Below are 57,066 nucleotides of genomic sequence, written 5' to 3'. Positions count from 1 at the left end.
GCACATCATGGGCGACCTGCCCGTGCTGCCGAAGCACTGGTGGGAGGGAACCGATGCCAGCGGCAAGAAGCGCGACTTTACCCAGCCGACGCTGGAACCGCCGCTGGGCAGCGGGCCCTACGCGATCGAGAGTTTCAAGCCCGGTTCGGAAATCGTCTGGAAGCGCGTCGAGGATTACTGGGCGGCGGACCTGCCCGTTAATGTGGGCCGCTACAATATCGACCGCAGGCGCTACACCTATATCCAGGACGAGAACGCCGCCTGGCTGGCCTTCACCAAGGGCGGGCTGCAGGACATCCGCGTGGAGAACCGCGCCCGCCGCTGGGCGACCGAGTACAATTTCCCGGCCTTCAAGGCGGGCGATGTGATCAAGCGCGAATTCCCGACCGGCGGCGCCGAACCCATGCAGGGTTTCGTCCTGAACCTCAGGCGCCCGCAGTTCGAGGACCGGCGCGTGCGCGAAGCGCTGACGCTCGCCTTCAACTTCGAGGACATGAACCGCACCCTGTTCTATGACAGCTACACGCGGACCGACAGCTACTTCGAAGGGGCCGAGCTGGCTTCCGGCGGCCTTCCCGAAGGGCGCGAGCTGGAGATTCTCGAGGCGTTTCGCGACAAGCTGCCGCCGGAGGTCTTCACCGAGGAGTTCAAGCTCCCCGTGTATGACAACCCGCAGGCCGAGCGCACCTATCTGCGCGAGGCGATCAGGCTGTTCGCGGAAGCCGGCTGGAGCATCAAGGGCGGCCGGATGGTGAACGACCAGACGGGCGCGCAGTTCCGCATGGAATTCCTCGGCAACAGCCCGACCGACGAGATCACCACCGGACCGTACATCGCGTCCCTGCGCAAGATCGGCATCGATACCTCGCTGCGCATCATCGATCCGTCGCAATATGTGAACCGCATCCGCAATTTCGACTATGACGCGGTGGCCAGCATCTTCGTCAACTCGCTCTCCCCGGGCAACGAACAGCGCGAATACTGGAGTTCCAAGGCTGCCGACATCCCCGGCTCGCGCAATCTCGCCGGCGTCAAGGACCCGGTCGTAGACGCGCTGGTCGAGCATATCATCTATGCCGGCGACCGCCGGGAGCTGATCGCCGCCAGCCGGGCGCTCGACCGGGTTCTTTTGTGGAACTACTACTGGGTTCCGCAATGGCATGCGCCCTATGCCCGCATCGCCTACTGGAACAAGTTCGGGATGCCCGAGAAGCAGCCGGAATATACCGGCGTTGATCTCGATTCCTGGTGGATCGACCCGGAGCGTGAGAAGGCCCTGGCCGCCAAGTACCGGAGCCAGAACTGATGGCCCGCACGCCCTCTCCGGGCGGTCTGTCGCGGCGCGACTTCCTGGCAGCGGCGGGCGCGACGATCGCCCTGCCGCTGTTTCCCGGCGGCAGCCTCGCCAACGTACCGGCCGGCGAGGCCCTGCACGGCCTGTCGGCTTTCGGCGACCTGAAATATCCCGAGGGCTTTGGCCATTTCGACTATGCGAACCCCGACGCGCCGAAGGGCGGCACGTTCAACTTCCAGCCGGGCTACTGGTATTTCAACCAGAATGTGCTGACCTTCAACACGCTCAACGCCTTCGTGCGCACCGGCGATGCGCCGCCGCGGATGGAGGTCTGCTTCGACACGCTGATGGTGCGCGCCTATGACGAGCCGGACGCCCTCTACGGCCTGCTCGCCGAGCACGTGACGCTCTCCGAGGACCGCAACAGCTTCACTTTCAGGCTCAGGCCGCAGGCACGCTTTCACGACGGCACGCCACTGACCGCCGAGGACGCCGCCTTCTCCTACATGCTGCTCAAGGAGAAGGGACATCCGCAGCTCGCCCTGCCGCTGACCGAGCTGAACGAGGCCGTGGCGGAAGACGAACATACCCTGCGGCTGACCTTTTCCGGCCGCCAGGCGCCGCGCAACATCCTGACGGTCACGAGCAACCCGGGCTACCCCGTCTTCTCGAAAACCTTCATCGAGGAGAACGGCTTCGACAGTTCGCGGCTGGTGCCCCTCCTGGGATCGGGTCCCTACAAGGTGGGACGCTTTTCCGCCGGCCGCTACATCGAGTACGACCGGGTCGAGGATTACTGGGCGCGCGACCTCGGGCCGATGAAGGGCTTCAACCATTTCGGCCGCATCCGGATCGACTTCTACCGCGACCGGAACGCCGGCTTCGAGGCCTTCAAGAAGGGCGACACGCTGTGGCGCGAGGAGTTCACCGCGCGCACCTGGACGACCGGCTACGATTTCCCGGCGGTCCGCGAAGGGCGCGTCGTCCAGACGCAGATTCCCCAGGAGAAGCGCCCGCTACTCTACGGCTTCGTGCCCAACCAGCGGCGCGAGCAGTTCCGCGACGCGCGTGCGCGCGAGGCGATCAGCCTCTGTTTCGACTTCGAGTGGACCAACCGCAACCTGTTCTACGACGTCTACACGCGCTCGCATTCCTTCTTTCAGAACTCGCCCTACATGGCCGAGGGCCTGCCCTCGCCGGAGGAACAGGCGCTGCTGGACCGGTTTCGCGGACAGGCGCCGGAAGCGGCCTTCGGCGAGGCGGTCATCCAGCCCGTCTCGGACGGTTCCGGCCGCGACCGCGTCAGGCTGCGGGAAGCGAGGCGCCTGCTGATGGAAGCCGGCTGGACGCCGCGCGACGGCATCCTGCACAACGAGAAGGGCACGCGCTTCACGCTCGAATATCTGGTGCGGGACGAGATCTTCCTGCGCACCGACGCGAGCTTCACCGAAAACCTGCGCGCCATCGGCATCGACGCATCGATCCGTCTGGTGGATGCCTCGCAGTATCAGAGCCGGCAGACCGGCTTCGACTTCGACATGATCTCCATGGCGATCGGCATGGAGGCGACGCCAGACGCCGACGGGCTGGACCAGATCTCCCATTCGCGGTCCGCCGGCGTCGAGGGATCCTACAATTTTTCCGGAACAGCCGACCCGGTGATCGATGCCCTGATCGGCATTGCCGGCCAGGCCAGGACCCGCGACGAACTCACGGTCGCGCTGAAGGTGCTCGACAGGGTCTTGCGCGCGCGGCGCGACTGGATTCCAAATTGGCACTCGGCGAATCACCGCATCGCCCACTGGGACATGTTCGGCTATGGCGACAACAAGCCGGACTATTTCTTCCCGGTGGAATCGCTGTGGTGGCACGACGCGGAAAAGGCAAAGGCCATTGGCAAGGCGTAAGGATCGCGTGATCAGAATTCCAGTCATCACATTCACCAACAGGGCGGCCGGCTGATGGGCGCATACATCCTCCGCCGGCTTTTCCTGATGATCCCGACCCTGCTCGGCATCATGGCCATCTCCTTCATCGTGGTGCAGTTCGCGCCGGGCGGTCCCGTGGAACAGGTAATTGCGCAGATTACCGGCCAGGCCGGCGGCGCCGATGCCCGCATTTCCGGCGGCGGTGGCGATGCCGGCAACCAGGGTTTCGGCGGCGGGTCCGTCGAGGGCAGCGGCGTCAGCTCGAAATATCGCGGCGCGCAGGGCCTCGATCCCGAGTTCATCGCCTCGCTCGAGAAGCAGTTCGGCTTCGACAAGCCGCCGCTCGAGCGCTTCGGCCTGATGCTGTGGAACTATGCGCGCTTCGATTTCGGCGAGAGCTATTTCCGCGACATCTCGGTGATCGACCTGATCATCGAGAAGATGCCGGTCTCGATCTCGCTCGGCATCTGGATCACGCTGATCTCCTACGGCATCTCGATCCCGCTCGGCATCCGCAAGGCCGTCAAGGACGGCTCGCCCTTCGATGTCTGGACCAGCGGCGTCGTCATCATCGCCTACGCCATTCCGGGCTTCCTCTTCGCCATCCTCCTGATGGTGCTGTTTGCCGGCGGCTCGTTCTTCGACTGGTTCCCGCTGCGCGGCCTCACCTCCGACAACTGGGAGAGCCTGTCCTGGCCGGCGCGGATCCTCGATTACTTCTGGCACCTGGCACTGCCGCTGACGGCCATGGTTCTGTCCGCCTTCGCCACCACGACGCTGCTGACGAAGAATTCCTTCCTCGACGAGATCCGCAAGCAGTACGTCACCACCGCGCGCGCCAAGGGCCTCTCCGAACGGCAGGTGCTCTACGGTCACGTCTTCCGCAACGCGATGCTGATCATCATCGCCGGCTTTCCCGGCGCCTTCATCTCGTCCTTCTTCACCGGCTCGCTGCTGATCGAGAGCATCTTCTCGCTGGACGGGCTCGGCCTGCTCGGCTTCCGCTCGGTCATCGACCGCGACTATCCGGTGGTTTTCGCCAATCTCTACATCTTCTCGCTACTCGGGCTGATCATCAGCCTCATCTCGGACATCACCTACACGCTGATCGATCCGCGCATCGATTTCGACCGGAGGGACGTCTGATGTCGGATGTCCAGCTGGCGAGCGAGGTCGAGGCCGTGCGGCGCAGGGCGGCGCGGCCGTGGCTGTCGCCGCTCAACCAGCGACGCTGGCAGAATTTTCGGGCCAACCGGCGCGGCTACTGGTCGCTGTGGCTGTTCCTGATCCTGTTCGTGCTGTCGCTGTTCGCCGAGTTTCTCGCCAACGACAAGCCGGTGCTTGCCTCCTACAAGGGGGAGATCCTGTTCCCCGTGCTGATCGACTATCCGGAGGAGAAATTCGGCGGCTTCCTGGCCGTGACCGACTATCGCGACCCGGTCATCAACGAGGAGATCTCCGCCAATGGCTGGATGATCTGGCCGCCGATCCGCTATTCCTACCGCACCGTCAACAACGAGATCCCGCAGGCCGCGCCGGCAAAGCCGTCCTGGCTCTATAGCAAGGAGGAGCGCTGCCAGCGCTATCCGCTCGGCGTCGACGACCCGGCCTGCACGCCGGGCAACTGGAACTGGCTCGGCACGGACGACCAGGCGCGCGACGTGCTCTCGCGCGTCATCTACGGCTTCCGCATCTCGGTCCTGTTCGGCCTCATCCTGACCGCCGCCTCGGCGCTGATCGGCGTTTCGGCCGGCGCCATCCAGGGCTATTTCGGCGGCTGGACCGATCTCCTGTTCCAGCGCTTCATCGAAATCTGGTCCTCCGTTCCGGTGCTCTACCTGATCCTGATCATCGCCGCCGTGCTGCCGCCAGGCTTCTTCATCCTGCTCGGCATCATGCTGCTGTTCTCCTGGGTGGCCTTCGTCGGCGTCGTCAGGGCGGAGTTCCTGCGAGCGCGCAACTTCGAATATGTCAGCGCGGCGCGGGCGCTCGGCGTGCCCAACCGCACGATCATGTTCCGCCATCTTCTGCCCAACGCCATGGTGGCAACGCTGACCTTCCTGCCCTTCATCCTCAACGGGTCGATCACCACGCTCACCTCGCTCGATTTCCTCGGCTTCGGGCTGCCGCCCGGCTCCCCCTCGCTCGGCGAATTGCTGCGCCAGGGCCAGCGCAACCTCAACGCGCCGTGGCTCGGCATTACCGGCTTTCTCAGCCTGTCGATCATGCTGTCGCTTCTGATCTTCGTCGGCGAGGCCGTGCGCGACGCCTTCGACCCGCGGAAGACGTTCAAATGAGCGACAGCCCTCTCCTTTCCATCCGCGACCTTTCCGTCTCCTTCACGCAAGGCAAGGAAGAGACGCTCGCCGTCGACCATGTGTCGTTCGACATCGGGCGCGGCGAGACCGTCGCGCTGGTCGGCGAATCCGGCTCCGGCAAGTCGGTCACCGCGCTTTCCGTGCTCAAGCTGCTCCCCTATCCCGCGGCCAGCCATCCCTCCGGCCAGGTGCTCTACAACGGCGTCGACCTGCTTTCCGCCGACGAGCCGACCCTGCGGAAGGTGCGCGGCAACGAGATCGCGATGATCTTCCAGGAGCCGATGACCTCGCTCAACCCGCTGCATACGATCGAGCGGCAACTGGGCGAGATCCTCAAGCTGCATCGCGGGCTTGGCGAGAACGCCGCCCGGCAGCGCACGCTCGAACTGCTCAACCAGGTGGGCATCCGCGATCCGGAGAAGCGGCTCGGCGCCTTCCCGCACCAGTTGTCTGGCGGACAGCGCCAGCGCGTGATGATCGCCATGGCGCTCGCCAACGAGCCGGACCTGCTGATCGCCGACGAGCCGACCACGGCGCTGGACGTCACCGTGCAGGCGCAGATCCTCGAACTGCTCGCCGAGTTGAGGCGTGCGAAGTCCATGTCGATGCTGTTCATCACCCATGATCTCGGCATCGTCCGCAAGGTGGCCGACCGGGTTTGCGTGATGACGGAGGGCAAGATCGTCGAAAGCGGCCCGACGGAACAGATTTTCGCCAATCCGCAGCACGCCTATACCCGCCATCTGATCGCCGCCGAGCCGAAGGGCCAGCCGCCGAAGGCCGACCTCACCGCCGAAACGGTGATGGAGGGGCGCGACATCAAGGTCTGGTTCCCGATCAAGCAGGGGCTGCTCCGACGCACGGTCGATTACGTCAAGGGCGTCGACGGGGTGGATCTCACCGTGCGCGCCGGTCAGACGCTGGGCGTCGTCGGCGAATCCGGTTCCGGCAAGACGACGCTCGGCTTGGCGCTGGCGCGGATGATCGCCTCGCAGGGGGAGATCCGCTTTTCCGGCCAGGAGATCGACCAGCTCAGCTATCGCGAGATGCGGCCGCACCGCCACGCATTGCAGATCGTTTTCCAGGACCCCTACGGCTCGCTCAGCCCGCGCATGTCGATCGCCGAGATCATTCAGGAGGGCCTGCGCATCCACCAGCCGGGACTCTCCGTGGAGGAACGCGACGATCTGGTGATCGAGTCGCTGAAGGAAGTGGACCTCGATCCCGCGACGCGCTTCCGCTATCCGCACGAGTTTTCCGGCGGGCAACGGCAGCGCATCGCGATCGCCCGGGCGATGGTGCTGAAGCCGCGTTTCGTCATGCTCGACGAACCCACCTCGGCGCTCGACATGAGCGTCCAGGCGCAGGTGGTGGACCTGCTGCGCGATCTCCAGAAGAAGCACAATCTGGCCTATCTGTTCATCAGTCACGACCTGAAAGTGGTGCGCGCGCTGGCCAACGAGGTGATCGTCATGCGCTCCGGAAAGGTGGTCGAGGCGGGGACCTCTGAGCAGATCTTCGAGGCTCCCCGGACGGACTATACACGCGCGCTGATTGCCGCCGCCTTCAACATCGAGGCCACTCCGGGAGGCGTGGTCAGCGAGTAACTGCAGAATCCGCATCGGGCAAAAGTCGGTATCGATTTTCGCGTGACACGATGCATAAGATCAGTCGATCGGAGCGTATGCTGACGTCCAGGGCGGACACATGGCGCTCGTTGAGTTTCAGAGGCACATCATGAGCACACCGGCACGCGGCCGCATTCTTCTGTCCGTCACGGGTTTCAACCCACAGCGCTGGTACGACCTCCTGTCGAAGAAGCGCGACGTGGTGCTCGAGCCGGCGGGCGCGGAAGACCCGTCCATCGACTACGCGGTCGTCTGGAAGCAGCAGCCGGGCATCCTGTCGCGGCTGCCCAACCTGAAGGTGATCTTCTCGATCGGCGCCGGCGTCGACCATATCTTCACCGGCGACCCGCCGCCGGACGTGCCCATCGTTCGCGTCATCGCCGACAACCTGACGCAGTACATGTGCGAGTATGTCTGCTGGCGCGTACTCGACCACCACCGGCAGGGCATCCACTACCGCACGCAGCAGGCCCGCAAGGTCTGGCGCGACGCCCAGCAGCCGCCGGCAAACGAGGTTTCCGTCGGGATCATGGGCCTCGGCGAACTCGGGCGGCATGCGGCGCGCGCGCTCCTGGCACTGGGCTTCAAGGTCAATGGCTGGAGCCGTGGCGTCAGGACGATGGATGGCGTCTCGACCTTCCACGGCGCGGAAGGCATGACGCCCTTCCTCAACGCCACCGACATTCTCGTGGTGCTTCTGCCGTTGACCCCGGCGACGGAGGGAATCATCGACCACTCCGTCCTCTCCCGCCTCAGGCAGGACGGCCCGCTCGGCGGACCCTGCCTGATCAATGCCGGCCGCGGCCGCCTGCAGCGCGAGGCAGACATCCTGCGTGCGCTGGAGGACGGCACCCTGAAGGAAGCCAGCCTCGATGTCTTCGAGCGCGAGCCGCTGGCGCCGGAAAGCCCGCTGTGGCCCCATCCCCGGGTCTTCGTCACGCCGCACGCCGCCGCCGTTTCGGACCCCGCCCATCTGGCCGCGCCGATGCTCAGGCAGATGGAAGCGTTCGAGCGCGGCGAAGCGCTGGAGAACCTGGTCGATCCCAAAGTGGGGTACTGAGCCCGCTCGATCGCCCGGCTGCATTCACGGGCGCCGGTAGAGCGTCGGCCGTCCATACAGCACCGCGATGCGCTCGACGGCCTCGGCCAGCGGCTCCCGCGCCACGCTCATGCTGTGGCCGTTGGCGTGCAGCATGGTCTCGCCGTCGAGCATGATCGCCACATGGCCCTTCCAGAACACCAGATCGCCGCGCCGCAGCGGTGTTTCGGCGGGGTCGATGACGGTGCCGATGCTGTCCGCCTGCATGTCGGTGTCGCGCAGCACCAGGCGACCGGCCATGCGCATGGGAAGCTGCACCAGGCCCGAGCAGTCGATGCCGAAACCGCTCGCGCCGCCCCACAGATAGGGCGTGTGCAGAAAGCTCTCGGCGACTGCAACATAGTCCTCGGCCGGCTCCCCCGCCGGCCGGAGATGACGGGCGATCATCGCGCCGCCCGAGGCCAGCAATGCGTAGTGCGTTCCGCGCTTCTCGACCACCTGCGTGACGGCAACGCGCGCCCCCATGCTGTGCGCCATGACGATGGGCGCCTTCAGCTCGGCCTCCGGGTAGACGAAGCTGCGCGGCACGGCCACCACGTGATCCGGCTCGGCTGCGGCATCGCCCAGGCCCGCCTCCTCCACATAGCCCACATAGCCGTCGCGCTCGGCCTGCATCCAGGCCCAGCCATCGCTGCGCTCGAAGACGCGCACCGCGTCACCGAACAGCATCTGCGTGTCGACCCCCGACGAGGAGCGTGGCGCGGCGTGGATGTTGAGGACGGGCACGACGACCCGCGCCGGCGCGCCCTCGGCAAAGCGTTCCGCCTCGACCGCGCCGCGCAGGCGGGCATCGGCGAGGTCCGCCCGGTGGGCATGAAGGCGGCGGTCAAGGGACGTCATAGGGGCAACTCCTGGGCTTTCGCGACGACCACGTCGCCGAAGCGTTCGACGAACAGCGCGCCTTCGACGGTGCGTTTGATGAGAACGTTGCGCCGGTCGCGCTCGTCGCGGTGGCGCGAGACGAGCTTCATCGCGCCCATCGTGTCGAGCGCGCGGGTGATGACGGGCTTGGTCACGCCCAGCCGGTCGGCCAGGCCGCGCACCGTGTGCGGCGGTGGGTCGAGATAGATGGTGAGCAGGATCGCCATCTGCCGTTCGGTCAGGTCGGGCCGCTGGCCGCGCACCTCGGCAAGGCTTGTCTGCTGCCAGAGCCGAAGCGCCTGGCTCGGCCGTAACTGGATCGCCATCCCGTTTGCCCGATCTCCCGGCGCAGCACGCGAAGCGCATGCGTTTCGCGCCGCTCGTGAATGATACGGAACCGTTTCGGCTCCGTATCATTCATGCCGGGAAAGAGACGTCGAGGCAAGAGGCCTCAACCGCCGTAACGATCCGCCAGCACGCGTTCGAGGGCGCGGATGCCCTGCGCCTCGCCGCCGACCGGCGCATGGGGCTTGTCGGTCGGGTTCCAGCCGAAGATGTCCAGATGCACCCAGCTTTTCGCCTGCTCGACGAAGCGGCCGAGGAACAGGCCGGCGATCGGCGAACCGGCGAAGCCGTCAAGGGACACATTGTTCATGTCGGCGATCTTGGAATCGAGCCGCGCCCGGTAGGGCTTCCACAACGGCATGCGCCAGAGCGGGTCGGCGACCGCCATGGACGCCCGGGCGAGCGCATCCGCCAGAATATCGTCATCGGTGTAGAAGGGCGGCAGATCGGGGCCGAGCGCGACCCGCGCCGCGCCGGTCAGCGTCGCCATGTCGATCAGCATCTCCGGAGCCTCCTCGTCGGCCAGCGCCAGCGCGTCGGCGAGGACGAGACGCCCTTCCGCGTCGGTGTTGCCGATCTCGACGGTCAGGCCCTTGCGGCTCGTCAGGACGTCGCCGGGGCGGAACGCGTTGCCCGAGACGGCATTCTCGACCGCCGGAATGAGCACACGCAGGCGGATTCGCGCCTTCGACGCCATCAGCATCAGCGCCAAGCCCAGCACGTTCGCCGCGCCGCCCATGTCCTTCTTCATCAGGAGCATGCCGGCGGCGGGCTTCAGGTCGAGCCCGCCCGTGTCGAAGCAAACCCCCTTGCCGACCAGCGTCACCTTCGGCGCGTCGGGCGTTCCCCAGGTGAGGTCGATCAGGCGCGGGGCGATCGCAGAGGCGCGGCCGACGGCGTGGATCATCGGCAGGTTGGCATCGAGCAGGGCGTCGCCCTCGATGACCGAGACCTTGGCTCCGTGGCGCTCGGCCAGCGCCCGCGCCGCCGCCTCCAGCCTGTCGGGACCCATGTCGCCGGCCGGCGTGTTGATCAGGTCCCGCGCCAGGAAGCTGCCCTCCGCCAGGTGCCCGACACGCGCCGCATCGACGCCGTGCGGCACGGCGAAGCGAATCTCCGGCAGCGGCTTCTTGCCATAACGGGTGAAGGCATAGGAGCCGAGCATCAAGCCCAGCGCCGCCAGCTCCGCCTCGTCCGGCGCGGTGGCGAAGTGCCAGGCGCCTTCCGGCAGATGCCGCGCCAGCCCGCCCGAGGTAAGGGCCGTCATCTCGCCTTCCTCGCCGATGCCGATAAAGGCGCCGGCCAGCGCCGCGTCCTTGCCGGGGATCGTCAGGACCTTGCCCGCCGCCCCATTGAAGCCGTGCATCCGCGCCCAGGCCAGCGCTTCCGGCGGCGCTGCGACAGCCTCGAGCCTGCCGGCCTGAACCGGGTAGACCGGGAGGGAATTCTCCTCCTTCCGGGCGACGAGCGTGAGGGGCATTTCCTGTCTCCTTCTGTGCCTGCGTGAGCGCCGTCTTAACGCTCCGTTAGGGTTAACGGAATATTTCTCTTCCTTAAGAGTTGGCCGGAGGGCGGCCGAAGCCAATCGGAGGGCGCGCCAGATGTTTACCGAACAGCGCACGAATGCAACTGCAAACAGACTAGCAATGACCGCGCTGGCGCTCGTTATGGCAGCGTCGGTCGCCGGCTGCGCCAAGGATCGCATGACGACCGGCTCGGTCAGCCGCAGCACGCCGGCGGCCAGCGTCGCCAGCATGAACGGCACTGAACTCAATCAGGCGGCCAACGCGCTCGGCCAGGCTTACGCCAAGCAGCCCAAGGACAAGGCGACCGCGCTGCGCTATGCCAACGTCCTGCAGATGAACGGAAACGTCGACCAGTCGCTGGCGGTCATGCGCAAGGCGGCGATCGACCATCCGAAAGACCGTGGAGTGCTGGCCGCCTACGGCAAGGCGCTCGCCGCCGCAGGCGAACTGCAGCCGGCGCTCGACGCGGTGCGCCGCGCCCAGACGCCCGAGTATCCCGATTGGCGGCTCCTGTCCGCCGAAGGCGCGATCCTCGACCAGCTCGGGCAGGCCGACGCGGCGCGCGCGCTTTACCGCAAGGCGCTGAATCTCCAGCCCAACGAAGCCTCGATCCTGTCGAATCTCGGCATGTCCTACCTGCTCGAAGGCGACCTGCAGTCCGCCGAACAGTATATGCGCCAGGCTTCGCAGGGCAGCGGGGCCGACAGCCGCGTCAGGCAGAACCTGGCGCTCGTCATCGGCCTGCAGGGACGCTTCGACGAGGCCGAGCAGATCGCCCGCCAGGAACTGTCGCCGGACCAGGCGGAAGCCAATGTCGCCTATCTGCGCTCGATGATGTCCCAGCAGAACGCCTGGAGCCAGATCTCCGACGACAACAAGAAAACGCGCAACTGACCGATAGCGGAACGAGAAAAGCCGGCGTTGCGGGTCTTCCCGCGGCGCCGGCTTTTCCTTGCTCTCAACTCGGTACAGTTCGACGGCGCGATCTCCGCTGTCAGAACAGGCCCTGTTCCTTGATCTGGATGCCGGCGGGGCCGAGGATCACGGCGAACAGGACCGGCAGGAAGAACAGCATCATCGGGACCGTCAGCTTCGGCGGCAGGGCAGCCGCCTTCTTCTCGGCCGCGGTCATGCGCATCTCGCGGCTCTCGTCCGCCAGGACGCGCAGCGCATGGCTGACGGGGGTGCCGTAGCGCTCGGCCTGCGTCAACGCCTGCGTGACGCTCTTGACGGTGTCGAGACCGGTGCGCGCGCCCAGATTCTCGTAGGCCTGTCGGCGCTCCTGGAGGAATGACAGCTCGGCATTGGTCAGCACGAGCTCTTCCGCCAGCGGGACGGATTGAGCGCCGATCTCGTCGGCGACGCGGCGGAACGCCGCTTCGATTGACATGCCGGATTCGACACAGATCAGCATCAGGTCGAGCGCATCGGGCCAGGCCAGCTGGATCGACTGCTTGCGCTTCGAAGCCAGGTTGGAGACATACAGCACCGGCGCATAGAAGCCCGCATAGGCGACCAGCATGCAGACGAATATCTTGATGAAGAAGGGCTGTTCCGGCAGCCCATTCATCAGGAAGATGTAGATCGCCGCCATGGCGAAGCCCACGATCGGCAGGACCAGACGGAAGAACAGCAGCTTCGTCAGCGGGTTCTGGCCGCGGAAGCCGGCCATGCGCAACTTCGCGACCGTCGCCTCGTCCGCCAGCGCCCGGCGCAGGTCGAGCCGTTCGACGATGGCGCGCATTCCCATCGAATGTTCTTCCCGCAGCCCGCCGCGCCGCCGCTGCTCGGCCTCCGCCGCAAGGCGCGCACGCTGCTTCGCCCTCAGCTCCTCGCGTTCGAGGGCGACATTCTTCATCCGCGCCTTCAGCGGATCGCCGCCGAAGGCCGGCAGGAGGGTGAAGACCGTCGCGAACACGGCAATCGCCACGAACAGCGCGATCAGGAAGCTCGGATCGATGATGGCGCCGACATAGTTCCCAGGCATCGCTAGACCTCGAAGTTGATCATCTTGCGCATCACGAGGACACCCATCGTCATCCACACGCCGGAGACGCCGAGAATGAGATGGCCGACGCTCGTCGTGAAGAGCGGCATGATGTAGGTGGGGCTGGTGATGTAGACCAGGAAGGCGACGATGAAGGGCAGCGCGCCGATGATCCACGCCGAGGTCTTGGCCTCCATGGACAGCGCCTGCACCTTGGCCTTCATCTTTTTGCGGTCGCGCAGCACGCGCGACAGATTGGAGAGCGCTTCCGACAGATTACCGCCAGCCTGCGACTGGATCTGGATGACGATGCCGAAGAAGTTCGCCTCGGGACAGGGCATCGAATCGCCCATGCGCATGCAGGCTTCGGGGGTCGATATGCCCATCTGCTGCGATTCAACGATGCGGCGGAATTCCGTCTTCACCGGTTCGCGCGCCTCGCTGGCGATCAGCCGGATGCCGTCATTGATCGGCAGGCCGGATTTGACGGCGCGCACGATCACGTCGAGCGCGTTGGGAAACTCGTTCAGGAAGGCCTTCACGCGGCGCTTCCGCTTGAAGGACACATACCAGCGCGGCAGGCCCAGTATGCCGACGACGAGCGCGCCGGGCAGGACGATCAGCGGGGCGCCGAGCAGGAAAACGACCACGGTGCAGGAAAGGCCGCTGACCACCGACATGACGTGGAAACGCTCGACGGAGATCGACATGCCGGCCTGCTTCAGCTGCAGCTTCAGCGGCGGTTTGCGGATCTTGCTGTCACGCGTCTTCTGGCGATCATCCAGCTCCTTCAGCGAATCCTGGATCGACTTGCGCCGCTTGGCGACCTCGGCGACACGGTCGCGCGAGGCTTTGACCATCGCCCGGTCGGTCTGCGCGCTCTTGATGGTCTCGAGCCGCCGGCCCGCCTTGCGTTCCTCGGCGATGCTGTTGAACATGAAGACATAGGCCAACGCCCCGGCGCTGCACCCGGCCAGCGCGATGAAGGCGACCAACATGATGTCGAGGCCGAACATGCGTCAGAACCCGCTTGCGTGTTTCGTTGCGCCACCGGTCATGGCTAGTCCGCCTTCTTCTCGATGGCTTCAAGGGCCGTGGCCAGACGCCGTTCCTCGCCGTAATAGCGTGCGCGATCCCAGAAATGCGGCCGGCCGATGCCCGTCGAGACATGCTCGCCGAGGATGCGACCGTTCGCGTCCTCGCCCTTCATGTCATACAGGATCAGGTCCTGGGTGATGATCACGTCGCCTTCCATGCCGATCACCTCGGTGACGTGGGTGATGCGGCGCGAACCGTCGCGCAGGCGCGAGGCCTGGATGATGACGTCCACCGAGCCGACGATGATCTCGCGCACGGTGCGCTGCGGCAGGGAGAACCCGCCCATCGCCACCATGGATTCGATACGGTTAAGGCACTCGCGCGGGCTGTTGGAGTGAATGGTTCCCATCGAGCCGTCGTGACCCGTATTCATCGCCGACAACAGGTCGAACACCTCGGCGCCGCGCACCTCGCCGACGATGATGCGTTCGGGACGCATGCGCAGACAGTTGCGCACAAGATCGCGCATCGTCACCTCGCCCTCGCCCTCGAGGTTTGGCGGGCGCGTCTCGAGGCGCACCACATGCGGCTGCTGGAGCTGCAGTTCGGCCGAGTCCTCGCAGGTTATGATGCGCTCGTCCTTGTCGATGAAGCTGGTCAGGCAGTTGAGCAGAGTCGTCTTGCCCGAGCCGGTGCCGCCGGAGATCAGCACGTTGCAGCGCACGCGGCCAATGATCTTCAGGACCTCGGCGCCCTCGGGCGAGATCGCCCCGAAACGCACGAGCTGGTCGAGCGTCAGCTTGTCCTTCTTGAACTTGCGGATGGTCAGCGAGGCGCCATCGATCGACAGCGGCGGCGCGATGACGTTGACGCGCGATCCGTCGGGCAGGCGCGCGTCGCAGATCGGGCTTGATTCGTCGACGCGGCGGCCGACCTGGCTGACAATCCGCTGGCAGATGTTGAGGAGCTGCTGGTTGTCGCGGAAGCGGACATTGGTCTGCTCGACCTTGCCGTCCACCTCGATGTAGACGCGCTGGGCGCCGTTGACCATGATGTCGGCGATGTCGTCGCGGGCGAGCAGCGGCTCCAGCGGGCCGTAGCCCAGGACGTCGTTGCAGATGTCCTCGAGCAGTTCCTCCTGCTCGGAGATCGACATGGCGAAGTTCTTGATCGCGATGATGTCGTTGACGATATCGCGGATTTCCTCGCGCGCGCTGTCGGGGTCGAGGCTGGCGAGCTGCGACAGGTCGATGGTCTCAATCAGCGCCGAGAAGACCTGGCTCTTGGTGTCGTAATAGGATTCGCTGCGCACGCGCGTCGTGCCGGACGGCCGCGCGGCGGGCTGCGCCATCGGCTTGGGCGGCTCGACCCGGGGCTGCGGCGCGGGCGCTGCCGGCCGTTCGGCATGCTCCTCAGTGGCCGGCCGTTCCGGCGCGGATCGTTCCGGGGCGGGCCGTTCGGGCGTCAGCAGATCCGTTCCCGCACCCTCGAAGGCCCGGGAAACCTGGGTGTGGGGCGTTGCGGGATGACCGCTGCTATTGCCTCGCTTTCCGAACATCGACTGCTACCGATCCGCCTCAGCTCTTGCGTTTCAACCGTTCCAGCACGCCGGACAATCCGGCCTTCTTCTTCACCTTGATCTCGCGCCGTCCGGTCAGCATGTGCGCCAGGTCGTTGATCGTCTCGACGACCGGGTTCTTGGCGTCTATCTCGCCCAGCATCCGTCCGTTGTTGGCGGCGTTGCCGAAGAGCTGCGGGTCGAACGGGATCGTCGCCAGAGGCGTGATGCCCAGGGGTTCGCTGAAATCCTCCAGCGAGATTTCAGGGCGTTTGGGAATGCCCGCCTGATTGAGGATCAGCTTGGGCGGGGCGTCGTTCGGCCTGAGCTTCTTCAGCGTGTCGATCAGGTTCTTGGTGTTGCGCAGATTGGCGAGGTCCGGTGTCGCCGTGATGACGACCTCGTCGGCGCGCGCCAGCGTCGTCTTCGTCCAACCGCTCCAGATATGGGGGATGTCGAGCACCAGGACCGGCGCGGTGCGCTGCGTCGTGTCGATGATCTGCGCGAAGGCTTCGGAGTCGAAATCATAGACCCGGTCGAGCGTGGACGGCGCGGCCAGCAGCGACAGCCGCTCGGCGCATTGTGCCAGGAGCCGGTCGAGATAGACCTCGTCGATACGCTCCGGCGAGAACACCGCCTCGGCGATGCCCTGGGCGGGATCCTGGTCAAAATTGATGTTGGCGGTGCCGAAGGCGAGATCGAGATCGGCGACCACCACCTCGCTCTCGAACAGGGTGGAGACAGACCAGGCGATGTTGTGCGCCAGCGTCGAGGACCCCACGCCGCCCTTGGCGCCGAGAAAAGCGATCGACCGTCCCACCGGCTCGGCGTCGGGATCGACGAAGATGTTGGCGATGACGCTGACGATGTCGGCCATCGAGATCGGCGCGACCACATACTCGGAGATGCCCGCCCGCATCAGTTCGCGGTAGAGCCAGACATCATTGTAGTGGCCGACGATAACCACCTTGGTGCTCGGGTCGCAGACCTGGGCGAGCTGCTGCAGAGAGGCGATCATCTCCTTCGGCTCGCTGGCCGATTCGACGATGATCAGGTTCGGCGTGGCGGCGGTCTGGTAGAACTCGACCGCCGTCGCGACGCCGCCCATATGCACCTTCAGATGGGCCTTGGCCATGCGCCGGTCCTCGCCGGCCCGCTCGATGGGGCTGGAGACGGCCTCGGTCTCGCAAAAGGCCTGGATCGAAATGCGCGGCACCGGGCGCAGTGTCTGCAGCGCCTGGTCCGCCTCGTGCGTCGCGATCTCGCTGTGATCGGTTTCGTAGGCCAGATTGCTCATTTCATGCCCCTCGGTCGCCCGCCTAGTAATTGACTTCCCGGTTGCTACGCATCTCTGCGGCAACCTTGCCCGGCTCGTATTTGCTCTCCTTCAGGCCCTTGTAGCGATCGATCACGCCCATGCGGTTCTCCGCATCGATCTCCGTCTGCTTGCGCGGACCGAGGAAGTCGGTCGGGTTGGCAACCTGAGCGGCGAGGTTGTTCTGATAGGAGCAGCCGAAATTGGCGTGCAGCTTGTTGTCCGTGGTGTCCATCAGGTCCGCCGGCCAGCGGCCGCAGGCATTCGTCGATGCCTTGACCGCCGGATAGGAAACCCGGATGGGCGGTGACGCATCCGGCGCAGGCGACTGATAGGCGAGAACGGCGATCCGCTCGCCGGGAACACCCCGGGCGCGGATGAAGTCCGTCATGTCCGCGGCGATGTTGGATGCTGCCAGCTCGTTGGCCGAGCCGGCCGGCACGAGGATGGTCACCGGTCCTCCGGCACGCGTGTCGTAGCCGTCGAGGAAGCCCGCCAGGGTCGAACCCTGCTCACGCGTCAGGCGCCGCGAAGAGTGGCCGACGGGCAGGTCGATCTGCTGCGTCGTCTCGGAGATGACGATCGGATGGTTGGTGCGGTAATCGTCCGGCACCGAGCCGACGATCACCGAATCGCGCTTGGCGAAGCTGCATCCCGACAGGAGCGCCACGCCCGCGACCACCAGCAACGAGCCGGCGCGGCGCGCTGCGGTCGCCCCGGAACCCCCCGTCCGCGAACGGTTCTGCTTCATCGTAACCAGCCCAGACATGGCTTTTCCCCGCTCACTTGTAGATGTAGCCGACAACGCCGTGGTAGCGGCCGTTGGGCAGGTTGGTCTTCATCGTCCCGTAGACGCGGTTGACGCGGCCCAGGAACATGCCCGCGCCATCGCTGGCCGGCGTGAAATTGTCGTCCGGCTTGGCGAGCGCCATGCGCGCCGCCGGCCGCGACAGGTAGGGCGTGACGATGATGACCAGCTCGGTCTCGTTGCGCACGAAGTCGCGGCTGCGGAAGAGCGTGCCCAGCACCGGGAGCTTGGAGAGACCCGGCACGCCGTTGAAGGCCTGGCGCACGTCGTCCTGGACAAGACCGGCGATCATCATCGAGCCGCCCGAGGGCAGTTCGACAGTCGTGTCGGCCAGACGCTTGCGGATGGAGATGGCGTTCATGCTGGACGCGTCGCGATAGCGCCGTCCGCGCCCCATGCCGGCGGCAAAAGTCTGCGAACCCTGCATCGTCGGCTCGGACACCTGCGTACGGATCTTCAGGCTGATGCGCCCCGCCGACAGCACGGTCGGCTGGAACTCGAGGCCGATGCCGTAGTCGATCTTCTGCACGTCGTACTTGAGCGCATTGGTTTCCGCATCGACCTCCTGCGCAGTAACGATGTTGAACTCGCCACCGACGCGGAACACCGCCTTCTCGCCGGATACGGCGGTCAGCGCCGGCTCGGCCAGCGTCTTCATCACGCCCGCCTGCTCCATGGCATTGACATAGGCGTCGATCAGTGAACCGCCGAGCGAGAACTGGGTCGGCGACAGCGGCTTGCCGAGGCCGAAAGCATTGTCCGCCACCGCGCCCCAGGAAATGCCGTCGGCGCTGCCGGAGCCGATCATGTTGACGCCGAGCTGCTTCATCACCGAGCGGCTGACCTCTGCGACCGTCACCTTGAGCGTGACCTGATCCTCGCCGATGATCTTCAGCATATTGACGATACGGCTCTGCTGGCGCTTCTGGTCCGGGTTGTTGATCGCCACCCCTCCGCCATCGGTCGGCGCCGCCGCGCTCTGCGAATACTGACCGGTGGTCGCTTCACCGCCCGTCACGAAGATTTCGGCGAGTTGCGCCGCGCGCGATGCGTCGAGCGGCGTCTCGACGGTGCCTGTCAGCACGACGTTGTCGTTGATCAGCTCGACGTCGATGTCGGAATTCGGAATGAAGCGCTTCAGGTGGTCTTCCAACCCGGCCACGTCGCGCTCGACCGCGACTTCGAGGCTGGCGATCTGATCGCCATTGGCGCCGAACACGAAGATGTTCGTCTCGCCGACCTGCTTGCCGAAAAGGTAGATGCGCCGCGCCGTGCGGGTCACCGCGTCGGCGACCGACGGGTTGGCGACCAGGATATCATAGGCGTCGCCCGGCAGATCGATCACCAGCGACTTGTTCAGGCCGAGCTTGACCCGCTGGCCGGAGGCCTGCCCGCCGCTCGTCTTGACCAAGCCCTGCTGGGCATGGGCGATGCCGGGCTGCAGCATCATGTCCGCCACCACCAGCGCCGCGCAGCCGAGCATCAGGCGCGCAGCGATCCGGCCGGGACGGCTGGTTCCAGCGAACATCTTCATGGCTAAACCCGTCTTGCTCGTCGCCGTCATTTCCGCGTCCCCACTTCGGTGACCTCGCCCGATTTGATCAGACGCACGCTGTTGCCCCGTCCCGCGCCGGAGACGAGGTAGGCACCGTCGTCCTCGGGCGGCACATTCGTGTCGGTGATGGCGCGCAGCGAAAGTGTCAGGCGGTCCGCCATCTGCTGCGCGACCGTGATGATCTCCGCCTGCTCGGGCGAGAGCTCCAGGGTGGCGGTCTCGCCGACCTTGACCCGGCGACCCTCCTCGTCCTCCTGGATGGTCTGGTCGATGGCCAGCACCTTGATGTTCTTCAGGATCGTCTCCGTGATGAAGCCGCCGGTCGTCGCGGCCTCCTGCGCGCGGCGCGTCATAATGACGTCGACGAAATCGTTCGGCAGGATGAAGCCGCCGGCGGAGGTGTCCGCCGCGATCTGCGTGGCAACGGCGCGCTTGCCGGTCGGCAAGATCGCAGACATGAAGCTCATCCCCTCGCCGATCAGCTTGGAACGCCGCAGCGGCTCGCCGGAGTAGAGCGCCACGCGGGCGATCGAGTTGCGCAGTTCGTCCAGCGCCTGCGGGCTCTGGTCGCGCGTGATGAAACTCGCATTGATGTTGTCGGCGGGCCAGGCCTCCCAGCTCAATGCGCTGGCGAGCTCGGTCCCCATCGGGACGTCCTGACTCAGCATGAGCACGTCGACCAGCTCGACCGCCGGCTGCTGCGGGCCGGCGTCGGCGATCGGCTGCTGCGGTGCCGGCGCCGTCAGGTTCTTGGCGACGTAGCCGGCGCCAAGGGCCGCCATGACGGCGACGCCTAGAATGACGATCCGGGATTTGTTCATAACGACGCCCCTCGCACCCATAGTTCCCTAACGTGACCCGGAGAATGGGGCGGCAATCGTCAAATTAGGGTTAACGATAACCTTACGATCGTGATTAATTTAAAGTTTAACGATCATGGACGGCAGCATTCCCGCAGGGATGGAAACATCCCGGCCAGCGTGGGATTGCGGCGGCCGCGCATGCAGCTTCGGCCCAAGGCCCGGAGATGGCGCGCTTGAATCGGAAGGATGCCGGAGCAAAGAGCAGACATGTCGGGCCGGAACGACGTGGAGACGCGCCGGCAGATGCGCTCAGAGAACGGCGAGCCGCTCCAGCGCCCACTGAATGAGCGGGGCTTCCGGAAAGGTGATCAGGCCCGAGAGGCCAAGCGCGATGCCGTAGGGCACGCCCGTCTTGGCATTCGCGAAATGCCGCAGGAACGTGTTGTTGCCGGTCATGAGCGCCAGAGGCGAGCCACGATAGTAAAGGATCGCCATGGTCAGGACACCGCCGATCATGGATGCGACCACCAGATACTGGAGGAGGCCAAATCCGAAGCCGAACCAGACCGCCGTCGCGCTGAGCAGCTTGGCGTCGCCGCCGCCCATTCCCCCCAGCGCGAAGAGCGCGAATGTGACCGAGAGGACCAGGGCGCCGGCGGCGAAGTGCATGCCGTAGGCCGCCCAGCTCATGCCGGTCAAAGGCGCGATGAGGGCGAAGGTCAGGAGGAGAATGACGGAAACGCGGTTGGCGATCGTCATGGACAACATGTCCGACACGGCCGCGAAGGCCATGCAGAAGGGGAATACGACAAAGATGATTGCTTCCAACATGATGACCGTCCGCGCTTGACGCCGCAACAATAAGGCAGCCCGCCTTAATGCTTGGTGAAGCGGTTGCCCGCACCGCAAAAGCAAACGGCCGCTTCAATCCTGAAGCGGCCGCCTGCACTACTGACTAGACTAGGCTCGGATATCAGCCACCGCCCGGGAGCGCACCGTCAAGCGTACCGCCCGCGCCGGTGAAGGCAGCGTTGATGCTCGTGCCGAGCGTGCGGGCGCCGGCGATGATGCCGAGCGCGATCAGCGCGGCCAGCAGCGCGTATTCGATGGCGGTGGCGCCGGACTCGTCTTTCATAAAACGTGCAAACAGATTAGCCATGAGAAGTACTCCTCTTCCGCGTTTTGTTTAACAGCAGGACCGTCAACGTTTCTTGGTGTGTTGATCGGATGGCCTGACCATACGGGGAAGCTCTTTCGGCCGGCTTAAGAAACACCATTACCAAAACCTTTCCGTGTGGAAGACGGCGGGTTGGTTAATCGGCAACTAAGGCGGAGGCGGGTTCGGAGGTCCATCGATCCCGCGTATATATATAATGTCAGGCGCTCAACGGCGGCGCGTTTTCAGACTCCGGCCCGCCACCACAGGCTGCCGGCACTTAACGCTTGGTTCACCATTCGGCTTCATAGTCTCTTCAGCTTGAATTGGGGAGCCGGGCGATGCGTGCCGCATTCTTTCAGACCAGACATGTGCTTCTAGGCGCGGTGCTCGCAGCCGGCATGCTCGCTGCCACGGGAATCGCGAAGGCGGAAACCGGCATCAGCGTGGTGATGAACCAGGCAAAGATCGTCAAGCTGGCGCGCGCCGCGGACACGATCGTCATCGGCAATCCCGAGATCGCCGACGCCGCCGTGCAGGATGCGAACACCATCGTTCTGACCGGCAAGGGCTTCGGCGTCACCAATCTCGTGGTGCTCGACATCGACGGCCAGCCGATCGTCGACGAGCAGGTGGTCGTCAGCCGGCAGGCGGTCCAGTCGGTCCGCATCTATCGCCGCGCGAAGATCCAGACGCTGTCCTGCACCCCCTATTGCGAAAGCGCCTACAAGACCGACGCGGAGCGCACCTCCGAGGTCGAGATCGGCGCAGGTCAATAAGCCTTCGGTATGCGGAGAGGCGGACGACCTGGAAAGGGCGCTCCTCGCCCTCCGGTTGGTTAGCAGATCGTTAAGCCCCCATCGATGTTTTGAGTGATCAGCAAAACCGGAATGCAACCGGAACGCGCTAGGATCACGCCAATCATCTTTGCCTCGGGGGCTTGGACATGAAAGATACAGGCAAGACGCACTCGGGCGGCCGGCCCACCATGAAGCGACGGCTGCTGCAGCGGTTCGTCAAGAATCGGGAAGGCGCGACGGCTGTCGAGTTTGCCCTTCTGGCTCTGCCCTTCCTCATCCTGATCTTCGCGATCCTGGAGGCGTGCATCGCGTTTGCGGCACAGCAGCTGGTCGCCAACGCAACCGACGACGTGGCGCGCCAGTTCCGCACCGGCAGGGAGCAGGCTGGGCCGACGTTCAACGAAACAAAGCTGCGCCAGATGGTGTGCCAGCGGATGACGATCCTGGTCTCCAGCACCTGCCCCGGACTGTCGGTCGACCTCAGACAGTTCGACACCTTCGAGGACGCGGCAAAGGCCACGGTCAGTTTCAATCCCGACGGCAGCATCAAGACCAAGGTCGATCTCGGCCCGGCACTCTCCAAGAACATGCTGCGGGTTTACTACCGCTGGCCGGTGATCACCAACCTTCTGGCGGAGACGCTGCCCGACGGCAAGCTGATGCTGTTCTCCTCTGCGACTTGGCAAAACGAACCGTTCTAGGAGCATAGGAGCGGACAGCGGAAGCCGGTTTCCGGCTGCTGCGACGTCCCACCAGTAATTCAGATCGTCCTTTGCCAGTCCGGATGGACGCACGGCGATCAGGCGACCAACGAAGATCAGGGAACGAACCAATGTGCAACAATCCGATCTTACACGCTATGGCCGCGAAGCCGCAGCACGATCGCCGGCACGGCTTTCTCACGAAGATGCGCCGCTTCGCGTCCGACCGGCGCGGCGTAGCCGCACTGGAGTTCATCTTCGTCGCACCTCTCCTGTTCGGACTTTACTTCCTGACGCTGGAGTTCGCCCAGGCCATCGACACCAACAAGAAGGTCAGCCGCGTGGCCAGCACGGTGGGCGACCTGATCGCCCAGCAGCCTTCGATCACGCCGGGTGAGGTCGATGCGATCATGAAGATCGGCGGAGCGCTTCTGACCCCTTACAAGCGGTCGCCGCCGAAGATCATCGTCACGGCTGTCGAGATCACCGACGAGCCCACACCACAGGTGAGAGTGGTCTGGTCGCGAAAGCTGCAGGACGGCAAAACCAGCGAAGCCCTGAAACCGGGCAGTTCCGCAGAGGTGCCCGAAAAGCTCAAGACCCGGGGAAGTTTCTACATCTGGGCGACCGCGGATCTCGGCTACAAGCCGATCATCACCTGGTCGGAGAGCGGCAAGAAGACCCTCGGCCTGACCGCGATGGTCGGCCTCGACAATATGGAGATGAGCGAGCGCTATTACCTGCGTCCACGCATGAGCCGCACCATTCCCTGCCCCGACTGTTGACGGGTCCCCGGCTTTGCGCGGTGAAATCCGCCGTGCAAAGCCCCCTTGCATCGCAGCGCCGGTCCTGGCTGATTGCCAAGCCGGTGCTGCGCTCTTATGTCTGGAACATCGGCAGCAATGGTGTTGTTCCCAATGGCGCGCGCTTTCCTCTTCGTTCTCGATTCCTTCGGCATCGGCCATGCGCCGGACGCCGTGGCTTTCGGCAATGCCGGGGCCGATACGTTCGGCAACATCGAGGCAGCCTGCGCCGAGGGCCGGGGTGATCGGGAGGGTCTGCGCCGCGGCCCGCTGAAGCTTCCCAACATGAAGTCCCTCGGCCTCGCCCACGCGGCGGCTCTTTCCGCCGGGCGGAATGCCGCGTCACTCGGCTCCACCACCGGCTTCTACGGCGCGGCGAGCGAGAGGTCGCTCGGCAAGGACACGCCCTCCGGCCACTGGGAGATCGCCGGCGTGCCCGTGCCCTTCGCCTGGAACTATTTCCCCGAGAGCGAGCCGACATTTCCCCTCGCCCTGACGCAGGCGATCATCGAGAAGGCGGAGCTGCCGGGAATTCTCGGCAACTGCCACGCCTCGGGAACGGAAATCATCGCCCGGCTGGGCGCGGAGCACATCCGCAGCGGCAAGCCGATCTGCTACACCTCGGCCGATTCCGTCTTCCAGGTCGCGGCGCATGAGCGGCATTTCGGCCTCGAACGGCTTTACGCGCTGTGCGAGATCGTTCGGGAACTGGTCGATCCGCTCAACATTGGACGTGTCATCGCAAGGCCGTTTATCGGCGAGAACGAGCAGGAGTTCGAGCGGACGGCCAACCGGCGCGACTATGCGGTTCCCCCTCCCGAGCCGACCCTTCTCGACCGGGTCGAAGCGGCCGGCGGGCGCGTGATCGGCATCGGCAAGATCGGCGACATCTTCGCTCATCAGGGCGTCAGCGAGGTGCGCAAGGCCGCCGGCAACATGGCGCTGTTCGAGGCGTCGCTGAAGGCTATGGAGGATGCGCGGGACGGCGATCTCGTCTTCGCCAATTTCGTCGATTTCGACACGCTCTACGGCCACCGGCGGGACGTGCCGGGCTATGCGGCGGCACTCGAGGCGTTCGATCGCCGCCTGCCCCATGCGCTGGCGCTGATGCGCGAGGGCGACATGCTGATCCTGACCGCCGACCATGGGTGCGACCCGACCTGGAGCGGCACCGACCATACGCGCGAGCGCGTGCCGGTCATCGGCGCCTCCCCCGATATCAACGCCACCTCGGTCGGTGTGCGCGCCACCTTCGCCGATATCGGCGAAACCATTGCGGAGCATCTCGACCTGCCGGCCGGCCGGCACGGCACGTCCTTCCTGAGCGAGCTTGCCAACGATGCCTGAACTGCCCGAGGTCGAAACCGTTCGCCGCGGGCTGCAGCCCGCGATGGAAGGCGCCCGGATCCGGATGGTGGAGCTGCGCCGGCCCAATCTGCGCTTTCCCTTCCCGGACGATTTCGCAGGCCACCTCGCCGGACGGCAGATCGTGGCGCTCGGGCGCCGCGCCAAGTATCTGCTGATCCATCTCGATACCGCCGATGTGGTGCTCTGCCATCTCGGCATGTCCGGATCGTTCCGCATCGACCAGGACGACGAGGATGCCATGCCCGGCGTGTTCCACCACGAGCGCTCCAAGGCAGAGAAGCACGATCACGCGGTCTTTCACCTGACAGGAGCCAGCGGGCGTTCGCTGCGCATCGTCTACAACGACCCGCGCCGCTTCGGTTTCATGCTGCTGCACGAGGACGGACCGCTGGACAGCCATCCGCTTCTGGCCGGCCTCGGCGTCGAGCCGACGGGTAACATCCTGGACGGCGCCCTTCTGGCGGATCTGCTGCGCGGCCGGCGCACGCCGCTCAAGTCCGCGCTGATGGACCAGAGGCTGATCGCCGGCCTCGGCAACATCTATGTCTGCGAAGCGCTGTGGCGCGCGCGCCTGTCGCCGCGCCGCATGGCCGACACCGTGTCCGGCAAGGCCGGCGTATCGGAACGCAGCCAGAGGCTGGCCGAAGCGATCCGCGCGGTGATCGCCGAGGCCATCGCCGCCGGAGGGTCGTCGCTGCGCGACTACGTGCAGACCGACGGCTCGCTGGGCTACTTCCAGCACCGCTTCAACGTCTATGACCGCGAAGACGATCCATGCCGCCGCGAGGGATGCGGCGGCACGGTCCAGCGGATCGTCCAGAGCGGTCGTTCGACTTTTCATTGCCCCGCCTGCCAACGCTAGGCGTGAAGGAACACGGAGAGGACATACGCATGGCCTATGAAACGATCTTGGTGGAAACGCGCGACCGGGTTGGCCTGGTGACGCTGAACCGGCCGAAGGCGCTGAACGCTCTCAACGCGCAGGTGCTCGAGGAAGTCGTCGCCGCGATGCAGGCGTTCGACGAGAACGCGCGGATCGGCGCGATCGTCCTGACAGGCTCCGAAAAGGCATTCGCCGCCGGCGCCGACATCAAGGAGATGATGCCGAAGACCTATATCGACGCCTATATGGAGGACCTGTTCGCCGGCTGGGGCGGGTTGACGCGGGTGCGCAAGCCCATCATCGCGGCCGTGGCCGGCTACGCGCTCGGCGGCGGCTGCGAACTGGCCATGATGTGCGACTTCATCATCGCGGCGGAGAACGCCAAGTTCGGCCAGCCGGAGATCACGCTCGGCGTCATGCCCGGCATGGGCGGCTCGCAGCGCCTGACCCGTTTCGTCGGCAAGTCGAAGGCCATGGACATGTGCCTGACCGGCCGGATGATGGACGCGGCGGAGGCGGAGCGCTCCGGCCTCGTCTCGCGCGTCGTGCCGCCGGGAGAGCTGATCGAGGAGGCATTGAAGGCGGCCGGTACGATCGCGGACTTCTCGCTTCCCGCCGTCATGATGACGAAGGAAGCTGTCAACCGCTCCTACGAGACCACGCTGGCCGAGGGGCTGCGCTTCGAGCGGCGCGTGTTCCATGCCATGTTCGCCCTCGACGACCAGAAGGAGGGCATGGGCGCCTTCACGGAGAAGCGCCTGGCCAACTTCAAGAACCGTTGAGCGGGGCAAAAACCTGCCGCAGGGCATTGCACGCTGGCTATTTGCCATCGCGGGCGCGCTTTCGCAGCCACGGGCGTTGACGCGCCGGAAAAGCTCCACTATAAGCCGCCACGACTGTGGTGGCCCTGCGGCTGCCCCTTTTTGTTTTGCGCCCGCGCCTTTCGCACCGGGCGATGACCGTAGAGATAAGTGAGGATCCATGGCCAACACGTCTTCGGCCAAGAAAGCGGTTCGCAAGATTGCCAACCGCACCGCGGTGAACAAGAGCCGCCGCTCGCGCGTGCGCAACTTCGTGCGCAAGGTCGAGGAAGCCCTGGCTTCCGGCGACAAGGCTGCGGCCGAACTCGCTTTCAAGGCGGCTCAGCCCGAGCTGATGCGCGCCGCCACGAAGGGCGTCCTTCACAGCAACACCGCGTCCCGCAAGGTCTCTCGCCTCGCGCAGCGCGTGAAGTCGCTCGGCGCCTGATACTTCCATAAAGAACTGGATGAACCCGGCGCTCGCGCCGGGTTTTTCTTTGTCCTGCAACAGGTTGGCAACCCATGCGCGCATAGCGTGTGGGGCCGGCCTTTTCGTGCTTGCCGGCTCAACAACATGAGAACACGTCAAATTTTGTCACACAACGCCCCGGAGATTTTTGCGCCTAGGGCGGTTTTCTTTTTATAAACAGTCGCTTATGGAAGTTTATCCACAGCTTGCTCATGTCACGGCAAGGCTGGCCGACATGTGTAAATGTCAAGCTTTTTTTTAGGATTTTTTTTCGCTGGGGCCAACCGACCCGCGCATTTCGAAAAGGCTTTTGAATCCAAAAGGCTTATGCGCGCAGCGCGGCGGAGAGAACGATTCCCGAGCGTTGCACAAGAGCAGATTCGAGAAAAAAGGGTCAGGCCCGCTCTTGCTCTTTCCACAAGGATTTCGCTAAGGTCTGGCCATCGAGAGGGCGCTCAGAGCCCAGAGCCTTAAGCCAAAATCGGCACCGATTGCGACGTGGTCGTTTCCGCGCGCGGGGGTTCTTTGCGCTCTCGAAAGCAGGCTGACAGGCCGGCTTGCCGGGGATGAATTGTGGGTGACAACATGTCTTTGGACCGTGCCGTCTGGCATGGTTGCGATCGCCAAGGAACAACTGACGGTTGAGGCATTTGGGTGGGACACACGGTTGGGCCGGCCGGATCGTTGTAAAGGAGAGTGGAGCCGGAACGTGGTCGATGGCGACGACCAGGACACATCAAACAGACAATCATAAGGACCCCCGGCCAGGCAGAGCCGGTTGAGAGGCAGGCGCAAGACCTGTCGCAAGACCGCTTCAAGACAAAGAGCCGACCGGGAAAACGCCATTCATTAGGAACAGGGACATCAGGAATGCAAAGCGGCGCGGAAAGGGAAGTTTCGGGGGGATTTTCTTTTCAAGAGCAATTGTCTCAGCAAGAAGCCATTGAAAAGGCAGATACAGATGCGGACCGAAGTGGCGGCAAGGCCCGCCCGGATATCCAGGCGGATGCCGGTGCCGGAAACGGCCCCTCGGAGGTGGTCTTCGAGCGCGTCAAGGCGCAGTTGAAGGCCCGCCTGGGCAGCGAGGTCTATTCCAGCTGGTTCGGTCGCATGAAGCTGATGGAGGCTTCGAAGAGCGGCGTACGGATTTCCGTACCGACAGCCTTCCTGCGCTCATGGATCAACGGTCACTATCTCGACCTGATCACCGAGCTCTGGAAGCAGGAAGAGCCGGACACGCTCAAGGTGGAGATCGTCGTCCGCACGGCGACGCGCAATGTGCGGATGCCGCAGGAGCCGAAGCCCGCCGTGGCGCGCAAGGTCGCCAGCCGGCCGCAGACGGCGCTGGCCACGGGAACGCTGTCCTCGTCGCACGGGCCGCGCGGCGGCGTCGTGCAGAACGCCGAGGCGGAGGGCCGCTCGAACATTCTGGGGTCGCCGCTCGACAGCCGCTACACCTTCGAATCCCTGATCGAGGGGCCGTCGAACCGCGTCGCCTGCGCCGCAGCGCGCACGGTCGCCGAGTCCGATTCCAACGCGATCCGGTTCAACCCGCTGTTCCTGCATGCCTCGGTCGGCCTCGGCAAGACGCACATGCTGCAGGCGATCGCGGCGGAATCCCTGCGCCGCAAGCCGCAGGCGCGCGTGGTCTACCTGACGGCGGAGTACTTCATGTGGCGCTTCGCCACCGCGATCCGCGACAACAATGCGCTGACGCTGAAGGAACAGCTGCGCGACATCGATCTCCTGATCATCGACGACATGCAGTTCCTGCAGGGCAAGTCGATCCAGAACGAGTTCTGCCACCTGCTCAACATGCTGCTGGACAGCGCGCGGCAGGTGGTGGTGGCGGCGGACCGCCCGCCTTCCGAGCTGGAATCGCTGGAGCCGCGCGTCAAGTCGCGTCTCAACGGCGGCGTCTCGCTGGAGATCGGCGCTCCCGATTTCGGCATGCGCCTAGCGATCCTCAAGCAGCGCCTCGCAAGCGCCCAGGCGGAAGACGCCTCGCTCGACATTCCCGAGGAGATCCTCGTGCATGTGGCGCGCTCGGTCACGGGCAGCGGGCGGGAACTCGAAGGCGCGTTCAACCAGCTTCTGTTCCGCCAGTCCTTCGAGCCGCAGATCACCATTGACCGGATCGACGAGATCCTCGGCCATGTCTGCCGTGCGGGCGAGCCGAAGCGGGTGCGCATCGAGGACATCCAGCGCATCGTGGCGCGCCACTACAATGTCTCGAAGACCGAGCTGCTGTCGAACCGGCGCACGCGCACCATCGTCAAGCCGCGCCAGGTGGCCATGTATCTGTCGAAGGTGATGACGCCGCGCTCCCTGCCGGAGATCGGCCGCCGTTTCGGCGGACGCGACCACACGACCGTGCTGCACGCCGTGCGCAAGATCGAGGGGCTGACGGACGGCGACAAGCAGCTCGCCCAGGAAATCGAGCTGCTGAAGCGGCTGATCAGCGACCAGGCCTGAGGCGGCCTGCCGTCGGGCGGAAACGCCTGACGGCCGCCTTGGATCAGCGAAGGAATCGGCCGGAGTCCTCCCGCGACTCCGGTTGAAGCCGGAGCGGACGCAAGCGCCCGCGCGGACCCGCAGGAAAACCGCTTCGGGATCGTCGTATCCTGCTCCCGGCCTGCTCTCTTTGGCGTTTTCCCCAGAAAGGCTGGCCCTGCGCGGCTTCCCCCGATCACGGGCTTGCCTTTCTTCTTGATTTCCTGTCAGTTTGTCCAAAATCAAGCCTGTTCAAGGCTGTCCCGGACGTGTTGCACGTCCGCGAGACGCACTTTCATTCAAGTGAGATCGATCGGTCATGCGTGTTATTCTGGAACGCTCCACCCTCCTGAAATCCCTCAACCATGTGCATCGCGTGGTCGAGCGACGCAACACGATACCGATCCTGTCGAACGTGCTCCTGAACGCCGACGGCGCCAGCCTGCAGCTCAAGGCGACCGACCTCGACCTCGAGGTCACGGAAGCGGCCGCGGCGACCATCGAGCAGGCTGGTGCCACGACCGTGCCCGCGCATCTGCTCTACGACATCGTGCGCAAGCTGCCCGACGGCGCGGAAGTGATGCTGAAGACCGACGAGAGCGGCAATGCCATGTCGGTCGTCTCCGGCCGCTCCAGCTTCCGGCTCCAGTGCCTGCCGCAGTCGGATTTCCCGGAACTTTCCGCCGGCAATTTCTCGCATATCTTCCGGCTCGATTCGACGGCACTGAAGGATCTCATCGAGAAGACCCAGTTCGCCATCTCGACCGAGGAAACGCGCTACTACCTGAACGGCATCTTCCTGCACGCGATCGAGGAGGGCGGCGCCCTGAAGCTGCGCTCGGTCGCGACCGATGGCCACCGCCTGGCGCGCGCCGAGATGGATGCGCCGGCCGGTTCCGAGAACATGCCCGGCATCATCATCCCCCGCAAGACGGTCGGCGAGTTGCAGAAGCTGGTCGACAATCCCGACATTGCGGTCACCGTCGAGCTCTCCGACAACAAGATCCGCTTCACCATCGGCAGCGTCATCCTGACCTCCAAGCTGATCGACGGCACCTTCCCCGACTATCAGCGGGTCATCCCAACCGGCAACGACAAGGCGTTGATCATCGACCGGCAGAGCTTCGCCGCCGCCGTCGACCGCGTCTCGACGATCTCCTCCGAGCGCGGCCGCGCCGTGAAGATGTCCATCACCGACGGCCAGGTGACGCTGACGGTCAACAATCCGGACTCCGGCAGCGCCACGGAAGAGGTCGCCGCCGACTACCAGTCGGACCCGATCGAGATCGGCTTCAACGCGCGCTACCTGCTCGACGTGGCGGCGCAGCTCTCGGGCGGCGAGGCGCGCTTCCTGCTGGCCGACGCCGGTTCCCCCACGCTGGTTCAGGACGCGGGCGACGAGAGCACGCTGTATGTCCTGATGCCGATGCGCGTCTAGAGCGCTTTGGCGTCGCCTGGGAGCCCGGCGACCCTGTGAATGCGCAAACATGGGTTGGGGCGGTGCGCCGCCCCGGAACGTCACCGAGAGTGCCTTGGCCGACCAGACAGAGGTGAAGGGGCAGCCCGCCCAGACCCATATCGCCAAGCTGAGCCTGAGCGATTTCCGCAACTATCGCGCCCTGTCCCTCGAGCTTGCGCCGGGCGCGGTCGTGCTGACCGGCGAGAACGGCGCCGGCAAGACCAACCTTCTGGAAGCCGTGTCGTTCCTTTCCCCGGGCCGCGGCCTGCGCCGCGCCACGCTCGACGATGTGGCGCGTGCCGGCAGCGAGGCCGGCTTCGCGGTCCATGCCCGGCTGGAGGGCGCCTTCGGCGAGTGCGAGATCGGGACGGGAACCGCGGGCGCCGGCAATGGCGTCGATGCCGCCGGCCGGCGCGTGCGCATTAACGGCGAGACGCCGCGCTCGATCGACGCCATGCTCGAATGGGTGCGCATCCTGTGGGTGACGCCCTCCATGGACGCGCTGTTCACCGGCCCGGCCGGCGACCGCCGGCGCTTCCTCGACCGGCTGGTGCTGGCGATCGACCCGGCGCATGGCCGGCGCGCGCTCGACTATGAGAAGGCCATGCGCGCGCGCAACCGCCTCCTGTCCGAGGATTCGCGCGATGCCGCGTGGTTCGACGCCATCGAGACGCAGATGGCCGAGACCGGTGTCGCCATCGCCGCCGCCCGCGCCGAGATGGTGCGGCTCATCGCGGCGATGAACGAGCGCCTGCCGGAGGACGGCCCCTTCCCCAAGGCGGAGATCGCGCTCGAAGGCACGATCGACGCGGAGATGGGCCATCGCCCGGCCGTCGACATCGAGGAAACCTTCCGCGCCCTGCTGCGCGACCAGCGCCACCGCGACCGTGCCGCCGGGCGCACGCTGGAAGGGCCGCACCGCAGCGAGCTTCTGGTGCGGCACGTGCCGAAGGACATGCCGGCGGCGCGCTGCTCGACGGGCGAGCAGAAGGCGCTGCTGGTCGGCCTCGTTCTGGCCCATGCCCGGCTGACCGCGGAGCTTTCCGGCAATGCGCCGATCCTGCTTCTCGACGAGATCTCGGCGCATTTCGACCCGGACCGGCGCGCGGCGCTGTTCGCCATACTGGAGGACCTGAACTGCCAGGCCTTCATGACCGGCACCGAAGCCAGCCTGTTTTCCGCGCTGGAGGGCCGCGGACAGTTTCTCACGGTCTCCGCCGGCGCGGTCATGCCACGCCGGCCCTAGACCCCTGACACACCCCCGCATGCGGACTATGCTCTCGCCATGACACAACCCGTCTCCCCGCCCCTGACCGACCTCGAGCTTGAACGCTACGCCCGCCACATCGTCCTGCCGGAGATCGGCGGCGCCGGCCAGCAGAAGCTGAAGCGTGCCCGCGTTCTGGTGATCGGCGCCGGCGGCCTCGGCGCGCCGGTCCTCTCCTATCTCACCGCCGCCGGCATCGGCACGCTCGGCATCGTCGACGACGACACCGTCTCGCTGTCGAACCTGCAGCGGCAGGTCATCCACGATACGGACGGCATCGGGCAGGCGAAGGTGGACAGCGCGGCGCAAAGCCTGGCGCGGATCAATCCGAACGTCCGTTTCGAGACCCACGCCCTGCGCCTCGGGCCGGACAACGCCGCCGGGCTGATCGCCGCCTACGATCTGGTCGTGGACGGGTCCGACAATTTCGCCACCCGCTATCTTCTGGCCGATACCTGCGCGGCGGAGCATCGCCCGCTGGTCACGGCGGCGGTCGGCCGCTTCGACGGCTCCCTGACGGTGCTGACACCGTTTGCCCGGGATGCTGCCGGCAATCCCTTGCCGGGCTATCGCGACCTGTTTCCGGAACCGCCGCCGGCGGGCCTGGTGCCGAGCTGCGCCGAAGCCGGCATCGTCGGCGCGCTGACCGGCGTGATGGGGACGCTGCAGGCCATGGAGGTGATCAAGCTGATCACCGGCATCGGCGAACCGTTGATCGGCCGCCTGCTGCTCTATGATGGGCTGGCCGCCCGTTTCGACACCATCACCTACCGCGCATCCCGCAGCCGGATGTGAGCTTTGGCCGAAACGGCAAGGCGGCGGCGCTTTTCCGCCATCCCACACGCCTCGTCTTTCTCGGGTCAAGCCCGAGGATGACGAAAGTCGAGAGGTTTGGCACCCGGCAAACCCGGAGAATGTAGCAGCAACACAAACGCCGGCGCTCCCTTCTCCCCGCCTGCGGGGAGAAGGTGGCCCGAAGGGCCGGATGAGGGGCCAGAGCCAACCCGGCAGAAGGGAACGAAAGTCGGCGTCCGCGCACCAGTCCTTGACGCCCGCGCTCGCCCCTCATCCCCCTGCCGGGACTTCTCCCCGCCTGCGGGGAGAAGGAAGCCGTCGTCCACCGGAAGTGGGCCCCGAGCCGCCGACGGCAGAGACGCCGCGCTGCTCGGGTATCGTCGGTCAGGCGCTGCGCGGCAGGACGCGGTCCGGGGGGCGGTGGCCGTCGAAGAAGGTGCGGATGTTGATGATGACCTTCTCGCCCATGTCGATGCGGCCCTCGATGGTGGCCGATCCCATATGCGGGAGAATGACGATCTTGTTGGTCTTGGCGAGCTTGAGAAGCTTGGGATTGATCGAGGGCTCGTGTTCGAAAACGTCCAGCCCGGCGCCCGCCAGCTTGCCCTGCTCGATCAGGCGGATCAGCGCGTCCTCGTCGACGACGTCGCCACGCGCCGTGTTGACCACATAGGCCCGCGGCTGCATCAGCTCCAGCCGGCGCGCCGACAGGAGGTGGAAGGTCGCCGGCGTCGAGGGACAGTTGACGGAGATGATGTCCATGCGCGCCAGCATCTGGTCGAGACTGTCCCAGTAGGTCGCCTCCAGCTCGTCCTCGATGGCCGGCGCGACGCGTTTCCGGTTGTGGTAGTGGATCGACAGGCCAAAGGCCTTGGCGCGCCGGGCGACGGCGGTGCCGACCCGGCCCATGCCGACGATGCCGAGACGCTTGCCCCAGATGCGGCGGCCGAGCATCCAGGTCGGCGACCAGCCGGCCCATTTGCCGCCATCCCTCAGGAGCGCCGCCCCCTCGGTCAGACGGCGCGGCACGGCCAGCATCAGCGCCATGGTCATGTCGGCCGTGTCCTCATTGAGGACGTTCGGCGTGTTGGTGACGGTGATCCCGCGCTTGCCGGCGGCGGCGACGTCGATGTTGTCGACGCCATTGCCGAAATTGGCGATCAGCTTCAGCCTTTCGCCCGCCTGCGCCAGCAGGGCGGCATCGATGCGGTCGGTGATCGTCGGGACAAGAACGTCGGCTTCCTTCACGGCGGCCACCAGTTCCGGCTGGGTCATCGGCTTGTCGTCGACATTCAGCCGCGCGTCGAAGAGCTCGCGCATGCGCGTCTCGACCTGATCGGGAAGTTTGCGGGTGATGACGACGAGAGGCTTCTTCCTGACGGTCATGGGTTCTCCAAAATAACGCCCTGTTGATACCTCTTTAACCAAGACGCGCGACACTTCAATGCCGCGTTGGGCCGCCTCCTGTCTATCAAGCGGGGGGTCCCAAGACAAAGAAAAAGGGGCCAACTGCCGGCTCCGCGCATACCGGGGTTCATCAGGAGTTCGAAAATGCCGGCCATCGCGCCATTCCGTTCCGTGCTAGCCGCGTTCGCCCTGGCCGTCATGGGGACCGCCATGGTCGCGGTGCCCGCGACAACGCAGGCGCAGGCCAACACCGAACCGAATGTGAAGACGGGCCCGAGCGGTCTGCCGCTGCCGCGCTTCGTCAGCCTGAAATCCGGCCGTGTGAACATGCGCGTGGGTCCCGGGCTCAGCTACGCGGTCAACTGGATGTACCTGAAGCCCGGCCTGCCGGTGGAGATCATCCAGGAATACGACAACTGGCGGCGCGTGCGTGATGCCGACGGCGCGGAAGGGTGGATCAACCAGGCGCTGCTTTCCGGCCGCCGCACGGGCATCGCGGCTCCCTGGTACAAGGGCAAGGAAGCCGCCATCGATCTTTTCGCCAGGCCAGAGGAAGAAGCGCGCACCGTGGTGCGGGTGGAACCGGGCGCCATCGGATCCATCAAAGCCTGCAACGGCGACTGGTGCGAGATGGAGTTTGCCGGCCATTCGGGCTGGATCGACCAGGCACTCGTCTGGGGCGCCTATCCGGGCGAAGCCGTCAAGGAATAGGGGCGACGCGCCTTCAGCGCGCCTTGCGGCGCAGCCTCACCACGATATCGACATTGGCGATCTCGGTGCCTTCCGGCGGCTCGGGAAGGTTCTTCACCTCGACGCGGCCCGAGGGAATGTCGAACACCAGGTTCTCGTCCTCGATGAAATAGTGGTGGTGGTCGGAGACATTGGTGTCGAAATGGGTGCGCGCACCTTCGACCTGGACGATGCGCAGCATGCCGGCTTCGGTGAACTGGTGCAGCGTGTTGTACACGGTGGCAAGCGACACGGAGAACCCGGCCGCCTGTGCTTCCTCGTGCAGGGATTCTGCGGAAACGTGGCGGTCGCCATCAGCGAACAGGAGATCGGCAAGGGCAATGCGTTGCCGCGTCGGACGCAGGCCCGATCTCCGCAACCGCTCTTCCAGTCCCAGTTCCTGCCTGTCGTTTACAGTCTTCAATGACTTGTTCCGTCGATTGCCATTCACAAACGCCCGGCCGGTGAGCCCGTCCCGCGCAAGCGTTTTTCCTTCCCCGACATATACTTTGTCAGGGCAAACCGATCAATAGCGGCGAATTTTCGCGGCTGGGTCGCTCGGTCCGGGCGATTTCCCACAACGGCGGTTTCCAGCAAGAAACAAGCTGTGTTAGGGAGTTTCGACAACGACAAGAACGGATCCGGGAAGACTGGACCGCCGACGGGATGGCATTAGATGGCGCAAGCGAAAAACAGCTACGACTATGAAGACCTTCTGGCATGCGGCCGGGGAGACCTTTTCGGCCCGGGCAATGCGCAGCTTCCAGCGCCGCCGATGCTCATGTTCGACCGCATCACCGACATCCAGGAAGAGGGCGGCGAGTTTGGCAAGGGCTATATCCGCGCCGAGCTCGACATCAAGCCCGACCTCTGGTTCTTCCCATGCCACTTCATCGGCAATCCGGTCATGCCCGGCTGCCTCGGCCTCGATGCGCTCTGGCAGATGACGGGCTTCTATCTCGGCTGGCTCGGCCTGCCGGGCAAGGGCATGGCCCTGTCGACCGGCGAAGTGAAGTTCAAGGGCATGGTCACGCCGAAGGTCAAGAAGGTCGAATACGGCGTCGATTTCAAGCGCGTGATGAAGGGCCGTCTGGTGCTTGGCATCGCCGATGGCTGGCTAAAGGCCGACGGCGACCCCATCTACAAGGCGACCGACCTCCGGGTCGGCCTGGCTCAGCAGGAAGCCTAGATCGCCGTGCGTCCGTCCGGACGCGCAAAGGACGATCCAAGCGATTGATGGAGCATCGGGACAACCGAAAACCGGTTTCCACTTTTCGGCCCGATGCTCTAGTTTCAACTTTTACTGGCGGCCGGCATGGTCGGCGCAAGGAGAGCATCATGAGACGCGTCGTCGTCACCGGCCTCGGTATCGTATCCTCCATCGGCGACAATGCCGACGAGGTCACGGCTTCGCTGCGCGACGCCCGGTCGGGCATCACCTTCTCGCAGGACTTTGCCGACAACGGCTTCCGCTGCCAGGTCTGGGGGGCGCCGAAGCTCGATCCGGCCGAAGTGGTCGACCGCCGCGCCATGCGCTTCCTGTCGAAGGGCGGCGCCTGGAACCATGTGGCCATGGAGCAGGCGATCGCCGATTCCGGCCTCGCGGAAGGCGACGTCACCAACGAGCGCACCGGCATCATCATGGGGTCGGGCGGCCCGTCCACACGCACCATCTTCGAAGCCGCCCAGTTGACCCTGGAGAAGGGCTCGCCCAAGCGCATCGGACCGTTCGCCGTGCCGAAGGCCATGTCTTCCACGGCTTCGGCGACGCTCGCCACCTGGTTCAAGATCCACGGCGTCAACTATTCCATCTCCTCGGCCTGCTCGACCTCGGCGCACTGCATCGGCAACGCGGCGGAGATGATCCAGTGGGGCAAGCAGGACGTGATGTTCGCCGGCGGCCACGAGGATCTCGACTGGACCATGTCGAACCTGTTCGACGCGATGGGCGCCATGTCCTCCAAGCACAACGAGACGCCGGCCACCGCCTCGCGCGCCTATGACGCGACGCGTGACGGTTTCGTCATCGCCGGCGGCGCGGGCGTTCTGGTTCTGGAAGAACTGGAGCACGCCAAGGCGCGCGGCGCAAAGATCTATGCCGAGCTGACCGGCTATGGCGCGACCTCCGACGGTTTCGACATGGTTGCTCCTTCGGGTGAAGGCGCGGTGCGCTGCATGAAGCAGGCGCTCTCCACAGTGACTGGCGATGTCGACTACATCAACACGCATGGCACGGCGACGCCGGTGGGCGATTCCCGCGAGATCGACGCCATCCGCCAGGTGTTCGGCGAGAAGATGCCGCACATTGCCTCCACCAAGTCGCTGACGGGCCACTCGCTCGGCGGCGCCGGCGCGCAGGAATCGATCTACTCGATCCTGATGATGCAGGCCGGCTTCATCGGCGAGAGCGCCCACATCACCGAGCTCGATCCCGAGTTCGAGGGCGCGCCCATCGTGCGCAAGCGCATCGACAACGCCAAGATCGATACAGTCCTGTCGAACTCCTTCGGTTTCGGCGGCACCAACGCCACGCTCGTGTTCCAGCGTTACGCAGGTTGAAGAAGACCCATGGACGGTTTGATGAAAGGGAAGCGCGGCCTCATCATGGGGGTCGCCAACGATCACTCGATTGCCTGGGGCATTGCCCGGAAGCTTGCCGAGCACGGCGCTGATCTGGCCTTCACCTATCAGGGTGATGCCTTCGGCCGGCGCGTCAAGCCGCTGGCCGAGAAGGTCGGATCAGACCTCCTCTTCCCCTGCGACGTGGAAGACAGCGCCTCCATCGATGGCGTGTTCGACGGCCTTAAGGAGGCGTGGGGTTCCCTCGACTTCATCGTTCACGCGATCGGATTTTCCGACCGCAACGAGCTGAAGGGCCTCTATGCCAACACCACGCGCGAGAACTTCGTGCGCACCATGGTAATCTCCTGCTACTCCTTCACCGAAGTCGCCCGCAAGGCGGCGGAACTGATGGAGAATGGCGGGCAGATGCTGACGCTGACCTATGCCGGCTCCACACGCGTCATGCCGAACTACAACGTGATGGGCGTCGCCAAAGCCGGCCTCGAGGCGAGCGTGCGCTACCTCGCCAGCGACTACGGCCCGCGCAACATCCGCGTCAATGCGATCTCCGCCGGCCCCGTGCGCACGCTGGCCGGCGCCGGCATCTCCGACGCCCGCTACATGTTCTCCTACCAGCAGCGCAATGCGCCGCTGCGGCGCACCGTGGTGATCGACGAGATCGGGGGATCGGCGCTCTACCTGCTCTCCGACCTGTCGTCCGGCGTCACCGGCGAGATCCACTACGTGGATTCCGGATACAACACCGTTTCGATGCCGACGATGGAAGAGCTGAAGCGGATCAGCGCCGCCACCGGCGACGACTGAACCGGATCAGATCGGCCCGCTACTTGCGGGCCCACAAAACCTTGAACACCGTATCGCGGCGCAGCTCACCCTGTGCCGCGAAATGCTTTTGGAGGCTTTCCTCGTAGGGAAGCTGCCGGTTGGCGACGAGAAAAAGCCGGCCACGCGGCTTGAGCGCCTTCGCCGCCGCGGCGATCATGCCATGGCCCATGTCGGGTTCGGCGGCCCGGCTGCGGTGGAACGGGGGATTCATCAGGATCACATCGTAGCGCTCGTCCACCGGCTCGCCCAGAAGGTCGTGCCAGAAGAAGCGGACCGGCATCTGCGGCGCTCCGGCCGCCATGTTGCGCCGGGCCGCCTCCAGCGAGGCGTGATGCGCCTCGTAGAGATCGATGCTCTTCACATCGGACGCCCTGCCCGCCGCCGCGACGGAGAGATAGCCCCAGCCGGCCGCGAAATCGGCAACCCTGCCCGAGAGGTCGTCCGGCAGGCATTCGACGAGCAGCGCAGAACCGGGATCGACACCATCATCGGAGAAGCCGCCGGCAGCGGTTGCGAAACCGTCCGCGGCATCGCCGCCGTCAGCCAGTTCAGCCACCAGCCCGGGTTCCAGGCTCTCCGGGCGGCGCAACCAGAAGACCACGCCGTGATGCTTCGAGGCGTGGTCCTCCAGCGGCAGAAGGCCCGCCATGCGCTTGCGCACGCTGCCGCCGCCATCCTTCTTGGCGCAGGCAGCCGCGATCAGGGCGCCGGGCCGCGTGCGCCTGAGCGCCTGGGCAAGCAGCAGCTCGTTCTCGCGGCGATGCCTGCCAAGCAGTACAAGCGCCAGATCATAGCTCTCGCCCTGCGGCTCCGGCGAAACCGCGAAGCCGGCCTGCTGCAAGGCGAGATAGTCAGGCCGGAACCCCTGCACGGCACTAAGCTGCCCGGCGAAATCCGCCGGCAGGAGCAGCCCGCCCGGCGCGCCCAGAAACAGAACGCGATCTTCGTCCCGGGGCGGGTCGACCAGGCCGCGTTCGAAGGGAAACAGGAGGGTGGCGAGAGGGGCGTCGTTCATCTTGGCGGCTTTCGGATGTGAAACGGGCGCGGCCCCGGAAGGCGCGCGCCCGTTCGAAGCGGTCAGTTCAGGGAGATCAGCCTTCGGCGTCTTCCCCGACCTCTTCCTTCTTCTTCTCGCGGACGATTTCCTGGCCGGTCTCCTGATCGACGACCTTCATCGACAGGCGAACCTTGCCGCGCTCGTCGAAGCCCATCAGCTTGACGAAAACCTTGTCGCCTTCCTTGACGACATCGGTGGTCTTCTGCACGCGCTCGGAGGCGAGCTGCGAGATGTGGACCAGGCCGTCCTTCGGGCCGAAGAAGTTGACGAAAGCGCCGAAGTCGGCGGTCTTGACGACCGTGCCCTCGTAGATCTCGCCCACTTCCGGCTCGGCGGTGATGGAGTGGATCCACTTCTTCGCCGCCTCGATCTCCTTGGCGTTGGACGAAGCGATCTTCACCGTGCCGTCGTCCTCGATGTTGATCTTGGCGCCGGTCTTCTCGACGATCTCGCGGATCACCTTGCCGCCGGAGCCGATCACGTCGCGGATCTTGTCGGTCGGGATGTTCATCACCTCGATGCGCGGGGCGAACTCGCCCAGCTCGCCGCGGCTCTCGGAAAGCGCCTTGCCCATCTCGCCGAGAATGTGCAGACGGCCGCCCTTGGCCTGGTCGAGGGCGATCTGCATGATCTCCTCGGTGATGCCGTGGATCTTGATGTCCATCTGCAGCGAGGTGATGCCCGCATCGGTGCCGGCGACCTTGAAGTCCATGTCGCCGAGATGATCTTCGTCACCCAGGATGTCGGAGAGCACCGCGAAGCGCTCTTCTTCCTTGATCAGGCCCATGGCGATGCCGGCGACCGGCTTGGCCAGCGGCACGCCGGCATCCATCAGCGCCAGCGAGGTGCCGCAGACCGTGGCCATGGAGGACGAACCGTTGGATTCAGTGACCTCGGAGACGACACGCAGCGTGTAGGGGAACTGGTCGGCGGCCGGCAGCATCGGGTGGATGGCGCGCCAGGCGAGCTTGCCGTGGCCGATCTCGCGGCGGCCGGGCGACCCCATGCGGCCGGTCTCGCCCACCGAATAGGGCGGGAAATTGTAGTGCAGGAGGAACGCCTCCTTGTAGGTGCCGGTCAGCGCGTCGATGAACTGCTCGTCCTCGCCGGTGCCGAGCGTCGCGACGACCAGGGCCTGGGTCTCGCCGCGGGTGAACACGGCCGAACCGTGGGTGCGCGGCAGGACGCCAACTTCCGAGACGATCGAGCGCACGGTCGACAGATCGCGGCCGTCGATGCGCAGGCTGGTGTCGAGAATGTTCCAGCGAACGATCTTCGCCTGCAGGGTCTTGAACACAGCGTTGACCTGCTCCGAGGTCCACTTCTGCTCTTCCTCGCCCTCGGGCAGGAACTCGGCCTTGACCTTCGCCTTGGCGGCATCAACGGCGTCGTAGCGCTGCTGCTTGTCGGTGATCTTGTAGGCGTCGCGCAGATCGGCCTCGACGACCTTCAGCATCGCGCCTTCCAGCTCGGAATAGTCCGGCGAGGTGAAGTCGCGCGGCTCCTTGGCGGCGGCTTCGGCCAGCTTGATGATCGCGTCGATCACCGGCTGGAAGCCCTTGTGGCCGAACATGACTGCGCCGAGCATGACGTCCTCGGCCAGTTCCTGCGCCTCGGACTCGACCATCAGCACTGCGTCGCCCGTACCGGCGACCACGAGATCGAGCTTGGATTCCTCCATCTCGTCGAGATGCGGGTTGAGGATGTATTCACCGCCGATATAGCCGACGCGCGCCGCGCCGATCGGGCCCATGAAGGGAACGCCAGAGAGCGTCAGGGCGGCGGAGGCGCCGACCATGGCGACGATGTCCGGGTCGTTCTCCAGATCGTGCTGCAGGACCGTCAGGACGACCTGCGTGTCGTTCTTGTAGCCGTCGACGAAGAGCGGACGGATCGGACGGTCGATCAGGCGCGAGGTGAGCGTTTCCTTCTCGCTCGGACGGCCTTCACGCTTGAAGAAGCCACCGGGGATCTTGCCCGCGGCGAAGGTCTTTTCCTGGTAGTTGACGGTCAGCGGGAAGAAATCGAAGCCCGGCTTCGGCTCCTTGGCGGAGACCACGGTGGCCAGAACGACCGTCTCGCCATAGGTGGCGAGAACGGCGCCGTCGGCCTGACGGGCGATCTTGCCGGTTTCGAGGATGAGCGGACGACCGCCCCATTCGATTTCCACTTTGTGGTGCTTGAACATATCTTGTCCTTTGATACCGAGCGCCACGCAGCGGATTTTGGCCGCGCGCCGCCGGACTGGCTTTGTGTTTCAGACGAGCCACGGGCAAGACAACGGGAAGCTTGGCAATTTCCGGCCTCGGCCGGCCGCAAGCATCCTGCAATCCTGCCCCATGACCTGTCCACGGGGCTCCGGTATTCCAGACCTTCCTTTCGCATGAGACCGCGAAGCGCCGTCGGCGCGTGTGGTCACATCATGCATCGGTCCGGAGCCGGCGGGCGCGATGCGAAGCACCGTCCCAAATGCGACCGGCGGACACCCCCTGGTATCCGCCGGTCAAAGGCTTAGCGCCGAATTCCGAGCTTCTCGATCAGCGTCTTGTAGCGGCCTTCGTCCTTCTTCTTCAGATAGTCCAGAAGGCGGCGGCGCTGGGAGACGAGTTTCAGCAGGCCACGGCGGGAATGGTTATCCTTCTTGTGGTCCTTGAAATGCTCGGTCAGATTCTTGATCCGCTCCGTGAGAATGGCGACCTGGACTTCCGGCGAACCGGTATCGCCCTGAGCGGTAGCGAATTCCTTGAGCAAATCCTGTTTACGCTCTGCAGTAACCGACATCGGTGTTCCTTTCGAAAGTGTAGGGAAAAGGGACGCCCTCAGCCGGGATGTCGTCCAGCCGGGGCCGTTTCACATGGCGTTTCAACCGCAATGTCGAGCGTTTCAAGCGCGATGTTGGGCGGCATATAAGCGAAAACGCACATAATTGCCAGCCCAAACATTAAAGCGGCAGGCGGCGCGCCTCAGCCTGCCTCGGGGGCGGAGCGCGCATCCTCGGGGAACAGGCGCGCGACCGGAATCTTGAAAACGCATTCAAGACCGTCGCGGTGGAACACGCGGGAAATCTCCGCGTCGAGCGTGCCGCCCAGCATCCGCTCGATGATCTCGGTGCCGAAGCCCCGCCGGCCGCTGCGGCGACGCAGGCGCGGCACATGCTCGCGCCAGGTGATCACCAGCGCGTCGCCCTTCACGCGCCAGGACAGATGCAGGCTCCCCGTGGCGGAGGAGAAGGCGCCGTATTTCGCGGCGTTGGTCGCCAGTTCGTGTACGGCAAGGCCGATGGTCTGCGCCGGCTGGTTCGCCAGCCGGACGTTCGGGCCTTCCATCTGCAGCCGCTCGGCATCGTCAGGTCGGAACGGGTCGATCTGGATGGCGAGCAGCTCGCGCAGTTCGACACCCGCCGCACCGCCGGCGATCAACAGGTCCGTCGAGCGGGCCAGGCCGTAGAGGCGCTTCTGAAAGGCGTCCTGAAACGAGGCGAAGGTGCGGGCGCTGCGCGCGGTCTGCTTCGCCATCGAGGCCACGACGGTGAGCTGGTTCTTCGAGCGATGCGCCACCTCGCGCATCAGCAGGCGGATTTCGTTCTCCGCCTGCTTGCGGTCCACCGCGGCCTCGGCCAGCGCCGACGACACCGTGGCGACTTCGGCGATCGGGTACTCGATGGCATGAACCGGTTCGCCGACGCCCAGCCGGCGGGCATCGCGCGCCAGGCGCCGCACGGGCCCGGCAATCTGCCGGCCGAGCAGCCACGCGGCGGCGGTGCCGATGGCGATGACGAGTAGACCGCCGACCAGAAGCATGCGCAGCGACCGGCGCATCGGCTCCTCGACGGAAGCCGTCGAGGCCCAGACGATCGCCTTCCAGCCGCTGTAATGGGACTTGTCGACGATGGTGATGTAGGTGCCGCCGGGAATGCCTTCCCGCGGCTCCGCCTCGCGGTACATGCCGGAACCGCCGAGCTCCAGGAAAAACGGCTTGCCGACCTCGGACGACATGAAGGACGAGGCGATGACCATATTGTCCTGGTCCACGACCGACGCATTCCAGCCGCCGCGCAGCAATTGCTGGGACAGGGCGTCGCTCAGCGTCTCCGCGTTGCGCGTCATCACCAGCACGCGCGGCGGACCGTCCTTCGGAATGAAGGGCATCGCCACGTTGAAGACCCATTCGCGCGAAACCTTGCCGAAGAAGGTTCCGGAGATCACCGTTCCACCCTTGCTCAGCGCAAGATCCGCCGATTGCGGGTCGGATGTCGGGCCAAGCGGCGTGCCGAAGGGGACGCGGGTGTTGATCAACTGCCGGTGCTTCTCGTCGAGCAGGATGAAGTAGGATCCCGTGCCGGCCAGCGCCAGCCTGGCGCGATCGTAGAAATCCTCAAGGCTGCCGCTCGCCAGCGACGGCGTCGTCGACAGGACGCGCAGGGTGGTGGCCATGCCGTTCAGTTCGCGGTCGATGGCTTCGGCGATCGAGCCGGCCATCGCCTCGGCCAGGGTGGTGACGACCTCGCGCTGGGCGTCGTTGTTGCGCTGCAGGAGGACGACCGATACGGCGATGGCGGGAATGATGGTGACGGCAATCAACAGAAACAGGAACAGACTGATCGGCTTCGGCCCGGCAGCCAGCACCCGCAGACGTTCGAGGAATCCTGCCCGGGGAGGTGTCGCGCTCCCGCTTTCGTCTGCCTGCATTCCACCCCGACCCTTGCCTGTCTGCGCCAGACCGATCCCTCGTTCTCACGAAACGCCGAACCGCTCTGCCTCGTGCTCCCCGCGTTCATGCGGACATCAGGTGTAACCACCTGACTGCAAATTGCTATAGACAATGCATGAGATGCGCATCGGTTGCGCGGCGTTTCCGGAAATTCGACGCAGGCAGGGTTCAGGCCGCGAAGACGCGCTTCGGCTTGAACATCCCCGCCTCGACGACGCCCAGCGCAACCAGCCGGCCGCGGGCGCTGGCCCATGCCTCCGGCGCCTCGACGGGCGCATCGCGGCCGCGCACGATGACCGGGTTGCCGAGGCGGATGCGGGCGGCGGCATCGTCGTTCACCGCGATCTCCGGCAGCCCCTCCAGCGCGGTGGCGACATCGAGCAGGGCATCGTCCAGGGGAGCGAAATCCCCCTCTTCCGCGTGGGCCGCTTCGGCCGCCTCCTCGAGCGGCGGGAGATCGACCATCTGCTCGGGCGTGAAGGGATAGACCTCGGTGCGGCGCAATTCGGCGATGTGGCCGAAGCAGCCCAGATCGCGCCCCATGTCGCGTGCGAGGCTGCGCACATAGGTGCCCTTGCCGCACTCGACCTCGAAAACCGCCCTGTCCGGCGTGAACTCCAGCAGATCGAGCCGGCCGATCTCGATTTCGCGCGCGGCGATCTCGACGGTCTCGCCGCCACGGGCCAGATCGTAGGCGCGTTCGCCGTTGATCTTGATGGCAGAGAACTGCGGCGGCGTCTGCATGATGATGCCGGTGTAGCGGGGCAGCAGGCCGCGCACCTCCTCCTCGCCCGGACGCCTGTCGGAGCTTTCCACCACCGGACCTTCGAGGTCGTCGGTGCTGCGCTCCTCGCCCCAGGCCACGGTGAAGCGATAGACCTTTGCGCCATCCATGACGAACGGCACGGTCTTGGTTGCGTCCCCCAGCGCGATGGGCAGCATGCCCGAGGCCAGCGGATCGAGCGTTCCGGCGTGACCGGCCTTCTCGGCCTTGAACAGCCACTTGACCTTGGAGACCGCTTCGGTCGAGCCCATGCCGGCGGGCTTGTCGAGGATCAGCCAGCCATTGACCGGACGGCCCTTCTTCTTTCCGCGCCGGGCCATCAGCGGTCGCCCCCATCAGGTCCGTCTTCGCCCAGATCGTCCTCGTCCAGGTCGCGCGCCACTTTGGGCGACTTCAGCAGGCGGTCGATCTTGCTGAAATTGTCGAAACTCTCGTCAAAACGGAAGCGCAGTTCGGGCATGTACTTCATCTGCCGGAGCGCCGGCGTGATGCGGCCGCGAATGAAGCGCGCATGACGGTTGAGCGCCTCGACCACCGCATCCCTGTCGCCGGCGCCGAGCGGCGACACATAGGCGGTGGCGATCTTCAGGTCCGGTGACATGCGCACCTCGGACACCGAGACGACGGTATTTTCAAGCGTGTCGTCCATCACATCGCCGCGCTGCAGAAGCTGGGCGATGGCATGGCGCACCTGTTCGCCGACGCGAAGCTGACGCTGGGATGGCGCGGAAGACGGCATGGGGCACCTTCTTACGGGAATGCTCTATTGTACCCGCCTTGCGGATATCGGCAAATCAGGGAACGGGGATCGCGCCGGATGACGCCGGCGGAGCGACAGAGCGCTCCGCCGGGAAATCGAACCGGACGGATCAGAGGGTGCGCGTGATGTGCTCGACGCGGAATGCCTCGATGACATCGCCGGCGCGGATGTCCTCGTAGTTCTCGAAGGCCATGCCGCACTCCTGGCCCGAAGGCACTTCGGAGACCTCGTCCTTGAAGCGCTTCAGCGTCTTCAGCTTGCCTTCGTGGATCACCACGCTGTCGCGGATCAAGCGCACGCCTGCACCGCGCTCCACCTTGCCCTCGGTGACCCGGCAGCCGGCAACCTTGCCGACCTTCGAGACGTTGAACACCTCGAGAATCTCGGCGTTGCCGAGGAAGGTCTCGCGGCGCTCGGGCGACAGGAGGCCGGACATGGCGGCTTTGATGTCGTCCACGAGGTCGTAGATGATGTTGTAGTAGCGGATCTCGATGCCCGCCTGCTCGGCCGCGTCACGCGCCTGCTTGTTGGCGCGCACGTTGAAGCCGATGATGGCAGCGCCGGAGGTCTCCGCCAGCGACACGTCGCTCTCGGTGATGGCGCCGGCGCCGGCGTGCACGATGCGCGCCTGCACCTCGTCGGTACCCAGCTTCTCGAGAGCCGAGGCGATGGCCTCGATCGAGCCCTGCACGTCGCCCTTGATGATCAGCGGGAACTCCTTCAGGCCGCTGTCCTGAAGCTGCGACATCATCTGCTCGAGCGAGCCGCGCTGGCCGGCCTGGCGGGCCACGGACTTCTCGCGGGCCAGACGCTGACGGTAGTCGGCGATCTCGCGGGCGCGCGCCTCGCTTTCCACGACGGCAATGCGGTCGCCGGCCAGCGGCGTGCCCTGAAGCCCGAGGATCTCGACCGGCATGGAGGGCGGAGCCTCCTTCATCTGCTCGCCCCGGTCGTTGACCAGCGCGCGGACGCGACCCCACTCGTTGCCGGCGACGATGATGTCGCCCGTGCGCAGCGTACCGGTCTGAACCAGGACGGTGGCGACCGAACCACGGCCGCGGTCGAGCTTCGCCTCGATGACGACGCCCTCGGCCGTGCGGTCCGGATTGGCCTTCAGCTCCAGCACTTCGGACTGCAGTAGGATGGCTTCCAGAAGCTTGTCCAGATTGGTGCCCTTGACGGCGGAGACCTCGACGTCGAGCACTTCGCCGCCCATCGATTCGACGAACACCTCGTGCTGCAGAAGCTCGGTGCGCACCTTCTGGGCGTCGGCCTGCGGCTTGTCGATCTTGTTGATCGCCACGATGATCGGAACACCGGCCGCCTTGGCGTGGTTGATGGACTCGATCGTCTGCGGCATGACGCTGTCGTCGGCGGCAACCACCAGGATGGCGATGTCGGTCGCCTCGGCGCCACGGGCGCGCATCGCGGTGAACGCGGCGTGGCCCGGCGTATCGATGAAGGTGATCGTCTGACCGTCCTGCACGACCTGATAGGCGCCGATGTGCTGGGTGATGCCGCCGGCCTCGCCGGACACCACATTGGCGTGCCGGATGGCATCGAGCAGCGAGGTCTTGCCGTGATCGACGTGACCCATGATGGTCACGACCGGCGGACGCGACTTCAGGTCCTCGGCGTTGTCGGCGATGTTGAACAGGCCTTCCTCGACATCGGATTCGGCGACGCGCTTGACCGTGTGGCCGAACTCCTCGGCCACCAGCTCGGCGGTGTCGGCGTCGATCACGTCGCCGGGCTTCATCATCTGGCCCTGCTTCATGAAGAACTTGACCACGTCGACGGCCCGCTCGGCCATGCGCTGGGCGAGTTCCTGGATCGTGATCGTCTCCGGCAGCACGACCTCGCGCGAAATCTTCTCGCGCGGCTCCTGATGCTGGGCGCGGCGGAACTTCTCCTGACGGCGGCGCATCGAGGAGAGCGACCGGCCTCGGGCCTCGCCATCGTCGGAAAGCGCCTTGTTGAGGGTCAGCTTGCCGCGGCGGCGCTCGTCGTCCGTGCGCGGCTTTGCAGGGCGCGGGGCGACCTCGGTCTTGACGGGCACCGGACGCTTCGGGGGAAGGCCCTTGCTGTTGCCCTTGCCCTCATTGTCATCGCTCGCTTCCGGGGCAGCCTGTTCGGCAGCGGCGGGTGCGCGACGGCGCGCTTCCTCTTCGGAGCGGCGACGGGCTTCAGCCTCGACCTTGAGGCGTTCCTCTTCCTCGGCCTGGCGGCGTGCGGATTCCTCGCGCTCGCGCTGGCGGCGTGCATCTTCCTCGGCCCGGCGCTTGGCGTCCTCGGCGGCGCGCTGGCGCTCCTCGGCCTCGCGAACCTTGGAATCCTGCAGCGCGCGGCGGCGCGCCTCCAGCTCATCGCTCGACAGCTCGTTCAGCACCACGCCCGAACGCTCGCTGGTGTGCGAGGGGCGCGGACGCTCGCGCGTCGTCTGCGACTGCGGCGTCGGAACGACCGGGCGCGGCTTCACCGGCGCAGGCGCCGGCGTCGCGGCAGCCGGCTCGTCGGGCCGCGAGAATTTGCGCTTCTTCGTTTCGACGACGACGGACTTGGAGCGCCCATGCGAGAAATTCTGACGCACCGTGCCCTGCTCGACGGAGGGCCGCTTCAGCGTCAGCGTCTTCTTCGTATTGACGCTCAGCGTCTTGTCGTCACCGGTTTTCGTATCCGTCATTCCACATCCTCTGCGGTGCCTAGCGCATCCGCTTCCGGGTTTTCCGCGCAATTGCCTCGAAACTTTCCGAGCGCCACCACGCGTTTCAGCGCCGCCTTGCCCGCGTCCCGCCCGAACACGGCAGCATGTATCACATTTGTTGCCCCCAATGCCAAACTCAATTCTTGCTCGGAAAAGAGTTTGTATGCGGGCACCTCCGGTCCACCCAGGTGGACGACCGAGCGCCGGGCGGAAGCGATCTTGCGCACGCCATCATCCGAGGCTTCCCGGGCGTGCAGGACTGCCACGGCCTTGCCGCTGCGCACGGAAGCTTCGACCTTGGCCGCACCCAATGCCACGGCACCGGCCTTGCGCGCAAGGCCAAGAGCGCCAAGGGCGGCTTTCGCAAGCAGATCGTCGACCATTCCGCCTAGATCGTCGGGCGGCCTGACCGGAGCCTTCAGCGCCCGCGCGAAGATGTTCTTCTTCGCGGCCAGGTCGACATGGGCGCGGTCAGCGGTGACCCAGCAGCCCCGACCGGGGAGATTGCGCTTCAGATCCGGCACGACCATGCCGTCCGGCCCGGCGACGAACCGCATCAGGTCCTCTGCCGGTCGCGCCGTGCGCGTGACGATGCATGTGCGGTCGTTCATCTCGTCCACGGTATCTCCCGCTCAGGCCCATCTCAGGCTTCCGCAGCTTCGGCGTCCTCGGAACCGGCTTCCTCGCCTTCATCGGCGGCCGCCAGCTCTTCCTCGGTGATCCAGCCGACCTTCAGGCGCGCGGCAACGACCATCTGCTCGGCCTCGACGCGCGAGATGTCGAGATCGGAGAAGACCCCGGCCTCGAACTTGGTCTCGCCGTCCTTGCGCTCCTTCCAGCCGACGAGGTCGTCGACCGCGTAGCCAGCAAAATCCTCGATGGTCTTCACGCCATCCTCGCCGACCGCCACCATCATGGCGGTGGTCATGCCGGGCAGCTCGCGCAGCTCGTCCTCGACGCCCAGCTCCTTGCGCCTTGCGTCGCGCTCTTCCTCGATGCGGTCCAGATATTCGCGGGCGCGCATCTGGATCTCGCCGGCAGTGTCGTCGTCGAAACCGTCGATGGACGCGATCTCGCCCAGCTCGACGAAGGCGACTTCCTCAACGCTCGAGAAGCCTTCCGACGCCAGAACCTGGCCGACCATCTCGTCGACGTTGAGGGCGTCCATGAAGAGGCCCGAACGCTCGGTGAATTCCTTCTGGCGACGCTGCGATTCCTCTTCCTCGGTCAGGATGTCGATGTCCCAGCCGGTAAGCTGCGAGGCGAGGCGCACATTCTGGCCGCGGCGGCCGATGGCCAGCGAAAGCTGGTCGTCCGGCACCACCACCTCGATGCGCTCCGCGTCCTCGTCGAGCACCACCTTGGCGACTTCCGCCGGCTGCAGCGCGTTGACGATGAACGACGCCGCGTTCTCGTTCCACGGAATGATGTCGATCTTCTCGCCCTGAAGCTCACCGACGACCGCCTGGACGCGGCTGCCGCGCATGCCGACGCAGGCGCCGACGGGATCGATCGAGGAATCATGGCTGATCACGGCGATCTTGGCGCGCGAGCCCGGATCACGGGCGACCGAACGGATCTCGATGATGCCGTCGTAGATTTCCGGCACTTCCATGGTGAACAGCTTCGCCATGAACTGCGGATGGGTGCGCGACAGGAAGATCTGCGGACCGCGCTGCTCGCGGCGCACGTCATAGACATAGGCGCGGACGCGGTCGCCATACTTGAAGATCTCGCGCGGGATCAGCTCGTCGCGGCGGATGATCGCCTCGCCACGGCCGAGATCGACGATGACATTGCCGTACTCGACGCGCTTGACGGTGCCATTGACGATCTCGCCGATGCGGTCCTTGTATTCGTCGTACTGGCGGTCGCGCTCGGCCTCGCGCACCTTCTGCACGATGACCTGCTTGGCGGACTGGGCGGCGATGCGGCCGAACTCCATCGGCGGAAGCTGCTCGGCGATGAAATCGCCGGCCTGGGCGTCCGGGTTGCGGGTGCGGGCATCTTTCAGCGAGATCTCGCGGGCCGGTTCCTCGACCGCCTCGACCACTTCCATCAGGCGCTGCAGCTTCATCTCGCCGGTCTGGGCGTTGATGTCGGCGCGGATGTTGGTCTCCTGACCGTAGCGCGAGCGCGCGGCCTTCTGGATCGCATCGGCCATCGCGGCGATGACGATCTGCTTGTCGATGGACTTTTCGCGAGCCACCGCGTCGGCGATCTGCAGAAGCTCCAGCCTGTTCGCACTGACAGCCATTTTATTCTCCTTCGGCCTGGGTTCCGGTTTCTTCGTCCGGAGCCCGCTCTGTTCCATTTTCCTTGCTGGACCGCAACGCGGCCCGCTCGCTTGCGGTCGGGCGGCGGTCACGCTTGCGCTGACGGCGCTCTTCCTTGTCCTGTCTCAGGGCGTCGCGGACCAGCTCATCGGTCAGGACCAGCCGGGCCTCGGCGATCGCCAGGAAGGGTATCCCGTAGAGGAAGGCTTCATCTTCCTCGCTCTCCACCGTTTCCGGCTCGATGGTCACCGTCTCCTCGTCGCTCTCGACCACAAAGCCGCGGAAGCGCTTGCGGCCCTCGAGCGGCTCCGCCGTCTCAATCTTCACCAGATGGCCGACGGCCGCAGCGAAATCGGACTTGCGCACCAGCGGCCGGTCGATGCCGGGAGACGAGATCTCCAGCTGGTAGGCGGTGTCGATGGGATCTTCCACATCGAGCACCGGAGACAGGGCGCGGCTGACCTCCTCGCAATCCTCGACCGACATGGTGCCGTCGGGACGCTCGGCCATGATCTGGAGCGTGGCGCCCTCCTGCGCGGTCATGCGCACGCGCACCAAGCGGTAGCCGATGGCGCCCAGAACCGGAGCGATGATCGCCGCCACGCGCGCCTCGATGCCGCTCTCGCGGATCAGCCGGTCGTCACCGATCATTTCTCCTGAAACTGCCGTCATCAAGCCTCCGGGCAGATGCCCTTAACAAAAAAGAGCGGGACCGGCGGGACCCACTCTCCGTCATAGTGACCAAGAATTTGATTGCGATATAGCCGAGACGGCCCCTTTTTTCAAGGGCCGATGGGCGGGGCCTCCGCCGGACGCGGATGCTGCGACGCACAATTGCATGGCAGCCCTGCCGATTCGTCGCTTCTTTCTCGGCGACGGTGGGACTATCTATGCTGCAATGCACAAGCAAAGTGAAAGGCAATCGTGATGAGCCGCAACTTCATGCGTGGAATCGGCGAATTCTTCGGCACCATCGAAAGCGCGATGGCGGTTTCCGCGGCGGTGCGCGACCGTCGCCGCGCCAAGGCCGCCGACCTGAAGCGCCTCGGCATCGATCCCGAGCAGTTTTACGCGTCGCAGCGCTACTGACTGGTGCGGCGGAAGGTGAGATAGGCGGGGGTCCGGCCCTCGCGGATCGCCTTGGCTTCGTAACGCGTTCCCGGCCAGCCGTCATAGGGTGTGCGCCAGTCGGCGGCGCTCGCGGCGCACCATTCGAAGGCCGGGTGCGCACGGCAGTGCTGCAACGTCCAGTCGACATAGGTGTCGATGTCCGAGGCGAAGCGAAACGGCGCGCCCGGCTTCAGGACGCGCGCGAAGCGGTCGAGATTGACGGCGCTCACGAAACGCCGTTTCCAGTGCCGCTTCTTGGGCCAGGGATCGGGATACAGAAGATCGATGCCGGCCAGCGCACCCGCAGGAAGCCAGTCCAGCAGAACCGTGGCGTCGTCATTGTAGACGCGCAGATTGCCCGGAAGCCCTCCCGCGTCCTCCACTGCGGCAGCCATCTTGGCCATGCCGTTGACGAAGGGTTCGACGCCGATGAAGCCGGTCTGCGGATAGCGGGCGACCTCGCCAAGCAGGTGCTCGCCGCCGCCGAAGCCGATCTCCAGCCGTACGGATTCAACCGGATCGGCAAACAGAGATGTCAGATCGGAGGGGGGATCGCGGCGGAGGTCGATCAACGCCGATGCCAGGAAGGTCTCGAGCGCCGCGCCCTGCTTCGGACGCAGGGTCTTGCCGTGCCGGCGGCCGTAAAAGGCTTCCGTAGCCCGCTTTCGCCGCTCTTCGGCCATTCGAAATTTCCCAGCAATTGTGCCGACGGCGCCGGTTCCCGCAAGGAGCCGGCGCCGCGGATCTGACTACGCGGCCTGCGCGACGGCCTGCTTCAGCATCTTGACCAGATCGGTCCGCTCCCAGGAGAACGCGCCATCACGGCTCGCCTTGCGCCCGAAATGGCCGTAGGCGGCCGTGCGGGCATAGATCGGACGGTTGAGATCGAGATGCCGGCGGATGCCGCTCGGCGAAAGATCCATCACCTCGCGAATGGCGGCCTCGACCTCCTCCTCGGAGATGCGGCCGGTGCCGTGCAGGTCGACATAGACCGAGAGCGGCTGGGCGACGCCGATGGCATAGGAGAGCTGGATGGTGCAGCGTTCGGCCAGGTTGGCAGCCACCACGTTCTTGGCCAGGTAGCGCGCCGCATAGGCGGCCGAACGGTCGACCTTGGTCGTGTCCTTGCCGGAGAACGCGCCGCCGCCATGCGGTGCCGCACCGCCATAGGTATCGACGATGATCTTGCGGCCGGTCAGGCCGGCATCGCCATCCGGTCCGCCGATGACGAACTTGCCGGTGGGGTTGATGTACCAGTTGCAGTTGGACGCAACCGAGATGCCGCCCGAGGCGAGCGCTTCCTGGATATAGGGTTCGACGACCTGGCGCACCTTCTTGCTGTCCCAGGATTCCTCGAGATGCTGCGTGGAGAGCACGATCTCCGTCACTTCGGTCGGCTTGCCGTCGACATAGCGGACGGTGACCTGCGCCTTGGCGTCGGGACCGAGCCTGCCGGCATCGCCTTTGTTCTCCTTGCGGGCATCGGCGAGGAGCTGCAGGATCTTGTGCGAATAATAGATCGGCGCCGGCATGAGGTCCGGCGTCTCGCGGCAGGCGTAGCCGAACATGATGCCCTGATCGCCCGCGCCTTCCTCGCCCTGCCGGTCGGCGGCGTTGTCGACACCCTGGCCGATATCGGGCGACTGGCCGTGCAGGAGGACGTCGATCTTCGCCGTCTTCCAGTGAAAACCGTCCTGCTCGTAGCCGATGGCGCGAATGGCGCGCCGGGCGGCCGAGCGGAACCGCGACGGGTTGATCAGCGGATTGCCCTTGGCATCCGTCACCACCGCGCCGTCCTTGTCGTGTTTCAGGAGCGATTCTGGCACACGCACCTCGCCAGCGATGACGACGCGGTTGGTGGTGGCGAGGGTTTCGCAGGCCACGCGCACTTTCCACGGGTCCATGCCGGTTTTCTTTGCTTCCCGGTAGACCAGGTCGACGATCTCGTCGGAAATGCGGTCGCACACCTTGTCGGGGTGGCCTTCGGAAACGGATTCACTTGTAAAGAGATAGGTCTTGCGTGCCACGGGTGTCCCCTCTGAGAAGAAGCCGATCGGAACGTCGGCAACAGGCGCACATCTGTTAGCCAAGCTCACCCGCAAAGGTCAAGCTTGGATCAGCGGCGACATCTCAAAAACGGGGCAGGATGGGGAAGGGGCGCGTACGCCCGTCCCCCATGCGTCGCATATTATGTCATCAGTTGCGTAAAAAACTGATCAATGGACCGAGGCTGCGCCTCAATCCTGGCTTTCCGCAGCGAGGACCTTCACCAGGTCGATGATCCTGCGGCGTACCTTCGGATCCGAAATCTTGACGAAGGCCCTGTTGAGCTGGACTCCCTCGCTGCTGTTCAGGAAATCGACCACGAAGGACGCACCGTCCTCAGCCATCCCCCCGGCAGCGCCCGCATCCTCACCCGGTGCGCCCTCGAAGAAGAACGACACCGGCGCACTCAGAACCGAGGCGATTGCCTGCAGCCGGCTGGCGCCCACCCGGTTGGTGCCCTTCTCATATTTCTGGATCTGCTGGAAAGTTATGCCCAGGCTTTCACCAAGCTTTTCCTGGCTCATTCCCAGCATGTTTCTTCTGAGTCTTATCCGACCACCAACATGGATATCGATCGGATTCGGTTTTTTCTTATTCTTGTTCATATATTCCCTCGCCATCAGGCACGGGGTTGCCATTGACCGACGCGCCCAAAACCTTGTCTCAGCCCCAAGCTTGACAATACGGTATCGGAGTAGTCGGCTTACACACTATGCGTACCCGAATGGCGATGTGTCAATTCGGTCTCAACCGGCGAACGATACTCCCAAGCAGAAGCAAGAACCCGAAACCCAACGCAACAATGGCGCTGTTGGTTCCCGGCGTGCCGTAAGAATATTTTTCTCCTCTGTGCAGCGGCACCTCGACATCCAGCGCTCCGACCGCGTTCAGATCGAAAGCGTCGACGATGCGCCCGTCGGAATCGACCACGGCGGAAATTCCGTTGTTGGCGGCACGGACCAGCGGAATCCCGGATTCTATGGCCCGCAGCCGCGTCTGGCGAAAATGCTGATAGGGACCGGGCGAAACCCCGAACCAGGAATCGTTGGTCACGTTGAGCAGCAGATCGGCGCCGGCGGTCGCCCCGTTAACCAGGCGCGGAAAAATAATCTCGTAGCAGATGAATGGGAGCGCCCGAATGCCCTCGGCGACGGCGATCGCGTGGCGCGGCGCGCCCCCGGTGAAGGGTCCCGCGGACTGCACGATCGCGCCGATCCCGAGCCTCTCCAGAAGGCCGGCGAACGGCACGTATTCCCCGAACGGCACCAGATGCGTCTTGTCCACGGCATCAAAGATCGTGCCATCCGACGCGACCGCCACGACGGCGTTGTAGTAGCGGGTATCGCCGGCGCGCTCCCCGCCCTCGCTGCGCACGGCGCCGGTGAGCAGCACCTGGCCGTCCTCCAGGAGATTTCCGAGTTCGGCGAGGGCATCCGGACGGTCGGTGAACAGGAAAGGGACCGCCGTTTCCGGCCACAGGATGGCCTGCGGCCGCGGCGTTCCCTCCGGCCGGGGGCTGGACGACAGGTCCATCAGGGTCTTGAAGATGCGGTCCTGTTCCGCGGCATCCCACTTCTCCGTCTGCGCGATCGAAGGCTGGACGATGCGGAGGGCAAGGGCTCCACCGGCTTCCGGCTCCTGCGCCAGCCGCAGATATCCGTAGCCAAGCTGCACGGCGATACACAATGTCGCAGCCGCGACGCCGGGAACCAGATGGCGGCGCGTGCCCAGAAGCGCCGGCGCCGAGAAGACGAAGACGGCCAGAATGTTCATGCCGTCCAGGCCAACCAATTTAGCCGACTGCATCGCAAGTAAAGTCGGCATCGCAGAATAGCCGATGGCATTCCACGGAAATCCGGTGAAGATGATCGAGCGGACCCATTCGGCCAGGCCGAAGGCCAGTGCCAATGCGACGAGCCGGAGAAGGCCTCCCGACCAGACCATCCGAGCCAGGAAAGCCGCCAGCCCGTAGAAGACGGCCAGGAAGGCGGGCAGGCCGACGACGGCGAACGGCCAGGCCCAGGCAAAGTTGTCCGCATCGACCAGGAGCGCGTTGCCGATCCACCACAAGCCGAGCAGGAAATAGCCGAACCCGAACCACCAGCCCGTCGCGAAGGCGGGCGCGAGGCGCGACAAGAAGCCGCGCCCGCCTCCCTCCGCTCCATCGAGCAGCCAGACCAGGATCGGGAAGGCGATGAAGCAGGCAGCGAAGAAATCAAACGGAGGCTGGGAGAACGCAGCACCCGCGCCGGCGGCGAAAGCCAGCAGAGCGCGTTGCCAGCCGCTCAGCAAAATCACCCGTCCGGCGAGGCTCTCCATGGGTCCGTCCGTGCAGCATGAATCAGGCTTCAAGGAGTATCAGCACATCGCGACAGGGCAAAACCCTATCGAGCGGTTTCAGCGGCATTGCACAGGACAGGACGGCGGGGATCCGGCCGAATGCGTGTCAGGCCGCATCCATGGGCTTGACGAGGCGGCGCCTACGCTCCGAAGCGCGGTTGTGGACGATGCGCACCCGCTTGACGCGGCGCGGATCGGCGTCCAGCACCTGAAACTCGAAGCCCGGGATCGCCTGAACCACCTCGCCGCGCGCAGGGACACGGCCGAGCGCGTTGAAGATCATGCCGCCGATCGTGTCGACGTCCTCGGTATGCTCCTCGGCGCGAAACGCCTCGCCGATAACCTCGGCGACATCCTCGATCTCGGCCTTCGCGTCGACGACGAAGACGCCATCGCTGGCTTCCTCGATCATCGGGGCGTCGTCATCGTCATGCTCGTCCTCGATGTCGCCGACGACCATCTCGACGATGTCCTCCAGCGAGACGAGGCCGTCCGTGCCGCCATACTCGTCGATGACGAGCGCCATCTGCGTGCGCGTGGCCTGCATCCGCGCCATCAGGTCGGAGGCAAGCATGGACGGCGGGACGAAGAGCAGCCGCCGGATCAGGCTCAGCTCGCCAATGGTGCTCGCCAGGTCGACCTTGCTCAGATCGAAGCCCGTGGCATCGACCGCCTTGA

At 65.3% G+C, this 57,066-nt stretch carries 52 protein-coding genes (2 of these 52 only partly in view); 23 read left to right on the top strand and 29 right to left on the bottom strand.

What is annotated here, in order from left to right; translation table 11 throughout:
* From NA2_RS08380 to NA2_RS08355, 6 genes are all read left to right on the top strand, one after another.
* Positions 1-1,306 carry the 3' portion of an extracellular solute-binding protein gene (locus NA2_RS08380; RefSeq protein WP_008596162.1) on the top strand. 572 nt of this gene lie to the left of the window's left edge, so only the last 1,306 of its 1,878 coding nucleotides appear in the window; the start codon falls outside the window, past its left edge; it ends in the stop codon at positions 1,304-1,306.
* Positions 1,306-3,201, top strand: coding sequence for an extracellular solute-binding protein (locus NA2_RS08375; protein WP_008596161.1), 1,896 nt, complete (start codon positions 1,306-1,308; stop codon positions 3,199-3,201). The genes NA2_RS08380 and NA2_RS08375 overlap by 1 nt, the downstream gene beginning before the upstream one ends.
* A gap of 54 nt (positions 3,202-3,255) precedes the next feature.
* Entirely contained in the window at positions 3,256-4,368 is a 1,113-nt protein-coding gene (locus NA2_RS08370) for a microcin C ABC transporter permease YejB (protein ID WP_008596160.1), read from the top strand.
* Positions 4,368-5,519 (top strand): ABC transporter permease, encoded by a 1,152-nt coding sequence (locus NA2_RS08365; RefSeq protein ID WP_008596158.1) that lies wholly within the window; start codon positions 4,368-4,370, stop codon positions 5,517-5,519. Before NA2_RS08370 ends, NA2_RS08365 begins: the two co-directional genes overlap by 1 nt.
* The gene (locus NA2_RS08360; RefSeq protein WP_008596157.1) at positions 5,516-7,147 is read left to right on the top strand and encodes an ABC transporter ATP-binding protein; all 1,632 of its coding nucleotides are present in this window, start codon (positions 5,516-5,518) and stop codon (positions 7,145-7,147) included. The genes NA2_RS08365 and NA2_RS08360 overlap by 4 nt, the downstream gene beginning before the upstream one ends.
* A gap of 130 nt (positions 7,148-7,277) precedes the next feature.
* Complete coding sequence (locus NA2_RS08355) at positions 7,278-8,228, top strand: 2-hydroxyacid dehydrogenase (RefSeq protein WP_040677262.1); 951 nt, start codon at positions 7,278-7,280, stop codon at positions 8,226-8,228.
* A 24-nt stretch (positions 8,229-8,252) separates the two neighbouring features.
* Here NA2_RS08355 and NA2_RS08350 read toward each other — a convergent pair whose 3' ends face one another.
* From NA2_RS08350 to NA2_RS08340, 3 genes are all read right to left on the bottom strand, one after another.
* Positions 8,253-9,107 carry a C40 family peptidase gene (locus NA2_RS08350; protein WP_008596155.1) on the bottom strand — a complete coding sequence of 285 codons (855 nt, stop codon included), beginning with the start codon at positions 9,105-9,107 and terminating at the stop codon, positions 8,253-8,255.
* A complete protein-coding gene (locus tag NA2_RS08345; protein WP_008596153.1) occupies positions 9,104-9,454 on the bottom strand; it encodes a MarR family transcriptional regulator in 351 nt (116 codons plus the stop codon). The genes NA2_RS08350 and NA2_RS08345 overlap by 4 nt, the downstream gene beginning before the upstream one ends.
* 125 nt (positions 9,455-9,579) lie before the next feature.
* Complete coding sequence (locus tag NA2_RS08340) at positions 9,580-10,953, bottom strand: leucyl aminopeptidase family protein (protein WP_008596152.1); 1,374 nt, start codon at positions 10,951-10,953, stop codon at positions 9,580-9,582.
* 121 nt (positions 10,954-11,074) lie between these two features.
* On the opposite strand from NA2_RS08340, the gene NA2_RS08335 reads away from it, so the two are divergent.
* Positions 11,075-11,893, top strand: coding sequence for a tetratricopeptide repeat protein (locus tag NA2_RS08335; protein WP_040677195.1), 819 nt, complete (start codon positions 11,075-11,077; stop codon positions 11,891-11,893).
* A 100-nt stretch (positions 11,894-11,993) separates the two neighbouring features.
* Here the strand turns inward: NA2_RS08335 and NA2_RS08330 are convergent, their stop codons facing one another.
* From NA2_RS08330 to NA2_RS08290, 9 genes are all read right to left on the bottom strand, one after another.
* Positions 11,994-12,986 carry a type II secretion system F family protein gene (locus NA2_RS08330; RefSeq protein WP_008596149.1) on the bottom strand — a complete coding sequence of 331 codons (993 nt, stop codon included), beginning with the start codon at positions 12,984-12,986 and terminating at the stop codon, positions 11,994-11,996.
* A 2-nt stretch (positions 12,987-12,988) separates the two neighbouring features.
* Complete coding sequence (locus NA2_RS08325) at positions 12,989-14,002, bottom strand: type II secretion system F family protein (protein WP_008596148.1); 1,014 nt, start codon at positions 14,000-14,002, stop codon at positions 12,989-12,991.
* A 44-nt stretch (positions 14,003-14,046) separates the two neighbouring features.
* Complete coding sequence (locus tag NA2_RS08320) at positions 14,047-15,582, bottom strand: TadA family conjugal transfer-associated ATPase (RefSeq protein ID WP_008596147.1); 1,536 nt, start codon at positions 15,580-15,582, stop codon at positions 14,047-14,049.
* A 19-nt stretch (positions 15,583-15,601) separates the two neighbouring features.
* Positions 15,602-16,879, bottom strand: a complete 1,278-nt coding sequence (locus NA2_RS08315; RefSeq protein WP_008596146.1) for a CpaE/TadZ family protein — start codon at positions 16,877-16,879, stop codon at positions 15,602-15,604.
* Between the two features lie 22 nt (positions 16,880-16,901).
* Positions 16,902-17,666 (bottom strand): CpaD family pilus assembly protein, encoded by a 765-nt coding sequence (locus tag NA2_RS08310; protein ID WP_244423611.1) that lies wholly within the window; start codon positions 17,664-17,666, stop codon positions 16,902-16,904.
* A 13-nt stretch (positions 17,667-17,679) separates the two neighbouring features.
* Entirely contained in the window at positions 17,680-19,239 is a 1,560-nt protein-coding gene (locus NA2_RS08305) for a type II and III secretion system protein family protein (protein WP_008596142.1), read from the bottom strand.
* A gap of 26 nt (positions 19,240-19,265) precedes the next feature.
* Positions 19,266-20,081 (bottom strand): Flp pilus assembly protein CpaB, encoded by an 816-nt coding sequence (gene cpaB / locus NA2_RS08300; RefSeq protein WP_008596141.1) that lies wholly within the window; start codon positions 20,079-20,081, stop codon positions 19,266-19,268.
* 291 nt (positions 20,082-20,372) lie between these two features.
* Positions 20,373-20,894 (bottom strand): A24 family peptidase, encoded by a 522-nt coding sequence (locus NA2_RS08295; protein WP_040677192.1) that lies wholly within the window; start codon positions 20,892-20,894, stop codon positions 20,373-20,375.
* Between the two features lie 142 nt (positions 20,895-21,036).
* Positions 21,037-21,222, bottom strand: coding sequence for a Flp family type IVb pilin (locus NA2_RS08290; protein WP_008596138.1), 186 nt, complete (start codon positions 21,220-21,222; stop codon positions 21,037-21,039).
* 338 nt (positions 21,223-21,560) lie between these two features.
* On the opposite strand from NA2_RS08290, the gene NA2_RS08285 reads away from it, so the two are divergent.
* The 11 genes from NA2_RS08285 (at position 21,561) to NA2_RS08235 (ending at position 33,057) form a co-directional block, all read left to right on the top strand.
* Positions 21,561-21,998 carry a pilus assembly protein N-terminal domain-containing protein gene (locus NA2_RS08285; RefSeq protein WP_008596136.1) on the top strand — a complete coding sequence of 146 codons (438 nt, stop codon included), beginning with the start codon at positions 21,561-21,563 and terminating at the stop codon, positions 21,996-21,998.
* A gap of 167 nt (positions 21,999-22,165) precedes the next feature.
* Complete coding sequence (locus tag NA2_RS08280; protein WP_008596134.1) at positions 22,166-22,720, top strand: TadE/TadG family type IV pilus assembly protein; 555 nt, start codon at positions 22,166-22,168, stop codon at positions 22,718-22,720.
* 158 nt (positions 22,721-22,878) lie between these two features.
* Positions 22,879-23,505, top strand: a complete 627-nt coding sequence (locus NA2_RS08275; RefSeq protein WP_008596133.1) for a TadE/TadG family type IV pilus assembly protein — start codon at positions 22,879-22,881, stop codon at positions 23,503-23,505.
* 132 nt (positions 23,506-23,637) lie between these two features.
* A complete protein-coding gene (locus tag NA2_RS08270) occupies positions 23,638-24,870 on the top strand; it encodes a phosphopentomutase (protein ID WP_008596132.1) in 1,233 nt (410 codons plus the stop codon).
* Positions 24,863-25,753 (top strand): bifunctional DNA-formamidopyrimidine glycosylase/DNA-(apurinic or apyrimidinic site) lyase, encoded by an 891-nt coding sequence (gene mutM / locus NA2_RS08265; protein WP_008596131.1) that lies wholly within the window; start codon positions 24,863-24,865, stop codon positions 25,751-25,753. Before NA2_RS08270 ends, mutM begins: the two co-directional genes overlap by 8 nt.
* 29 nt (positions 25,754-25,782) lie before the next feature.
* Positions 25,783-26,556, top strand: coding sequence for an enoyl-CoA hydratase (locus NA2_RS08260; RefSeq protein ID WP_008596130.1), 774 nt, complete (start codon positions 25,783-25,785; stop codon positions 26,554-26,556).
* A gap of 199 nt (positions 26,557-26,755) precedes the next feature.
* Complete coding sequence (rpsT, locus tag NA2_RS08255) at positions 26,756-27,022, top strand: 30S ribosomal protein S20 (RefSeq protein WP_008596129.1); 267 nt, start codon at positions 26,756-26,758, stop codon at positions 27,020-27,022.
* Between the two features lie 891 nt (positions 27,023-27,913).
* Positions 27,914-29,518, top strand: a complete 1,605-nt coding sequence (dnaA, locus tag NA2_RS08250; protein WP_244423610.1) for a chromosomal replication initiator protein DnaA — start codon at positions 27,914-27,916, stop codon at positions 29,516-29,518.
* Between the two features lie 337 nt (positions 29,519-29,855).
* Entirely contained in the window at positions 29,856-30,974 is a 1,119-nt protein-coding gene (gene dnaN / locus NA2_RS08245; RefSeq protein ID WP_008596126.1) for a DNA polymerase III subunit beta, read from the top strand.
* Positions 30,975-31,068: 94 nt separating this feature from the next.
* The gene (recF, locus tag NA2_RS08240; protein ID WP_008596125.1) at positions 31,069-32,241 is read left to right on the top strand and encodes a DNA replication/repair protein RecF; all 1,173 of its coding nucleotides are present in this window, start codon (positions 31,069-31,071) and stop codon (positions 32,239-32,241) included.
* Positions 32,242-32,280: 39 nt separating this feature from the next.
* On the top strand, positions 32,281-33,057 hold the full coding sequence (locus NA2_RS08235; RefSeq protein WP_008596124.1) for a molybdopterin-synthase adenylyltransferase MoeB: 777 nt from the start codon (positions 32,281-32,283) through the stop codon (positions 33,055-33,057).
* 384 nt (positions 33,058-33,441) lie between these two features.
* Here the strand turns inward: NA2_RS08235 and NA2_RS08230 are convergent, their stop codons facing one another.
* Entirely contained in the window at positions 33,442-34,443 is a 1,002-nt protein-coding gene (locus NA2_RS08230; RefSeq protein ID WP_008596123.1) for a 2-hydroxyacid dehydrogenase, read from the bottom strand.
* A 165-nt stretch (positions 34,444-34,608) separates the two neighbouring features.
* Here NA2_RS08230 and NA2_RS08225 point away from each other — a divergent pair, with 165 nt between their 5' ends.
* Positions 34,609-35,175: an SH3 domain-containing protein gene (locus NA2_RS08225; protein ID WP_008596122.1), complete on the top strand. Its 567-nt coding sequence runs from the start codon at positions 34,609-34,611 to the stop codon at positions 35,173-35,175.
* A 13-nt stretch (positions 35,176-35,188) separates the two neighbouring features.
* Here the strand turns inward: NA2_RS08225 and irrA are convergent, their stop codons facing one another.
* Complete coding sequence (gene irrA / locus NA2_RS08220; RefSeq protein WP_040677187.1) at positions 35,189-35,617, bottom strand: iron response transcriptional regulator IrrA; 429 nt, start codon at positions 35,615-35,617, stop codon at positions 35,189-35,191.
* Between the two features lie 252 nt (positions 35,618-35,869).
* Between irrA and fabA the strand changes: the two genes are divergently transcribed.
* The 3 genes from fabA to fabI all read left to right on the top strand — a co-directional run bounded on the left by fabA (position 35,870) and on the right by fabI (position 38,580).
* Positions 35,870-36,382 (top strand): 3-hydroxyacyl-[acyl-carrier-protein] dehydratase FabA, encoded by a 513-nt coding sequence (fabA, locus tag NA2_RS08215; protein WP_008596119.1) that lies wholly within the window; start codon positions 35,870-35,872, stop codon positions 36,380-36,382.
* A 149-nt stretch (positions 36,383-36,531) separates the two neighbouring features.
* Positions 36,532-37,752, top strand: a complete 1,221-nt coding sequence (gene fabB, locus NA2_RS08210; RefSeq protein WP_008596118.1) for a beta-ketoacyl-ACP synthase I — start codon at positions 36,532-36,534, stop codon at positions 37,750-37,752.
* 9 nt (positions 37,753-37,761) lie between these two features.
* Positions 37,762-38,580 (top strand): enoyl-ACP reductase FabI, encoded by an 819-nt coding sequence (gene fabI / locus NA2_RS08205; RefSeq protein WP_008596117.1) that lies wholly within the window; start codon positions 37,762-37,764, stop codon positions 38,578-38,580.
* A gap of 19 nt (positions 38,581-38,599) precedes the next feature.
* Here the strand turns inward: fabI and NA2_RS08200 are convergent, their stop codons facing one another.
* The 10 genes from NA2_RS08200 to rimP all read right to left on the bottom strand — a co-directional run bounded on the left by NA2_RS08200 (position 38,600) and on the right by rimP (position 51,564).
* Positions 38,600-39,616: a class I SAM-dependent methyltransferase gene (locus NA2_RS08200; protein ID WP_008596115.1), complete on the bottom strand. Its 1,017-nt coding sequence runs from the start codon at positions 39,614-39,616 to the stop codon at positions 38,600-38,602.
* 76 nt (positions 39,617-39,692) lie between these two features.
* Positions 39,693-41,846, bottom strand: a complete 2,154-nt coding sequence (gene pnp, locus NA2_RS08195; protein WP_008596114.1) for a polyribonucleotide nucleotidyltransferase — start codon at positions 41,844-41,846, stop codon at positions 39,693-39,695.
* Between the two features lie 323 nt (positions 41,847-42,169).
* A complete protein-coding gene (rpsO, locus tag NA2_RS08190) occupies positions 42,170-42,481 on the bottom strand; it encodes a 30S ribosomal protein S15 (protein ID WP_274531969.1) in 312 nt (103 codons plus the stop codon).
* A gap of 140 nt (positions 42,482-42,621) precedes the next feature.
* Positions 42,622-44,346 (bottom strand): sensor histidine kinase, encoded by a 1,725-nt coding sequence (locus NA2_RS08185; RefSeq protein ID WP_051011598.1) that lies wholly within the window; start codon positions 44,344-44,346, stop codon positions 42,622-42,624.
* 190 nt (positions 44,347-44,536) lie between these two features.
* Positions 44,537-45,472 carry a tRNA pseudouridine(55) synthase TruB gene (gene truB, locus NA2_RS08180; RefSeq protein ID WP_008596110.1) on the bottom strand — a complete coding sequence of 312 codons (936 nt, stop codon included), beginning with the start codon at positions 45,470-45,472 and terminating at the stop codon, positions 44,537-44,539.
* Entirely contained in the window at positions 45,472-45,891 is a 420-nt protein-coding gene (rbfA, locus tag NA2_RS08175; protein ID WP_008596109.1) for a 30S ribosome-binding factor RbfA, read from the bottom strand. The genes truB and rbfA overlap by 1 nt, the downstream gene beginning before the upstream one ends.
* Positions 45,892-46,021: 130 nt before the next feature.
* Entirely contained in the window at positions 46,022-48,595 is a 2,574-nt protein-coding gene (gene infB, locus NA2_RS08170) for a translation initiation factor IF-2 (RefSeq protein WP_008596108.1), read from the bottom strand.
* A complete protein-coding gene (locus NA2_RS08165; protein WP_008596106.1) occupies positions 48,592-49,227 on the bottom strand; it encodes an RNA-binding protein in 636 nt (211 codons plus the stop codon). Before NA2_RS08165 ends, infB begins: the two co-directional genes overlap by 4 nt.
* A gap of 32 nt (positions 49,228-49,259) precedes the next feature.
* On the bottom strand, positions 49,260-50,873 hold the full coding sequence (gene nusA / locus NA2_RS08160) for a transcription termination factor NusA (protein WP_008596105.1): 1,614 nt from the start codon (positions 50,871-50,873) through the stop codon (positions 49,260-49,262).
* A gap of 1 nt (position 50,874) precedes the next feature.
* On the bottom strand, positions 50,875-51,564 hold the full coding sequence (gene rimP / locus NA2_RS08155; RefSeq protein ID WP_040677184.1) for a ribosome maturation factor RimP: 690 nt from the start codon (positions 51,562-51,564) through the stop codon (positions 50,875-50,877).
* A gap of 255 nt (positions 51,565-51,819) precedes the next feature.
* Between rimP and NA2_RS22155 the strand changes: the two genes are divergently transcribed.
* Positions 51,820-51,981 carry a hypothetical protein gene (locus NA2_RS22155; protein WP_008596103.1) on the top strand — a complete coding sequence of 54 codons (162 nt, stop codon included), beginning with the start codon at positions 51,820-51,822 and terminating at the stop codon, positions 51,979-51,981.
* On the opposite strand, the gene trmB is transcribed toward NA2_RS22155, so the two are convergent.
* From trmB to NA2_RS08130, 5 genes are all read right to left on the bottom strand, one after another.
* The gene (trmB, locus tag NA2_RS08150) at positions 51,975-52,685 is read right to left on the bottom strand and encodes a tRNA (guanine(46)-N(7))-methyltransferase TrmB (protein WP_008596101.1); all 711 of its coding nucleotides are present in this window, start codon (positions 52,683-52,685) and stop codon (positions 51,975-51,977) included. The genes NA2_RS22155 and trmB overlap by 7 nt on opposite strands.
* 66 nt (positions 52,686-52,751) lie before the next feature.
* Positions 52,752-54,029 (bottom strand): methionine adenosyltransferase, encoded by a 1,278-nt coding sequence (gene metK / locus NA2_RS08145; RefSeq protein ID WP_008596100.1) that lies wholly within the window; start codon positions 54,027-54,029, stop codon positions 52,752-52,754.
* 210 nt (positions 54,030-54,239) lie between these two features.
* Positions 54,240-54,653 carry a helix-turn-helix domain-containing protein gene (locus tag NA2_RS08140; RefSeq protein ID WP_008596099.1) on the bottom strand — a complete coding sequence of 138 codons (414 nt, stop codon included), beginning with the start codon at positions 54,651-54,653 and terminating at the stop codon, positions 54,240-54,242.
* Positions 54,654-54,783: 130 nt separating this feature from the next.
* Positions 54,784-56,367 (bottom strand): apolipoprotein N-acyltransferase, encoded by a 1,584-nt coding sequence (gene lnt, locus NA2_RS08135; RefSeq protein ID WP_008596098.1) that lies wholly within the window; start codon positions 56,365-56,367, stop codon positions 54,784-54,786.
* Between the two features lie 127 nt (positions 56,368-56,494).
* Positions 56,495-57,066, bottom strand: partial view of a hemolysin family protein gene (locus NA2_RS08130; RefSeq protein ID WP_040677182.1) — the 3' portion only. 490 nt of this gene lie beyond the right edge of the window; the window shows 572 of its 1,062 coding nt (coding positions 491-1,062); the start codon falls outside the window, past its right edge; it ends in the stop codon at positions 56,495-56,497.

Source organism: Nitratireductor pacificus pht-3B (assembly GCF_000300335.1).
GTDB lineage: Bacteria > Pseudomonadota > Alphaproteobacteria > Rhizobiales > Rhizobiaceae > Nitratireductor > Nitratireductor pacificus.
This window is presented reverse-complemented; position numbering and strand designations above follow the sequence as displayed.

Excerpts from the sequence above, each read along its gene's own strand:
- NA2_RS08375 (WP_008596161.1), top strand. The coding sequence starts at position 1,306 with ATGGCCCGCACGCCCTCTCCGGGCGGTCTGTCGCGGCGCGACTTCCTG.
- NA2_RS08370 (WP_008596160.1), top strand. The coding sequence starts at position 3,256 with ATGGGCGCATACATCCTCCGCCGGCTTTTCCTGATGATCCCGACCCTG.
- NA2_RS08365 (WP_008596158.1), top strand. The coding sequence starts at position 4,368 with ATGTCGGATGTCCAGCTGGCGAGCGAGGTCGAGGCCGTGCGGCGCAGG.
- NA2_RS08360 (WP_008596157.1), top strand. The coding sequence starts at position 5,516 with ATGAGCGACAGCCCTCTCCTTTCCATCCGCGACCTTTCCGTCTCCTTC.
- NA2_RS08355 (WP_040677262.1), top strand. The coding sequence starts at position 7,278 with ATGAGCACACCGGCACGCGGCCGCATTCTTCTGTCCGTCACGGGTTTC.
- NA2_RS08350 (WP_008596155.1), bottom strand. The coding sequence starts at position 9,107 with ATGACGTCCCTTGACCGCCGCCTTCATGCCCACCGGGCGGACCTCGCC.
- NA2_RS08345 (WP_008596153.1), bottom strand. The coding sequence starts at position 9,454 with ATGGCGATCCAGTTACGGCCGAGCCAGGCGCTTCGGCTCTGGCAGCAG.
- NA2_RS08340 (WP_008596152.1), bottom strand. The coding sequence starts at position 10,953 with ATGCCCCTCACGCTCGTCGCCCGGAAGGAGGAGAATTCCCTCCCGGTC.
- NA2_RS08335 (WP_040677195.1), top strand. The coding sequence starts at position 11,075 with ATGTTTACCGAACAGCGCACGAATGCAACTGCAAACAGACTAGCAATG.
- NA2_RS08330 (WP_008596149.1), bottom strand. The coding sequence starts at position 12,986 with ATGCCTGGGAACTATGTCGGCGCCATCATCGATCCGAGCTTCCTGATC.
- NA2_RS08325 (WP_008596148.1), bottom strand. The coding sequence starts at position 14,002 with ATGTTCGGCCTCGACATCATGTTGGTCGCCTTCATCGCGCTGGCCGGG.
- NA2_RS08320 (WP_008596147.1), bottom strand. The coding sequence starts at position 15,582 with ATGTTCGGAAAGCGAGGCAATAGCAGCGGTCATCCCGCAACGCCCCAC.
- NA2_RS08315 (WP_008596146.1), bottom strand. The coding sequence starts at position 16,879 with ATGAGCAATCTGGCCTACGAAACCGATCACAGCGAGATCGCGACGCAC.
- NA2_RS08310 (WP_244423611.1), bottom strand. The coding sequence starts at position 17,666 with ATGTCTGGGCTGGTTACGATGAAGCAGAACCGTTCGCGGACGGGGGGT.
- NA2_RS08305 (WP_008596142.1), bottom strand. The coding sequence starts at position 19,239 with ATGAAGATGTTCGCTGGAACCAGCCGTCCCGGCCGGATCGCTGCGCGC.
- cpaB (WP_008596141.1), bottom strand. The coding sequence starts at position 20,081 with ATGAACAAATCCCGGATCGTCATTCTAGGCGTCGCCGTCATGGCGGCC.
- NA2_RS08295 (WP_040677192.1), bottom strand. The coding sequence starts at position 20,894 with ATGTTGGAAGCAATCATCTTTGTCGTATTCCCCTTCTGCATGGCCTTC.
- NA2_RS08290 (WP_008596138.1), bottom strand. The coding sequence starts at position 21,222 with ATGGCTAATCTGTTTGCACGTTTTATGAAAGACGAGTCCGGCGCCACC.
- NA2_RS08285 (WP_008596136.1), top strand. The coding sequence starts at position 21,561 with ATGCGTGCCGCATTCTTTCAGACCAGACATGTGCTTCTAGGCGCGGTG.
- NA2_RS08280 (WP_008596134.1), top strand. The coding sequence starts at position 22,166 with ATGAAAGATACAGGCAAGACGCACTCGGGCGGCCGGCCCACCATGAAG.
- NA2_RS08275 (WP_008596133.1), top strand. The coding sequence starts at position 22,879 with ATGGCCGCGAAGCCGCAGCACGATCGCCGGCACGGCTTTCTCACGAAG.
- NA2_RS08270 (WP_008596132.1), top strand. The coding sequence starts at position 23,638 with ATGGCGCGCGCTTTCCTCTTCGTTCTCGATTCCTTCGGCATCGGCCAT.
- mutM (WP_008596131.1), top strand. The coding sequence starts at position 24,863 with ATGCCTGAACTGCCCGAGGTCGAAACCGTTCGCCGCGGGCTGCAGCCC.
- NA2_RS08260 (WP_008596130.1), top strand. The coding sequence starts at position 25,783 with ATGGCCTATGAAACGATCTTGGTGGAAACGCGCGACCGGGTTGGCCTG.
- rpsT (WP_008596129.1), top strand. The coding sequence starts at position 26,756 with ATGGCCAACACGTCTTCGGCCAAGAAAGCGGTTCGCAAGATTGCCAAC.
- dnaA (WP_244423610.1), top strand. The coding sequence starts at position 27,914 with ATGCAAAGCGGCGCGGAAAGGGAAGTTTCGGGGGGATTTTCTTTTCAA.
- dnaN (WP_008596126.1), top strand. The coding sequence starts at position 29,856 with ATGCGTGTTATTCTGGAACGCTCCACCCTCCTGAAATCCCTCAACCAT.
- NA2_RS08235 (WP_008596124.1), top strand. The coding sequence starts at position 32,281 with ATGACACAACCCGTCTCCCCGCCCCTGACCGACCTCGAGCTTGAACGC.
- NA2_RS08230 (WP_008596123.1), bottom strand. The coding sequence starts at position 34,443 with ATGACCGTCAGGAAGAAGCCTCTCGTCGTCATCACCCGCAAACTTCCC.
- NA2_RS08225 (WP_008596122.1), top strand. The coding sequence starts at position 34,609 with ATGCCGGCCATCGCGCCATTCCGTTCCGTGCTAGCCGCGTTCGCCCTG.
- fabA (WP_008596119.1), top strand. The coding sequence starts at position 35,870 with ATGGCGCAAGCGAAAAACAGCTACGACTATGAAGACCTTCTGGCATGC.
- fabB (WP_008596118.1), top strand. The coding sequence starts at position 36,532 with ATGAGACGCGTCGTCGTCACCGGCCTCGGTATCGTATCCTCCATCGGC.
- fabI (WP_008596117.1), top strand. The coding sequence starts at position 37,762 with ATGGACGGTTTGATGAAAGGGAAGCGCGGCCTCATCATGGGGGTCGCC.
- NA2_RS08200 (WP_008596115.1), bottom strand. The coding sequence starts at position 39,616 with ATGAACGACGCCCCTCTCGCCACCCTCCTGTTTCCCTTCGAACGCGGC.
- pnp (WP_008596114.1), bottom strand. The coding sequence starts at position 41,846 with ATGTTCAAGCACCACAAAGTGGAAATCGAATGGGGCGGTCGTCCGCTC.
- NA2_RS08185 (WP_051011598.1), bottom strand. The coding sequence starts at position 44,346 with ATGCAGGCAGACGAAAGCGGGAGCGCGACACCTCCCCGGGCAGGATTC.
- truB (WP_008596110.1), bottom strand. The coding sequence starts at position 45,472 with ATGGCCCGGCGCGGAAAGAAGAAGGGCCGTCCGGTCAATGGCTGGCTG.
- rbfA (WP_008596109.1), bottom strand. The coding sequence starts at position 45,891 with ATGCCGTCTTCCGCGCCATCCCAGCGTCAGCTTCGCGTCGGCGAACAG.
- infB (WP_008596108.1), bottom strand. The coding sequence starts at position 48,595 with ATGACGGATACGAAAACCGGTGACGACAAGACGCTGAGCGTCAATACG.
- NA2_RS08165 (WP_008596106.1), bottom strand. The coding sequence starts at position 49,227 with ATGAACGACCGCACATGCATCGTCACGCGCACGGCGCGACCGGCAGAG.
- nusA (WP_008596105.1), bottom strand. The coding sequence starts at position 50,873 with ATGGCTGTCAGTGCGAACAGGCTGGAGCTTCTGCAGATCGCCGACGCG.
- rimP (WP_040677184.1), bottom strand. The coding sequence starts at position 51,564 with ATGACGGCAGTTTCAGGAGAAATGATCGGTGACGACCGGCTGATCCGC.
- NA2_RS22155 (WP_008596103.1), top strand. The coding sequence starts at position 51,820 with ATGAGCCGCAACTTCATGCGTGGAATCGGCGAATTCTTCGGCACCATC.
- trmB (WP_008596101.1), bottom strand. The coding sequence starts at position 52,685 with ATGGCCGAAGAGCGGCGAAAGCGGGCTACGGAAGCCTTTTACGGCCGC.
- NA2_RS08140 (WP_008596099.1), bottom strand. The coding sequence starts at position 54,653 with ATGAACAAGAATAAGAAAAAACCGAATCCGATCGATATCCATGTTGGT.
- lnt (WP_008596098.1), bottom strand. The coding sequence starts at position 56,367 with ATGGAGAGCCTCGCCGGACGGGTGATTTTGCTGAGCGGCTGGCAACGC.